The organism is Boseongicola sp. (assembly GCA_014075275.1).
In the GTDB taxonomy this organism is placed as follows: Bacteria; Pseudomonadota; Alphaproteobacteria; order Rhodobacterales; family Rhodobacteraceae.
Genome location: CP046179.1, coordinates 645,676 through 703,346, shown reverse-complemented (window position 1 = coordinate 703,346; position 57,671 = coordinate 645,676). Strand labels below are relative to the sequence as shown.

The following is a 57,671-nucleotide window of genomic DNA, read 5'->3' as shown; positions in this document are numbered from 1 at the left end:
ACGAATCCAAACCCTTTAGTAGGGTCAAACCATTTCACCGTACCGGAGACACGTGTCCCCTCTTCTTCGGCGTCCGACATTTCCAACATCATCCCTCGAGCCTTTGGCCCATTTGCCCGCAAGTGTGTGGCATCACAAGGCATTAATGCAAGGTTAAATATGAATTTAACTCGCCATTTAGGCGAAATGCACTTTCAAGGGGCTAACCGTGTTGCTTGCCAATCACGCTTATCGGGATCATCGGACTGCCCTCGGGTAAAGCGAAAGCGGTCGTGCAGCCGAAATGCCCCGTCTGCCCAGAGTTCAATTTCAACCGGCCGGATCCGAAATCCTCCCCAATGCGGAGGTCTTTCGGGTTTCAGCCCATGTTTGATTCCCAGTTTTGCCACTTCTGCCATCAACGATTCCCGCGATGACAGCGGCCTTGATTGCTGGGATGCCCAAGCCCCAATCCGGCTTTCGAGCTTACGTGTGTTGTAATAGGCGTCGGCCTGTGGCCCCTCTTCGCGGCTGACATGACCCCGCACGCGAACCTGGCGCCGCAGAGTTTTCCAGTGAATTACGAACGCCGCTTGGGCATTCGCGTCTAACTCACCGCCCTTGGCGCTTTCATAGTTCGTGTAAAACACAAAGGCGTCGTCTTCGATCTCTTTCAACAAGACCATGCGCACATTGGGCATCCCGGTCGCATCTGCCGTCGCCAAAGCCATGGCGTTGGCGTCATTGGGCTCAGTCTTCCACGCCTCTTCCTGCCACCGTCTTATGATAGCGATTGGGTTGTCACCGGCGAATATATTGGCCTGTTTTGCCACTGGTCATTTCCCTGCACTTGAAGCGGTGCAATTCATGACATAGACCCGAGGCAATGAAAACGGGCAAGGGATAAGCGCGATGAGCCAGGGACTAATGGCAGGAAAACGCGGCCTGATAATGGGGCTGGCCAACGACAAATCCATCGCGTGGGGTATCGCCAAGGCTGTGGCGGATCAGGGCGCTGAGCTGGCGTTTTCTTATCAAGGCGACCAGCTGAAAAAACGCGTCGGTCCTCTCGCCGAGAAACTGGGGTCAGACATTGTTCTGCCCTGTGATGTCAGCGACGAAGCCTCGGTCGATCAGCTTTTCGCCGATCTTGAGGCCCGTTGGGGCAAGTTGGACTTCGTCGTCCACGCCATTGGATTTTCAGACAAAAACCAGCTTCGGGGTCGCTATGTCGACACCACACGCGACAACTTCATGATGTCGATGGATATCTCGGTATATTCCTTCACCATGATCGCCCAAAAGGCCGCGAAGATGATGCCAGACGGTGGCTCGCTTCTGACGCTGACGTATTACGGTGCCGAGAAAGTCATGCCGCATTATAACGTCATGGGGCTGTGCAAGGCGGCATTGGAAGCCTCGGTGCGCTATATCGCCGAGGATCTGGGCCGCGACGGCATCCGCTGCAACGCGATCAGTGCTGGCACCATCAAGACTTTGGCTGCCAGTGGTATCGGGGATTTTCGCTATATCCTGAAGTGGAACGAATACAATTCGCCCATGCGCAGAAACGTGTCCATCGAGGACGTCGGCGGCGCGGCGATGTATTTGCTTAGCGACCTCAGCCGGGGCGTTACCGGCGAAGTGCACCACGTTGACAGTGGTTACCACGTTGTCGGCATGAAGGCTCTGGATGCACCGGATATGACTTACGACAAGAAAGAATAGACCCACGCAATGACCCTGACGGCGCTTCTGACATTGGCGGGATTGCAGGCCTTGATTGCCATCAGTCCGGGTCCGGCGGCGGTGTTGACCATTAAAACGGCGGCATCTGAAGGCGTTCGTGCTGGGTTGGCAATTTCACTTGGGTTGGCGATTGCGATTGTGATCTGGGCAAGTGCCGCATTGGCGGGCCTTAGCCTGATCTTCGAAGTGGCGCCGTTCTTGCAGACAACGTTACGGTTTATCGGGGCTGCCTTCCTGATCTGGATCGCCATATCCATGTGGCGTCATGCGCCCGACCCTATGCCCGAGGCAAAGACAGGCCCGGAAACCTCGCTTTCTCGACTGGTACGGTTGGGCATTTACACCGACCTGGCGAACCCAAAGGCACTTGCCTACTTCACTGCTGTGTTCACCGGCCTTCTGCCGATTGACCCCACATTGCGCGACGCCGCGCTGATCCTTGTGACAGTGTTCACCGTCGAATTCATCTGGTACGCGACAGTCTCGGCTGTCTTTTCGCGGGATACCCCCCGCCGCGCATACGGAGCCGCCAAATCATGGCTGGACCGGGTGTTTGGCGGAATATTGGCCCTTTTGGGCATTCGCATCGCCCTACCCTAACGGAGACTTCCATGACCGACCGTCTGCCACACGAAAAAGGATTTCACGTAAGCTGGGACCAGATCCATCGCGATAGCCGTGCATTGGCTTGGCGTCTGGACGGGCACGGTCCCGATGATGGGGCTTGGAAGGCGATTGTGGCGATCACGCGCGGCGGAATGGCGCCAGCAATGATCGTGGCGCGCGAATTGGATGTGCGGACCGTCGATACAATCAGCGTCAAAAGCTATGATCATCAGGCACAGTCCGAAGCGATTGTCCTGAAATCGCCAGATAAGGACATGATGGGGGACGGCACTGGCATTCTGATCGTCGACGATCTGGTCGATACCGGCAAAACGCTGGAAGTTGTGCGCGACCTATACCCGAACGCCCATTTCGCAACCGTCTATGCCAAGCCATCGGGCGAGCCGATGGTGGATACGTTCATCACCGGTGTCAGCCAGGATACATGGATTTTCTTCCCCTGGGACATGGCCCTTCAATATGTCGAGCCCTATCGCGGCAAAGACTAAAGCGATGGTCGTCCTCAACGCGGCCATTGCGGCAACCGAAGCGCCGCCCGTTATGGAAGCCCGGCGCTGGATGGAAGGGGTGACATTTCCCTCAAACCGTCCGCTTCTCAACGTCAGCCAAGCGGCCCCGGTCGACCCACCGCCCGAACCGTTGCGGCAAGCCATTGCCGATATTGCCCTGAACGACATCGAAGCTCATCTTTACGGCCCGGTATTGGGACTGCCTGAATTGCGCGCTCAAGTCGCCTCTGATTGGTCGCTGGCCTATGGCGGCTCGATATCTGACAATAACGTCGCCATCACATCGGGATGCAATCAGGCCTTTGCAGCAAGTGTGGCCACGCTGGCAGCAGCCGAAGATGAAGTTCTTCTGCCAACGCCTTGGTATTTCAATCATAAAATGTGGTTAGATATGAACGGTATCCGCGCCGTGCCCTTGCCTTGCGGCGACGGAATGGTCCCGGATATTGAGCAGGCAACGGCGCTTGTGAGTGACCGCACGCGCGCTATCGTTCTAATCACTCCGAACAATCCAACCGGTGCTGAGTATCCGGCCGAGACCATGGCGGCTTTCCTGGACCTTTGCCGCGCTCGCGGGATTGCCCTGATCGTTGATGAGACCTATCGCGACTTCCACGCATTGGACGGTGCCCCGCACCACCTGTTTCAGGACCCAGACTGGTCCGACACGCTGATCCAGCTTTATTCATTCTCTAAGGCCTACCGCCTTACCGGGCATCGCGTTGGCGCAGTGGTCGCGGCACCGGACCGTCTGGCGCAGATGGAGAAGTTTCTCGATACAGTTGCCATTTGCCCGAACCAGCTTGGCCAACGTGCCGCCCTATGGGGGATGCGCAATTTGGGCGACTGGCTTGCCGGAGAACGGGCCGAGATACTGACCCGACGCAAGGCAGTAAACCAACACCTGGGCGCCCTGCCCGGTTGGCAGGTTTTGGGCGCTGGCGCCTATTTCGCCTATCTGCGTCACCCCTTTGATCTGCCGTCCAACGATCTGGCTCGGCTTCTCGTCCACGACGCCAGCGTGCTGGCCCTGCCGGGAACAATGTTCACACCCGTGGGCGATGAGATGGGCCTGAAAAGCCTGCGCATTGCTTTTGCCAATATAGACGCTGGCGGCATTGAAACGCTGGCGCAGCGGTTGAATAACCTCACTGTGTAGCGCCCGGGCTTGCCCAACCTCATAGGCTCGCGTAGGAAGTCGCGACCGCGTGAATAAGGGCTCTGAAAATGGCGAAGAAAAAAGCCGGTAACATCTTTTTATGGATCATCATGGTGCTGTTGATCGCCGGCCTTGCTGGCTTTGGCGCAACCAACTTTGGTGGGTCTGCCCGTGCTGTTGCAACGGTCGGCGAAGTCGAGATCGACGTAAACGACTATGCTCGTGCGGTTCAGGCTCAGACCCAGAATTTTCAGCGCCAAACCGGTCAGGCATTAACCCCCGATCAACTGCAGATGTTGGGCCTTGATCGCGCCGCGCTGGCGCAATCGATCAGCGATGCTGCTATTAACAATTTGACGTTGGAAGCTGGCATCTCGGTCGGAGATGAGACCATCAGCCAGGAAATCACCCAGAACCCGGCGTTCTTTGGTCTGTCAGGCTCGTTTGATCGCGAAACCTACCAGTTCGCCCTGCGCCAGACCGGCCTGACAGTGGCCGAGTTTGAAGAACAGTTGCGTATGAACGGCTCCAGCCAGATCGTCCGCGCGGCAGTAGTCGGAGGAATTCGTCCGCCAGCGCTATTCACAGAAACGCTCTTCAATTACGCCCGCGAGACCCGTGACGTAACCTGGGTCCGGATGACCGGAAGTGATCTGGCCGAACCGCTGCCCGAACCCTCAGACACCGAACTGCGACAGTTTCACACCGACAACGCCGAATTGTTTACCCAAGGCGAAACACGGGTCATCGACTATGCCTGGCTGACACCGGACATGATCCTGGACGCGATCGACGTTGATGAAACTCAACTGCGCAGCGTCTACGACAGCCGCCGCGATCAATACGCGCAACCCGAGCGCCGATTGGTAGAGCGCCTGGTCATAAGCACACAGGCTGAAGCCGACGATGCCAAAGCACGGCTGGACGCAGGCGAAATCACATTTGACGCGCTGGTTGCAGAACGCGGTCTTACACTTGCGGACATCGACATGGGTGAACCTGCGCTGGAAGAGCTTGGGGATGCGGGCGATGCCGTTTTCGCATTGACCGAACCTGGCGTCGTTGGTCCTCTGCCCTCGCCATTCGGACCGGCGCTTTATCGCATGAACGCGATCCTATCGGCACGGGAAACCAGTTTTGAAGACGCCCGCGACGAACTGGCGGAAGAAGCCGCAAGAGATCGCGCACGACGCATCATCATCGAGAGCCTGGCGCAGGTCGACGACTTGTTGGCCGGGGGCGCTACGGTCGACATTTTGGAAGAACGCACGGACATGCAGGCTGGTCGCATCGAATGGCGTTCAGACGTTTCTGACGGCATCGCTGGATACAACGAATTCCGCCTGGCGGCCGCCAACGCCGAAGTCGGAGCCTTTCTGGATGTGCAGCAGTTCGAAGACGGCGGCATCTTTGTCGTGTCTCTGGATGAAATTCGTCCACCTGCTTTGCGCCCGTTTGACGAAGTCAGACATCTGGTCATCCCGGAATGGGAGCGCGCAAACACCGAAGCCGCGCTCAGCAAACAGGCCCAAGATATGGCCAACGGTATCAACAGCAGCGCAGATTTCGCAGCGCTGGGTTTGGACGTGGAAACCGATCTGGGATTGGAACGTTCCGGCTTTGTCGAAGGCACGCCCGCAGATTTCACCGACACGGTTTTCGACATGTCCGGCGGTGATCTGCGTGTCCTCAGCGCCGATGGCGACGCGTGGCTGTTGCGCCTTGACGCGGTGAATGCCGCTGACGCCAACACGCCGGACGCACAAGTGGCCATGGAGCAGTTCGAGTCTCAGACATCTGCCGAAATGGCGCAGAGCCTTCTGCAGGCCTTTACCCAGGCCGTGCTGAACGACACCGACGTATCGATCAATCAGGCCGCTGTGAATGCAGTCAATTCACTTGGTGCCGGTGGCGGCGGACAGTTCTGATGGCATTGTTCCCCGAGTTTGATGCCTTTGAGGCAGGCTATGGGGCTGGTAAAAACCAGATTGTCTATACCCGCATGGCTGCGGATCTGGATACGCCTGTTTCGCTGATGCTGAAACTGACCGGCGCCAAAGCTGACAGCTTCATGCTGGAAAGCGTGACCGGCGGCGAAGTGCGCGGACGCTATTCGATCATCGGCATGAAACCTGATCTAATCTGGGAATGTCGCGGGAAAATGGCGCGCCTGAACCGGCAGGCCCGCTTTAAGCGCGACGATTTTATCTCCGAAGACGCGGACCCATTGACCAGCCTCAGGGCGCTGATCGAGGAATCCAAGATTGATTTGCCGATTGATCTGCCCGCCGCAGCCGCAGGGCTTTTTGGGTATTTCGGCTATGACATGATCCGACTGGTGGAGCATCTGCCAAACGTGAATACGGATGTGCTGGGCGTGCCGGATGCGATCCTGATGCGGCCTTCGGTTATTGCGGTTCTGGACGGCGTTAAGGGCGAAGTCATCGTCGTCGCCCCGGCCTGGGTCAACTCGGGTCTGAACGCGCGTGCGGCCTATGCACAGGCAGCCGAGCGGGTCATGGACGCGGTGCGCGACCTGGATCGGCCGGTGTCCGATGCCAGCCGCGATCTGGGTCAGGAATACGACGCGCCCGAACCGGTATCAAACTTTGCCAAGGCCGATTATCTGGCCGCTGTTGAAAAAGCGCGGGAGTATATTCGGGCCGGCGACATCTTTCAGGTGGTCCCGTCCCAGCGATGGGCCCAGGACTTCCCGTTGCCGCCGTTTTCGCTTTATCGGTCGCTACGGCGCACCAATCCATCACCTTTCATGTTCCACTTTGATTTTGACGGATTTCAGGTGATCGGGGCCAGTCCGGAAATTCTGGTGCGCGCCTTTGATGGCGAGGTCACAATCCGTCCCATCGCCGGCACCCGCAAACGCGGTGCCACGCCCGAAGAAGATCGGGCGATGGAAGCGGATCTGCTGTCGGACGAAAAAGAACTGGCTGAGCATCTGATGCTGTTGGACTTGGGGCGCAATGATGTTGGCCGGGTCGCTAAGATCGGCACCGTGAAGCCGACCGAAGAGTTTATCATCGAACGCTATAGCCATGTGATGCACATCGTTTCCAACGTTGTCGGAGAATTGTCCGACGACCACGATGCGCTGTCGGCCTTGCTGGCTGGATTGCCCGCAGGCACCGTATCCGGTGCGCCGAAAGTGCGGGCCATGGAGATCATCGACGAGCTGGAGCCCGAGAAACGCGGCGTTTATGGCGGCGGTGTCGGCTATTTCAGTGCTGGCGGCGATATGGACATGTGCATCGCTTTGCGCACGGCCGTTCTGAAGGATGAAAAGCTCTATGTACAGGCTGGCGGCGGCGTGGTCTGGGACAGCGACCCGGAAGCCGAATTTGAAGAGACCGTCAACAAATCCCGTGCCTTGCGTATGGCGGCAGAAGATGCCGGACGCTTCATAAAGAACGGCAATTCCTGACTGAGAGATGGTTTTGCGCCGGCTTCGCCGTCGCGGTGAGCCCTGTGGCTGACGCCAAAGGGCTATGAATTTTTTGTCAGGGGCTCTGCCCCCAGCGCTGCCGCGCTTCCCCCGAAGTATTTTTGGACAGAAGAAGATGCGGGCGCGCGCATCAAAAAGCCCGGCGCATTTTTAAAAAGCGCCGGGCTTTGGGTTTTCTCAGCTGTTTTCAATCAGGCGGATTCTGCCGCAGCTTCGTCTTCATGAGGCAGGATCTGATTAAGCACAATCGCGATTATCGCCGTCGGCAGAAGGCCGGAGACGGCCATGGTTTTCACCACGCCTGGCAGATACTGTACTGCGCTAGGCACCAGGTTCAGACCCAGACCAACCGAGATTGACACCGCGATGATGATCATATTGCGGCGGTTCATGGTGACTTCTGTCAGCATATTCAAACCAGCCGCAGCCACCATACCGAACATCACGATCACACCACCACCGAGCACCGGCAGAGGCATAGAAGCGATGACTGCCCCGATCTTCGGCAGAAGGCCGCAGATGATCAAAACGATACCAGCAATGGTCACGACGTGACGCGACATGATGCCCGTCATACCGATGATACCGACGTTCTGGCTGAACGATGTGTTGGGCAGGCCCCCGAAGATAGCAGCGATTGCGGTGCCAAGACCGTCGGCATAAGTTGCGCCTTCTATCTCTTTGTCCGTGGCATCGCGTCCGGCACCGGCCTTTGTTGTCGCGGAGGTATCACCAACAGTTTCAATGGCCGAAACAATGGAGATCAAGGTAACCGCGATAACTGCACCCAGCGAGAACTCGAACCCGTAAGGCATGACCTGAGGAACGATGATCCAACCCGCCTTGGCGACACCGCCGAAGCTGACCATACCGAGCAAAAGCGCCAGCACGTAACCAGCTATAAGGCCGATCAGAATGGCCGCTGCAGACACGATGCCCTTGGCCCAGAACTTCAGACCAAGCGAAACGACGACCACAGTCAGCGCCACGGACCAATGCTTGAGCGATCCGAAACTTTCAGCTTCCATCTGGAACGTCGCGGCACCACCAGCGGCGTATTTGATGGCCACGGGGATCAGGTAAAGGCCGATGGTCAGAATGACGAGACCGGACACCAGAGGCGGAAACAGGAACCGCAGCCGCCCGATGAAGGCACCCAACCCGAAGTGGATGATGCCACCGATCAGACAGGACGTCAGTGCAACACCCAGCCCCTGGGTTGCTGCGATAGCCGTCAACACTGAAACGAAGGCAAATGACGTGCCTTGCATGATTGGCAGACGCGCGCCAACCGGCCCCATGCCAATGGTTTGGAACATCGTGGCTATCCCGGCAAACAACATGGCCATCTGGATCAGATAGACCTGCTCAGCACCGCCAAAGGCCAGCCCTGCGGCTCCGGCCACGATAATGGACGGCGTTACGTTCGAGGCAAACATCGCCAGAACGTGTTGCAGCCCCAAGGGCACAGCCTGCCCCAGCGGGGGCGTTTCGTTTGGATCTCGAATTTCTGTGATCGCACTCATGTGCTTTCTCCCGATTGTGTCACTGTCGTTACGGTCCGCCGATCTGATAGCGGCCCTTGTAGTCCCTTCACGCCCTTAACGGCCGGCGCTGATTAAGTGCCCATTTTTTGGGCTGTTGTTGGCCGATCCCTCAACCGGCAGCGCTATTCCGACACCACAGTCCAGGGTCGGTCAAACCAAAATTCCTCCAGATTGTTACCTTCGCCAATCCGGTCAAGAACCGCGAACTGCCCGGGCGCCTGCAGCGGCGTCAGCACGCCATGCCAGGTTCCCTTGTGAAAATTGATCGCCTGACCCGGCTTCGAAAGGAAAGCAGATGGTCGTTCAGGCTGATTGTCATTGTCCGCACTAACAACAATCAAGAACGGCGTCCAAGCCATTGGAATAAAAGCCTGACTACCCATTGGATGGCGTTCAAGCATGTCCAGCTTAAGCGGCAATTCGCGAGGCTTGGCATTGAAGATGCTCAGACCTGGCTGCCCACCTTCAAAGTCCAGGCGGGCGCGGTCGTGAAACCGCTGGCAATTGCCCTGATTGATAAGCACATCAGCGTCGCCAGATGTGTCCAAGATGTCACCATAGCGCTGAAAGGCCTGTTGGGTCAGGAGCTCTATGACAACCCTGTCGGTCACGGCAAAAGCTCTTCCAGGCGCAGTTGGGCGATGCGTTCGACCTGTAAGCAAGCGGTTTTGAACTCGGTGTCGCGGTCATTATCGATGCGGGTGTGAAAGGCCTGCGTAATCGAGTCTTTGGTGTTGTCACGCACCGCAATGATGAAGGGAAAGCCGAATTTGGCGGTGTAGGTTTCGTTCAATTCTGTGAAGGCGGTGCGTTCTTCATCTGTGAGCGAATCCAGCCCGACCGAAGCCTGTTCTGCCGTGCTGTCAGCCGTCAGGCGTTTGGCTGCTGCCAGTTTGCCTGCCAGATCAGGGTGCGCATTCAAAACGCCCAGGCGTTCGTCTTCGCTGGCAGTGCGAAAGACACGCGACAGTGCGGAATGCACGCCCTTGGCGGTGTCGTGGGTCGGCCCTAATTCCAGATCAAACGCGCGCTCGGCGATCCAGGGTGAATGTTCGAAAATTCCGCCATAGGCGTCGACGAATTTATCACGCGTCATCTTTGACGGCCTCTCGATGTCTGCTGGTGGATGGGTGGCGGCCCAATGCGCAGCAATCTCTTCGCGCGTAGCGAACCAGACGCCCTCGTGGGACGCGATGTAGTCAATAACTCGCTTAAGTGCCGCGGCCCGTCCCGGACGGCCCACCAACCGGCAATGCAGTCCGATGGACATCATTTTCGCCGCGCCCGCCTGCCCTTCTGCGTAAAGCACGTCGAAACTGTCCTTCAGATACGCCTCGAATTGATCGCCCGAGTTAAACCCCTGGGGCGTCGCAAATCGCATATCGTTGGCATCCAGAGTATAAGGCACGATCAACTGATCGCGTCGGCCAATGCGCATCCAATAAGGCAGATCATCAGCGTAGCTATCGGCGATATAGGCAAAGCCACCCTCTTCAGCGGCCAACCGCACCGTGTTCATCGAAGCGCGCCCAAGATACCAACCGCGCGGGCGACTGCCGGTCACCTCGGTATGCAAGCGGATCGCTTCCAGCATGTGGGCGCGCTCATCGCTTTCCGAGAAATCCTTGTATTCGATCCATTTCAACCCGTGGCTGGCAATTTCCCAGCCGGCGGATTGCATGGCGGCCACCTGTTCAGGTGCGCGCGCCAGGGCTGACGCAACCCCATAAACGGTGACTGGCAAATGGTTAAGCATCCGGTGCAAACGCCAGAACCCGGCGCGGGCGCCGTATTCATAGATCGTTTCCATGTTCCAGTGCCGCTGGCCGGGCCAGGACGCCGCCCCTACGATCTCACTCAAGAAAGCCTCGGAACCGGCATCACCATGCAGAATGTTGTTTTCGCCGCCTTCTTCGTAGTTCACCACGATTTGCACAGCAATTTTTGCCCCATTGGGCCAGGCAGCATCGGATGGCTTGGCGCCATATCCGGTCATGTCGCGGGGATATCGGGTCATAGAATCCGTGCCATTTCCTGTTCTTCTGGTTGTAGGACAAAATAATAGAATTTATTTTCAAATAATAATGGAAAGACTATCTGTACGCAGCCCCTTTCCGTCGCACCAAATTCTATTGATTATAGCCAGGTTACCAACCAGGAGGCAGCCAATGCCCGGCTATCTATCCACCCATGTTTTGGACACGGCGCGCGGCGTGCCTGCAAAGGGGATCAAAATTGCGCTGTACCGGGTGTCGGGAAATGCACACCAAAAGATTGCCGAGGATGTGACCAATGACGATGGGCGCACCGACTCGCCGATTTTGGCCCAGGCAAATTTCAAAACCGGTACTTACGAACTGATATTCTTCACCGGTGACTATTTGCGCAAGACTGGCCAGGCGTCCGGCGATCCGCTGTTTCTGGACCAAATCCCGATCCGGTTTGGTATGGACGAAGACACCCACTACCACGTGCCGCTTCTGCTTTCGCCTTTTGGATATTCCACCTATCGCGGCAGCTAGCGAAGCCCGACACGGGCTTCAGAACTGATTTTCGTTGCGAAAATCGGAGTTCGGAAACTCTCTCGAGTTTCCGCCCGCGATCTCTGGGTCAGAGATCGTTACCTTGAGGCAATGCGCACTGACATATCTTGTAGTCCGGCAATCTCGACACGCACTTCGTCGCCAGGGACCAAAGCACTAACACCTGCCGGAGTGCCTGTCATGATCAGGTCGCCAGCCGCCAGAGCCATTGATCTGGAAATAAAGGAAATCACGTCCGCCGTTGGCCAGATCATATCTGCCAGATCACCGTTCTGTCGTTCTTCGCCATCAACCGTCAGCCGCAACACGCCAGCCTTCAAATGCCCCACATCCGCAACCGCGTGGACCGGCCCAACCACGCCCGAGTGATCGAACCCCTTCGAAAAGTCCCAGGGACGCGACCGTTCTTTGGCCACCGCCTGCATATCGCGCCGCGTCAGGTCGATCCCTGCGGCGTAACCCCAGATATGAGCCTCGGCATCGTCGACTGCGATATCGCTGCCGCCCCTGCCTATGGCGACTACCAATTCGCCTTCGTGGTGCAAGTCCTCGGTTTCAGGTGGGTAGACGATAGTGGTGCCGCCTTCCGCCAAACTGTCGCCGGGCTTCATAAAGAAAAATGGCGCCCCGCGATCCGGATCGTTTCCCATCTCGCGCGCGTGCGCCGCATAGTTACGTCCAACACAAAATATGCGCCGCACCGGGAACCGGTCGTCACTGCCGACAACCGGCAAAGACGGCACTTCGGGTGGATCAATCACAAAAGCCATGATCAGGTCTTAGCGGAACATTGGCGGCCGCGCATCCACCCATTCGCCATCGCGCTTGCCGCTGTCAGCAACGGCAAAAACTGCCGCCATCGACCGCAGACCATCTTCGGCCCGCGGATACAGGTTCGCCGCCGGGTCCATCGCGCGGCCGTCTTTCTCAGCTCGGATCGCCTCGGCCAGATCAGTGTAGATGTTGGCAAACGCCAGTGGCATCCCCTCAGAATGACCTACCGTCACGCGGCTGGAACGATCCGCCTCAGGCGACAACCCACCTGCCCCGCGCTCGATCACCTGCAAGCGTTCGTTCAGCGGCATCCAATACAGTTGGTTCGGCTGTTCCTGCGACCAGCGCAACCCGCCCTTTTCGCCAAAGACCTGAATACCCAAACCATGCTGACGTCCAATGGCTACCGAAGACGTCCAAAGCCGCCCAACAGCACCGCCATCCATGCGAAAGTTCACCATAGCGTCGTCTTCCAACTCGCGGCTGGCAATGGCGGAAACGATATCCGCAGACAACTTCTCAACTTCCTGCCCGGTCACGAACGACGCCATATGCATCGCGTGAATGCCGCAATCCGCAAACTGCGCCGAAACCCCAGCCTGTGCCGGGTCATAGCGCCAACGCACGCGCGGATTATCTGCATCCTCGGCATCGGCGTGATGCCCATGGGCAAACTCAGCCACGACCAATCGCACGCGGCCCAGATCGCCCCGCGCCACCATCGCCCGCATGTGCCGCACCAGCGAATAGCCGGAATAACCGTAATTCACCGCACAGATTTTACCCGCAGCCTTGGCGGTGTGCACGATGTCTTCGCCTTCGTCCACCGTCATCGTCATCGGCTTTTCGCACAGCACATTGAACCCAGCAGCAAGGAACGCCTTGGTGATCTCGTAGTGTGTCGAATTCGGCGTTGCGACAGTGACCAGATCTACCCGATCCTCGCGCCCGCGCTCACCTTCCAGCATCTCGCGCCAGTCGCCATAACTGCGATCCGCATCCAGCCCCAATCGCCGGCCATATTCGCGCCCGGCATCGGGGCGGTGATCCAATGCGCCCGCCGTAAACGCAAACTCGCCATCCAGGCCCGAGCCCAAACGATGTGCCGGTCCGATCTGGCTGCCTTCTCCGCCGCCGATCATGCCCCACTTCAACTTTGTCATTTCGTTACCTCAACCTTAAAGGTGCGTGCGCTGGCACCGACGTAATACCGACGTGATACCGACGCGATACAGACAGCCCGAAATCAGCTAAATCCGATGCTTTCCAGATATTCGCGATTGGCCCGCGCATCGCCGATAGGATCGACATCCAGTGTCGGATCGCAGTCCTGCTCAACCGTGCACCAGCCCTCGAAACCGGCGTCCAGAAGCACCTGGCGAACAGCGGGGAAATCCACGTCCCCATCGCCCAGATTGCAGAAAATTCCTTGACCGCAAGCGTCATAAAAGCCGGTGCGGTTTTCGATCACTTCTGCTTTAATTTTAGGATCGATATCCTTGAAATGCATGTAACTTATGCGATCCACATAACGCTTCATGAAACCGACCGGATCAAAGCCAGCATAGGAATGATGGCCAGTATCAAAGCAGATCTTCAGAATGCTCTCATCAACCTCTGACAGCAACCGCTCCAACTCAGGCTCAAAGTCCATGAACCCACCGGCATGGGCATGAATGCCCACAGTCAGCCCGTATTCCCCGGCCCCCATCTTGGCCACGATCGCGATCTTATCGCGAAACGCCGCCCATTCAGCCGCATCCATCTGCTCAGCTTCACCCGCACGGCCCGCAGTCGGTGCCCGGCGCGGTGAAATTGCGTCAATCAAAACAAGCTGTTGCGCACCATGGGCGGCCAGCGCCTTGCAGGTCCGAACGGACCCGTCCATGACGTCATCCCACTGCGCCGGATCCGAGAATGGCCGGAACACAACGCCCCCGATCAGGGTCAGATCATGCTCGGCCAAAGCATCCGACAGTATTGCCGGATCCTCAGGCATATAGCCCACAGGTCCAAGCTCGATGCCCTTATACCCGGCCTCGGCGTTTTCCTTCAGCACCTGTCGCCAGGGCGGATTGCGCGGGTCAATTGCGAATTCAACACCCCAGGAACAGGGTGCATTGCCGATGCGAATGCTCATAGGCATCAACCTCTTATCTTAAAAATCTGCAACAGATTGCCAGTTGCGCGCAGCCTGAGAAGCCCGCGCAGCGGCGACGACACGTTGGACCTGAAGGCCCTCTTCAAACGTTGGCCAGACTGCTTTTCCGCTGTCAATGGCGGTTAAGAAGTCCTTGGCCTCGATTATGATCTGATCCTGATAGCCGGTACCATGCCCGGCACCTTTGCAAAACGCCTCGTAGTCAGGATGGGCAGGCCCAGCCAGGATCTTACGGAAACCCCGATAGGCCGGCTCGACATCGACCTCGTAAAACCAGATTGCGTTCTGGTCTTCCTGATCAAAACGGATTGCGCCCTTAGTGCCAGCAATTTCATAGGCATAGCCCATCTTACGCCCCGTCGCGACGCGGCTGGCGCTGATATGCCCCATCACCCCGTTTTCAAATCGCACCATCATTTGCATCTGATCGTCGTTGGTCACCGGCAGGCCGTCCCGCTCGGGGTGAACAGTTTCGATCATCGCGTTCAATTCGACCATTGGGCCCATCAGAGCGTGCGCTGCGTTAATAATATGTGGAGCAAGATCGCCTAAACATCCGTTCGCGTCGCCCTTATACCGCCACGGTGAAACGCCGCCTTCGGGATCGCCGTGGAAATCTTCGTTATGTTCGGCGCGAAACCAGGTGATCTGGCCGAGTTTACCTTCGGCGATCAACTGGCGGGCAAACTGAGAGGCGGGTGTGCGGATGTAGTTATAGGCGACCATGTTGGCCGCACCCGATTTTTCCGCCGCCGAAGCCATGGCCGCGGCTTGTGTAACGTCCAATCCCATGGGCTTTTCGCACATCACAGGTTTGCCAAGCGCGAACGCCGCTTCTGCAATCTCTAAGTGCGTGGCTTGAGGCGATGCAATAACAACGGCCTCGACCTTTGGATCGTTGACAAGCTCTTGCCAATCCCTGGCAGCACGAGCAAATCCAAACGCTTCGGCATAGCGTGTGCCGCTCTCCGGGGAAGACCCGCAAATCATCTCAAGTCGGGGCTTCAGTTTGGTTTCAAACACAGTTCCGACACTGGCAAAAGCCGCTGAATGCGCCTTGCCCATATAGCCGCCACCGACGATTCCAATGCCAATTTCCGCCATGTCACACCGCACCGAGATTCTGTTTTGCAACCGGTTGCAAAAATTAGTATCCTGAGCCGACGACAGGCGCAACTGGCAAACGTCGGCTACGCAACAAATGCTGTCACGACCCCGAGAAATAGGACAAATCCCAGATGCATATCCCCCCGTTCGACAATCAGAACAAACCCATTGTCGATGTCGATAACGAATTGGTACCGCTGAATTATTTCAACATCGTCAAGCTGAAAGAAGGTGAGACTTTCGACTATCGCCTGACTGACTTCGAAACCTGCATTGCCCCAGCCACAGGCACAGTAACGGTCGAAACCGGTGGCGAAACCTTCGCTGACATCGGCAATCGCGGCGAAGATGTCTGGGATGGCGAACCAGAGGGAGTCTACGTGCCCACCGATATGGGCGCACGCATTACCTGCCGATCCGGGACCGCTGAAGTCTTTATCGCCGGGGCGAAATACGCCGAGCAACTGAAACCCTTTGCAGTCCGCAAGGCCGAGATTGATCTTGTCCAATACGGCTCGGACGACACCAAAACCCACCGCAAGATCAAGCATATCCTCGGTGCAAATCAACATGATCGCGTGGGTCGATTGCTGGTAAGCGAGCTATTTACAGTCGGCGCTGGCGGCTGGTCTGGCTTTCCCAGCCACAAGCATGATACAGATCGTCTGCCAGACGAGTCACGCCACGACGAGACCTATAACTTTCGCTTCAAGCCCGACTACGGCTCGGGCCTTCAGATGCTCCAGCGCGTCGATAATGAACCAGGCGACGCCTATCACATCGTCGATGGCTCAACGATCATGATCGACAAGGGCTATCACCCCTGCTGCGCCCTGCCCGGTTACGAGATGTATTACTTCACCATTCTGGGGGGTCTCAGCCAGCGCAGTCTGAAGCAATATTTTCAGCCAACTCATGCCGAGCAACTGCATACCATTCCCGGCATCATGGATATGGTCGCGAAGTTTAAATGATAGTTTAAGAAGCCCCGCAAACCATTGCGGGGCTTTACGTTTTAGGCTGGCACTGCTTCAGGCGACATGGCCGCTGGTCGCGCCGCACGGAAGAAGAACAACCGATACAGAACCGGCGCCGCGATCAATGTCAGGATCGACGCAAACGCCAGCCCGCCCATGATCGTCACTGCCATCGAGACGAAGAAGGCATCACCCAAAAGCGGTGCCATCCCCAGAATGGTCGTTGCCGCAGCCAAAACCACAGGCCGCAGACGCGACACACAGGCTTTCACAATGGCGTCGTCCAATCCCAAGCCATCCTTGCGCACAAGGTCGATTTCTTCGACCAGCACAATGCCATTCTTGATCAACATCCCCGATAGGCTGAGAAGGCCCAGAAGTGCGGTAAATGTGAATGGTAAGCCGGTGCCAAGCAGCCCCAACACAACACCATTGACTGACATCGGCACCAGCAGCCAAATGATCAGCGGTTGGCGCAACGCATTGAATAGAATGACCGAAATCAGGACCATAATCAGCAAACTGATTGGCAGTTGCCGGCGGAGGCTTTCATTGGCGTTGGATGAGTTTTCGAACTCGCCACCCCAGGCCATAGAATACCCTGGCGGAAGCGCCAGCAATTCAACTGCCGCACGGATCTCTGAATGGACAGAGGCCGCAGTGACTTCCGGCGGCACATCGGCTTGGACAGTGATTGTCGCCACCCTGTCACGTCGGTGATAAAGCGTGTTCTCGGTCAACACCTCCATCCCATCAACCACTTGTTCCAAAGGCACAAAATCGCCTGCGGTCTGGGAATAGACGACTTGATCCAGCAGAGCGACGCCGCCTTCTTCAAGCACCCGCGCAATGATCGGAATCTGACGCTCTCCGTCGCGATAAGTGCCTCCCCGGATGCCGTCTGTCGCAAACAATAACGTTGCCGCTACATCGTCACGGGTAATACCTGCAGCCTGTGCGCGGTCAGTTGAATAGAGTGGGCGCAGGACCAGTTCCTGCTCGCGCCAGTTTGTTCTTAGATGCATCAGGTTTTCGCTTGCACCTGCCATCACTTCGGCGCCCCGCGCCGCCAATTCCCGTAATACGGCGGGGTCGGAACCTGAATAACGAAGTTCGATTGGTGCACCACCACCGGGACCAAAGACCATACGCTCAGTGCGGAACTCACCGCCCGGGAAATTCTCGGCCCCAAAGGCATCCAGCTTTGCTCTTAGCGGCGGAATTTGTTCGATATTTTCAGTGCGAATGATCAAATGACCATAACTGGAGTTCGGGCGTTCGCCCGCATAGGTCAACAAGAAGCGGTCAGCGCCCTGCCCGACGAAGGACGCAACCGAAACCACGTTCTCCTGCTCTGACAGCCATGCTTCCATCAGCGTCAGGTCTTCCGCCGTCTGATTGATGGGTGTGCCTTGTGGCAGTTTGTAGTGCACGAAGAACAAAGGTGTATTCGAATTGGGGAAGAACTGCTGTTTGATCATGCCAAACCCGGCATAACAGGCCACGGTGACTCCAACGAGCAGCACCAAGACCAGCCAGCGCACTCGAAGCGCAAGACGCAAGACCGCCCCATACGCCCGGAACAGGCCGCCACCGTAAGGGTCATGATCGCTCTCAGCGTCGCCCGTCTTGAACAGATAGTGCGCCAACAACGGCGTTACCGTGATAGCCAGTATCCAGCTTAACAGCAGCGAAATACCGATTACCGCAAAGAGAGAGAACATGAATTCGCCAGTCGAATCCGGCGACAATCCAATACCCGCAAACGCCATGATGCCAATCACCGTTGCGCCCAGCAATGGCACTTGGGTGCGCCCGGCAACATCGGTTGCCGCCTGGCGGGATTTCTTGCCCGATTGCATGGATATCTGCATGCCTTCCGCGACCACGATCGCGTTGTCCACCAGCATGCCCATAGCAATAATCAATGCCCCGAGGGAAATACGTTCCATCTCAATCGAGAACAGTGCCATGAAGAAAAGCGTTCCGACCACGGTCAGCAACAAGGTGCCGCCAACTACGATGGAAGCGCGCCACCCCATGAACAAAGCCAATACGATCACAACGATGCCGACGGACATCGCCAGATTGACCAGGAAGTCATTCGATGCGGTTTCAACGACTACGTGCTGCTCATAAATTGGATGCAGTTCGACACCATAGGGGATGTCATTTTCCAGCTCGGCCACACGATCAACCACCCGATATCCGACATCGACGATATTTTCGTTCGGCAAGCCTGCCACGCCGATGGTAAAGGCCTCTTCGCCGTTGAAACGGATGAGAACCGGCGGCGTATCAACCCGCCCGCGTGACACCTGTGCTAGATCGATCAGGTTCAAAACTTCGCCGCCGATGCCGACAGTAAGGCCTGCGATTTCACTGACTGAATCTGACCCTTCTGGATAAGCTATAACGGTTTCAGCGCTGTCAGAGCTGACTGATCCTGCGTCAGTTACGCTGTTAGCGGTTGATATTGCATTCAAAAATGCCAGCGGCGAAACGTTCTGCGATGTTGTGAGCGACGGAATAGCGTCCACAAAGATCGCCTCTTCCGGCAATCCGGTCAGCGCCACATCAGCAACGCCGTCCACAGCAAGAATTTCACGGCGCAGGAATGTCCCAAGCTGGTGTATCTCAGCGTCGGTCAATCCAGGCGCTGTTACGGCATAGTACAAACCGAAGACATCACCAAATTGGTCGTTGACCCTGGGCTGTTGCACACCGTCGGGCAGATTGCCCGCAGCATCGGACACACGAGCGCGCAGCTTGTCCCAAATCTGCGGCAATTCGGTGCCGTCAAATGTGTCGCGAATTTCAACATCAATGATCGACCGTCCGGGTTGGTTGATCGACGAGATACGATTTACTTCGCCAAGATTCTGTATGGCCGATTCCAGCGGTTCAGAAACTTCAATGGCGACCTGCTCGGCAGATGCGCCGGGGTATTGCGTGATGACGACGGCCTGCTTAATCGTAAATGCCGGGTCTTCCAGACGACCAAGGGTCATGAAGCCCCACAGCCCACCAAAGATGCAGGCCAGCATAATAAGCCACGTGAACAGTGGACGATTTATAGATGCGCGTGCAACTGACATATCGAGCCCGCCCTAGTTCGAGAAACCGGCAAAGCGCCGTGTTTCCTGACCGTCGGTCAGTTGGTTCGCACCAGCCACGACAATCTCGTCACCGGGGTTCAAACCGCTCTTGACCAGAAACTCACCATTTGTGCCGGTCGAAAGGTCAACGTTCACACGACTGACGGTGCCTTTGTCGCCTTCGCCCGGGACGAAGACCATGACTGAAGTTGTGCCATTGTCAGCTATTGCAACTGCGCTGGCCGGTATGAGCATCCCGCGATCCGGGACGTTCAAACCGGCGACAACCGTAATCGTGCTTCCTGGAAGAACTCCGGGGCCAGGCTCTTCCAGCATCGCCAGAGTGATTTTGAACGTCTGCCCAACCTGGCTGGCCTCAGCGCGAAACTCCCTGAGTTCCAACGGGATACGTCGATCAGAACCCGAGAACATGCCGTAGACTGCCACCTCATTGTCCTCACTTGCCCGCCGAAACAGAACTTCGGGAACATCAATTTCGACACGCCATTCGCTAACGTCGTGCAGGCGAACTATTGGAGATCCGGCCTGAACAGTCGTGAAGTTGGCGACGTTGCGCGATGCGATTAATCCGTTGAAAGGGGCACTAAGAGTCGCCTGTTCAAGAGCAAATTCAGCATTTCGAACCGCGATTGCTGCCAAGTCAGCGGCAGCCTTCGCATCGTCTTTGTTCGCCTGGCTGACAGTTGAAGATGATAGACGCTCGAGACGATCACTGTCGCGATCTGCCTGTTCTTTTTGAACAGTTGTTTGAGCCAGCGATAGTTCAAAAGGTTCAAGATCAAGTTCGGCAATCAATTGTCCTTCCAGAACTGGCGAGCCTTCCAAAACCGGAAACTCTTTTATCTGACCTGAGACCTGAAACGCCAAGTCAACCGTCTGTCGAGCCACGACATTGCCAAAAAACTGTCGCTCCAGAACACCGTTTGGTTCGGCAATTGTCATCGTTTTCACCGGACGAAGTGTTTCTTGCGCAACTGCAATTTGGGCAATTGTAAACAGGCTTGCAGCCAACAGGATCAGGTTTCGCATTTTTGCTCTCCGACATTCGAGCGATTCTCGAAAGTGAACTGAATAGTTTAGATTCTGACTGCTATAGGTTGTGGCAATCGATCTGGCAAGAATTATTGTTTTACTCGAGTCCAGCCACGGAAACTGGACTTGATCAGGTATTCACCGACCCTCCATCCACAACCAAAGTCTGACCCGTTACGAAATTGCTGTCATCAGACGCCAAGAAAATCAGGGCTCCGATCAGATCTTCTGGCATGCCATCACGCCTTATGGCTCGGCTAGCCACGACTTTCTCGCGTGTTTGGTCAAGGTGCTCGGAGTTTTCCTGAACCGAGTCACTCAGCGTCAATCCCGGTGCCAATGAGTTCACACAGATACCGCTTCTACCAAGTTCACGCGACAAAGCACGTGTCATCGCCGTTAACCCGCCTTTGGAGGTTATGTAGTGCAACATATTGGGCAGACCTTTGTAGACCGTGCCAGATGTCACGTTGATGATCTTGCCCGACCCACGGGCTTCCATCATGGGTGCCATACACTGCACCATATTAAACGCACCTCGCAAATTCACGGCCATGACCCGATCCCAAAGGTCGGTCGGTATATCGCGGTATGATTGCATCGGCAGCGTCGCATAGACCGCGGCATTGTTCACCAGAACGTCAGGGGGACCGAATTCAGACCTGATGGCCGTTGCGAACGCCAACACCTGATCTGGGTCTGACACGTCCGTTTCAACAAAGAGCCCGCCAATTTCTAAAGCCAGCGCCTGCCCGTCTGAAATATCAGCGATGGCAACTCTTGCTCCTTCAGTGGCCAACGCTTTCGCAAAAGCGGCTCCAAGACCTTTCGCACCACCGGTGACAACGCAGACTTTTCCATCCAGACGCCCCATGTTCTATCCGGTCGGCAGACGGCCGAATTCGGCGTATATGTGTTTGGTTTCCATGAAATCGGACAGGCCCTCTAACCCATGCAGTCGCCCCATGCCACTTTCGCGATAGCCGCCGGTTTCTGCCTCGGCGAATAGGCGGTTGTGGCAATTAATCCAGACCGTGCCGGACTTTAATGCCCGCGCCACTCGTCTGGCACGGGAGTGGTCTGAGGTGTGCACACTGGCGGCAAGCCCATACCGCGTGGCGTTCGCACTGACGACGGCTTCTTCTTCCGAAGTAAAGCGTTGCACCATCCCAATTGGCGCAAATAGTTCGTCCTGCACCAGGCGGTGGCTGGTGTCGTTGACATGGTAAAGCGCAGGCGTAACGACATTTGCCAGAGGGTGTCCGGTCTGAATGCTGCCCGCCAAAAGCGTTTCACCTGTCTGAGCAGCACTTGCGGCATTAGCATTGTAACGTTCTGCACTTGCCGGATCAAACAACGGCCCCATGCGAATGTCTTTATCCAGAGGATCGCCAACTGTAACCGCTTTGGCCGCATCAATCAGACGCGGAATAAATCTATCCCACGCGTCGTCCGCCACAAGAATACGCGCAATAGCAGTGCACATCTGGCCGCAATGAGGGATCAATCCATTGGTAATCTCGCGCACGGCCGTGTCCATATCGGCATCGGCGAATACAATTGCCGGAGCCTTACCGCCCAGTTCCAGAGACAGGCGCTTCAAGGTCGAAGCGGCACCGGCCATGATCGCCTTGCCCGTCGCCGAAGACCCGGTGAAACTGATGACGTCCACATCAACATGGGTGCACATCGATTGCGCCACATCCAGATCCCCATGAACCACATTGACGACACCGGCGGGAAGTGAGGGGCATGACGCCAGACACTCGGCATAAATCTGATTAACGCTGCTAGTCTGGTGCGCGCCTTTCATGACCACTGTGCATCCAGCGGCAAGCGCAGGCCCAAGCGAACGCAGCAGTAAGGTCGAAGGTGCATTCCAGGGGATGATGATCGACGCAACACCGACCGCCTCATGGGCAAAGATCGACTGCTTACCCTCATCAACTTCGGTGACTCGGCCAAAGATTGCGCGCGCCAAACCAGCATAATAGCGAGCTTCACTTATTGCGGCATTGGTTTCATGCATACAGTGGGCAAGAACCTTGCCGTTCTCTGCGGCTATATGTCGGGCGATTTCTTCCCTGCGGGCCTGGATCGCGTCGGCCAGTTCAAACAGAGATTGCGCGCGCATCCGCGGGGAATGCGCCCAATTCGAGCGATCAAAGGCAGTACGTGCGGAGTCGATGGCTTTCACAGCCAGAGAACCATCGCCAATGGAATATGAACAGTAGTCCTGGCCCGAATAGACATCGCGGGTGACGCCGGTATCACTGATTTCGATCCATTCACCTGAAATCCAGTGCCGCGCCACGTCAGTCATATTCAGGTCCAATCAATGCTGCCTTCGCCCCCGACCCTGATCGTAGACTTTTTTGACGAAAAGGTCGGTGTAGTTCAGCGTTGCATTACTGTGCTCTCGCATCAACGCTTCGGCGCGTTGTCCTTCTCTTTTCTTCAGGGCATCGAATATAATCACGTGCTGAGAATGACCAACCGTCAGCCTCATGCGCTCTCGTTTGTAGTTTGTCTTGTCAAAGGCCAGTGTGCCCAGCGCCGTAAGAGGCAACATTGCAATGCGCTCGAATGTGTGCGCGATTAAGTCGTTGCCACAATCGTGCATGATCGTCTGGTGATAAATCTTGTTGGCTTCGGTGTAGCCGCCGATGAAGTCGGTATCTGGATCGTCGCTATCCAGAACGGCTTGCGAAATAGCGATGGAGTCCAATAGTTTTTGTTCAGCTTCGTCGGACATTCCGGATTTGGCCATCGTCTGGGCGGCCAGACCCTCCAATGCTGAACGAACATCGATTGCTTTGGCAACATCTGCAGCAGAGATAGACCGGATTGTGAATCCTCGGCCCTGCCGACGCTCTATAAGGCCTTCGGCCTCAAGTGCAGCCAAAGCTGTCCGGGCAGGTGTTCGAGATACTTCAAGGTCGGAGGCAATGCCCACCTCGTTAATCTTGTCACCGGGCGCACGTTCACCACGCAAAATCTGGCCACGCACGACGGCAAGTACATGTTCCGAGCTAGATGGCATGTCCCCTCCTGAACAACACTATCGGATACATAAAATTGCCTGTCGAGCAGATTTGATCATGATTTGGGCTTATTCACTTAACTTTGGATACAAACTCTGCAACAAATTGAGAGCAAGTAAGGCCGTGGAATACGAATCGCGATAGACGTGTAAAACGTGATCAGACCGGGCAAAACAGGGGAGGATCGGCGCGTGAATGTTCACACGTCAGACGAACCAATCACCACCGAGCTGTTCATTGACGGCGAGGCGCGGCCGTCGGCGACGGGTCGAACTTACGAAATTCACAATCCAGCGCGACCATCTGAGTTGGTTGGACACGCTGCAGCAGCAGATGCGAGCGATATTGACGCCGCGGCACGTGCAGCTCATGCAGCTTTTCCTGCCTGGTCAGCGTTAAGTTATGATGACCGGGCGACATACCTACGCAAGATCACTGAAGAATTGGTGGCTGACGAAGCGGACGTCGCTTATCGATCGCGGCTGTTTTGCCGTGAGCACGGCAAAATCCTGAAAGAAACATTGCTGGAGATGTCACGTCTCGGCGACCGTTTTATGCTGACAGCATCCTATGCGGACCGATTGGCGGCTGACGAACATATTTAGGGCCCGCCGTTTGATACCATCATCACACGTCAACCACGTGGCGTTGCTGCCTTGATCGTTCCCTGGAATTGGCCGTTGTCAATATTGGGTGCGAAACTACCCCAAGCCCTGATGGCTGGAAATACGGTCGTTGTGAAACCAAGCCACAATTCTGCGCTTGCGCCTTCGTTGACGCTGAAAAAGATGGCCGCTCTTTTGCCGCCGGGAGTTTTGAACGTTGTTACCGGTTCGGCATCGGAAATTGGCGATCCACTGGTGACCCATCCCTTGGTTCGCTATGTGAATTTTACAGGATCAGTCGATGTCGGAAAGCACGTCATGCAAAAAGCGGCAGGCAATGTGACACCTGTTACGCTGGAATTGGGCGGAAACGACGCTGCCATCGTTTGCGCGGACGCTGAACTGGACCCAGGTGCATTCATGCGGATTTATATGGGCACGTTCATGTCGTCCGGACAAATCTGCATGGCATTGAAGCGGCTATACGTGCACCGCTCGCGCTATGAAGAGGTTGTGGAAGGCTTGACGGCAACCTGTAATCACATGGTCGTTGGGGATGGCTTGCTGGATGAAACCAACATGGGGCCAGTGAATAACGCCAAACAGCACCGCGTCATAACAGGCATGTTGGATCAGGCACGCGCGGCTGGCGCCGACGTCAAGGAATTGGGCCAGGTTCCGGATGACGCCCTTTATGCCGAAGGGTATTTTCAGCGCCCGACGTTAGCTTTGGACCCTGACCCTGAACTGGACATTGTTCGCGAAGAGCAATTCGGCCCGGCCCTGCCAATCATTCCTTTTGACACTGAAGACGAAGCAATTGCAGCAGCCAATGACAGCCGGTTTGGCTTGTGTTCATCTGTTTGGACTCCAGACATGGATCGTGCGGTTGCGCTGTCTAAGAGGCTTGAAGCGGGATATACTTATCTGAATGCGCATGGTCCGGCAGCCCAGGACAGCCGAGGGCCATTTGGGGGCTTTAAACATTCCGGAATTGGACGCAATCTGGGTTACGAGGGCGTTATCCAATTTCAAGGGTATCATTCGATCAGCGGCCCACCGGGCACGCTGGCATAGAATTCGAACTGGGAGGAATACGATGAAACGACTGTTTTCGGCCATTGCGGCTGCGGGTATCGCGTTGGGAAGCGCAGCCAGTGCTGATGAGTTTAGTCTTGCCTATTTCATGGGACCAAAGCACCCGATGAATGCAGCCGTCTTTACACCATTTGCAGAGAAACTGGCAGAGGTCTCTGGCGGCGAACTGACTGTGAAGCAATTTCCGGGTGGAGCACTGAACTCGGTTCCTCCAAAGCAATACGCAATTCTGCTGGATGGCGTGGCTGATATCGTTTTCACCTTGCCGGGTTATACGGGTGACGTATTCCCAATGACGCAGGTGGTTGGATTGCCGGGTGTCTGCGAGAGCGCCTCTGCCTGCACTGAGGCGTTACTTCGCGCGCAAGGTCTTCTTGAAAGCGAATACAACGCAAAGCTGTTGGCAATCTGGGCGAACGCTCCACCAGTTCTACTGACAAAAGACAAGCCGGTTCGGTCGTTGGAAGATCTTAAGGGCATGAAGATCCGTGTTACGAACAAATCAGATCTGCCGATTGTAGAGGCTCTGGGGGCTTCTGCCGTTGCGCAGCCCGTCAATGTGATCAACCAAAATCTGACCAACGGTGTGATCGACGCTATCGCCATCGGACCATCGGCGATCCGGTCATTCAAGCTGCAAGAGCCAGCCAATTACCTCACAACTTGGTTTCCGGGTTCAGGATCGGCCTTTGTGCTGCTGATGAACAACGATGTCTATAACGGGCTGTCCGACCAAGAGAGAGCCTGGATCGACGCGGCATCAGAAGACTCATTGGCGCTCGCTGGTGGAAGTTTTTATGATCGCGCTGCAGGCGGAGGTCTGAAGATCGCAGCTGAAGCTGGTGTCGAGATGATCGACCTTTCTGATGAAGAAAAGGCACGCTGGATGGCCGCTGTCACGCCGACACTTGAGGGATTGTTGGGAAATACTGTTGGCTCGTCAACAGTGTCCGAGATCATGGCGATCATGAAGGGCGGCAGCTAAGCACTGATGTCAATTGAGACGCCCAAGGCGCTGATCTGGGCCGACCGCCTGCTTATGCGGGCGGCCGGTTTTTTGGCGATCTTGGGCGGGCTGGGTATTGTTGGTTTGGTCGTCATAACGATTATTGCTGTTTTTTGGCGTTATGCTCTTAACAATCCGGTATTTGGGATAAGCGATTTGTCTGTTGTGACATTGACGATCGTAACGGGCGGCGCTGTTGCTTATGGCGCGCGCCACAACGCCCACGTCAGCGTCAACGTCATTTCGCTGGTAGCTGGGCGCAAGGTCACTCGATGGACCGATGCGTTGATGCGCGTGCTAACGGTGGCGATTGCCGGATTGGCGACATACGCTCTTTTCGCCAAAGCCTGCGGCATCGAGAAAGCCTGTATAACCAACAACTTCAGTATTGAACATCGACCATTTTATTACTTTCTCGGCCTTTGCTTGGCGGTCTATACGCTGCATGTTTTGGTGCAGTTACTCGTTGGGCTTTGGCACTTTGGCGGCGACGACCCCAACGAGATCACCGACTGATGGACGGCTCGACCATTGCTCTTTTGGGGTTCGGTTCGCTGTTCGTCCTGCTTTTCATTCGTATGCCGGTGGGAGTTTCGATGATGTTAGTTGGGACGCTTGGAATCTATATGATCCGCCCCCAAGCGGCGATCCCAAAGCTGGCTGGCGAAATTTACAACGAAGCATCGAATTATCCCCTGACGATTATCCCGCTGTTCGTTCTCATGGGAAATCTCGCTGGCGTGTCCGGCATGAGCCGGGATTTATATGACGCGGCGCACAGTTGGTTAGGCCATCGAAAAGGCGGATTGGCTTCGGCGACGGTCGTAGGATGCGCCGGGTTCTCAGCACTGAGCGGATCTTCCTTAGCGGCCGCGTTGACCATGGGACGTGTGTCGTTGCCGGAAATGCAGCGGTATAAATATGACAACGGGCTCGCGACCGGCGCCATCGCAGCTGGCGGCACTTTGGGCATTCTCATTCCGCCGTCCGCAGGGTTTGTCATCTATGCCATTCTCACAGAAGAAAGCATTGGGCGATTGTTCATGGCCGGCGTATTCCCCGGGCTTCTGCTGACATCTCTTTTCATTCTAGCAATTTGGATCGTAGTCGCGCGTGACCCTAGTAAAGCGCCAAGCATGGCGGAGAAAGCTCCACTGTCAGAACGCTGGAACGCGCTGGGACGGGCAAGCTGGATTACTGGCATTATTGTTCTGACAATCGGCGGTATCTATTCCGGCGTATTTTCGGCAGTTGAAGCAGCAGGTATCGGCGCATTCATGGCCATGATGGTCACTGCGTTTCGTGGCAAGCTCACATTCGAAAACACGCGCGAGGTATTTGCCAGCACTTTGAAATCTTCGGGCACCGTGTTCATGATTTTGTTCGGTGCATTTGTCTTCAAAACCTTCATCGGATTTACCGGGATCACCTACTCACTTTCATTGTGGGTAGAGAGCTTGGGACTATCCGGATTTCAGGTCGTGGTCGCGTTTCTGGTACTGTGTATTTTTCTTGGCATGTTCATGGATGGCTTTGCTATTTTGGTTTTGACCGTTCCCTTGGTTCAACCGATCATCGAACCACTTGGTATCGACATGATTTGGTTCGGGGTCTTAATGGTAATCGCGCTTGAAATGGGGTTGATCTCGCCACCTGTGGGCGTGAACGTATTCGTCGTGAAAGGTATCGCGCCCGGGGTTCCGCTGAACACTATTTTCCGCGGCATATGGCCATTTTGGGTCGCTATGTTGGCCGCAATGATCCTGGTTTTACTGATACCGCAAATCGCTCTTTTGCTGCCGAACACGATGTTTGGCTAACGGATCTGTCTGTCAAAAGAACGATGTATAAATGAGCCGAACTGCCAAGATACTGAGAAATACTAGGATCAGGCGATCAAAGCCCTTTGGGCTTAGACGCCTGGCAGCCCAGGCACCGAGCGGCATGAAGGCAACCAGGGGTATAAGGGCCAGCACGCTCAGACCAAGTAGCGGCAATGACATGATCCCAGCGATGAACAAACTCGGCAGCTGCACCAAGGACATAGCAAAGAAAAACACCGCAATAGTCGCGATGAACTGTAGCCGTTCCAGTCGTATGGCGTTTAGGAAACTGACTGAAATTGGGGCAGAAATCCCCGCCGCTCCCTGCAGAATGCCCGCCGCAGCGCCTGCGGGTATCATTAATCGCGAGGCCAATGCGTCATTGATTCTGAAATCGGGGCGCAGCAATCGTAGACCAACATACGCAATAACAGCTCCTGCAACCAAAAGCGTCAGGATTCGAGGCGACAGAGTGGCAAGCATAGCAGTTCCGATAGCTGCGCCAAAAGCGCCGCCAAGCGCAAAGCGCAGATACATACCGTTGCCCAACCTATGGGGCCAAAATCGGATCATCTGCCAAAGATTCGTAGTAAGACTGGGTGTAACCATAATGGCCACCGCTAGCCTCACGTCGAAAAATGCCGCCATAACTGGCACGGCCATCACAGGAGCCCCTGCCCCGGTTGCACCTTTAAGGATGCCTCCCATCGCGAGTGCGGATAGGATTATCAAAACTGAAGTCAGATCAAGTGTCGGCATGTCGTTTGGGCATGCCGGAAGAGCGTTCGGCATGTCAAGACTGAGAGGCGATCGATGTATGAAGTCCTGATTAGTGGCGGTGGTCCGGTTGGCCTTGGGCTTGCTATTGAGCTTGGCCAGTGCGGCGTTAAGACTGCCGTAGCTGAACGCAATCTAACTCCTCCACGCATACCCAAAGGACAGAATCTAACGCAGCGCACAATGGAACACATGCGCGCCTGGGGCGTCGAGGATCAGATCCGCGCCGCCAAGACTATTCCGGCTGGTGTTGGGCTAGGTGGATTGACGGCCTACGGGACACTGACCAGCGGATACGATTATGATTGGTTCAAACGCGCCGCAGTACGTCCGTACTATGCCTCAGTATGAAACGGAAGCGGTCTTGCGAGCGCGGGTTGCGGAATTGGAATGTGTCGATATGCACGAGGGTTGGAACACATGTGCCATTTCTTCAAATACTGACACTGCGTCGATGACAGTTGAACGCGGCACAGAGCAAAAAACTCTGATCGGCAAATACCTTGTTGGTTGCGACGGGAGCAACTCGAAAGTACGGCAAATGTCAGGAATAACAGAGACTTGCGAAGATCATGATCGGTTGATGGTGCTCATTGTCTTTGAATCACCTGCGTTCTTCGATCTGATATCGCAGTTCCCGAACAAGCAATTTTACAACGTTATCCACCCTGATCTGGATGGATATTGGATGTTCTTTGGCATGGTGGAATGGGGCAAGTCCTTTTTCTTTCATGCACCTGTACCTGCGGATACCAATCGAGAAAACTTCGACTTCACAGCACTTATTCATCGCGCGGTTGGAAAGGACATTCCCCTCGAGTTGAGCTATGTCGGGTTTTGGGACTTGCGGATTTCTTGCGCAGACACATATCGCAATGGCCGTATTTTCATAGCTGGCGACGCAGCACATTCTCATCCACCATACGGCGGATATGGCATTAACACCGGGTTTGAGGACTCGCGCAATCTTGGCTGGAAACTTGCGGCAACCTTGCAAGGTTGGGGCGGCAAAGAATTGTTAAATTCCTACGAAGAAGAACGGCGTCCGGTCTTTCAATCCACTGCCAGGGATTTCATCGGAAAGTTTATTGAAGACGATCGCGCATTTGTTCGTGCGCATGATCCGCGCAAGGATCAGGACGCATTTGAATTGGCCTGGAAGAAACGAGCAGAAGGTGGCGATAGTATCGGGGTAGACACATTTGCTCCGCACTATGAGGGCTCAAGCCTGATACTCGGTGATGGTCAAACCACTTCGGCAGTTGGGGTTCATGATTTCGAAGCAAGACCAGGCCGCCACTTACCGCCAATCAAGCTCGCAGACGGTCGGTGGACAACTGACCATTTGGGTGAGGACTTCACGCTCTTTTGCGCCGTTGGCTCTGGGCAAGAGTTTTTAGATGCAGCGGAAGAGCTTGGCATTCTACTGTCAGTCGCTGATCTTCTGACCGAAGATGCGATAAAAACCTATAGTGCCAATGCTATTCTGGTCCGCCCCGATGGGTTTGTTTCCTGGACAGACGACTGGACAGCAGATCCGCATACGGTATTGAGAAAAGCGGTGGCCGCTTAGTCGACACGATTGGCATCTTTATACATGACCCGATGCCGACGGTTCTTTATCCAGTCGGCAAGATCTTCGTCACTCATGAAATGATTGCGATTGTATCTGTCCCAATGTGCGATCTCATCCAGAGGTTTTCGGAACCTTTTGTAAGGCTTTGCTGCCGGAGGACCGAACAAGAAAATGTCCAGGACCGAAATCTCTTCTGGAATGCCCAGTATGGGGCGCATCGCGGACTGCGCCTCTTCCTGGCCGATGGCTGTCACCCACCAGACATTGTATCCCAGAGCGGCAGCGGCGAGATGCGCCGACATGGTCGAAGCCGCAACTGACTGAAGTAGGATACGTTCTGCGTTCTCGCGATACATTTTGTCCGCGTCAGAACCGTCATTAAAGACTGGAAAAGCATTTACCCAGCGCATGTCAGAACAGACGACGACAAATCCAGGTGCAGTCGCGAGCCCCCTATAGTCCGGCGTCGGAAATTTCATTTTCGCTTTTGCGCGAAAGCGTTGCTCGGCTACAAAGTATTCGGTGATCTTGTCTTTAACTTCCTGATCCCGAACAATAATATATTGCCAAGGTTGGGCGTTCGCTCCGGAAGGCGCATGGCGAGCGGCGTCGAGGATTAAGTTAAAGTGTTCCTCTGGAACATCGTATTCCTGATCGAATTTGCGCACCGTCACACGATTTTGCACCACTTGCATCAAAGCCTGGTAGCGCGTCAGGTCACCAATTTCCGGTAGATCGACCGCGTTCTCAGCTTCGCTCAATTCAACGGCGGGATTAGTTTCGGTCATGGGACACCTCGGAAAATTCAGAAAATTCAAAAAAAGATTAGCCAGACAGATCGGCGAAGACAAAACATACATTAGTCACTGGTGAAATTTCACGGCTGGCATCTAACGAAAACAGCCGAACTTCAGCAATAACCTTATCATTTAGTTGAATAATCTGAAAAAATCGATATTGTTCGAATATGGATCACAGCATGATTTTGGCACCTGACGCAACGCCTGGCGCAGACACTTCGGCCACGCATAAGACTTATCTGGAACTGCGTCGATTGATTGTATCCGGCGCACTAAGGCCCGGCGAAAAACTAAAGATCAGCGCATTGCGCGAGCGTCTGAACACAGGAGCCTCTCCGATCCGTGAAGCGCTAAGTCTTTTGACCAGTGAACATCTTGTTGAGCGCTTCGACCAACGTGGTTTTCGCGCGGCCCCCACCAGCAACGCCAACTTCGAAGAGATCCTAGAACTTCGGTGTGATCTTGAGGACATGGCGTTACGCAAAAGCATCGCCAATGCCGATGAACCTTGGGAGGAAGCGATAGTTTTGGCCCATCATCGAATGACGCGTGCTAGAGATCAGGAAGCGCCTGAATTCGAAGATCATCACAAGGCATTTCACATGTCGTTGCTTTCGAACAGCGCCGCACCAATACTTATGAAATTCTGTTCCCAGCTCTATGACCTGAACATCCGCTATCGGTATTTGGCTGGGCATGCCTTGAACTACAAAAAACGGAACGTAACCGACGAACACAAGTTGATTATGGACGCAGCGATTTCCCGTGATGCGGACAAAGCAGCAGAGTTGTTGCAAGGCCACTATCAGCGCACTGGAGCGTTCCTGTCGGGTTTGGTCGGTGATATGGCCGCCGAATAGTTTTTTACTTCGGCACCAAGGTCAGATCAAAATCCACTTGCAAATAAGATTTAGTCACGCTGCCAGACAGCTTGAATCCGTCAGGAAATGTACCCGCTGGTTTCTGTTGATAAGTCATTAGTAGATCTTCACGCACCCCGAAGACCGTATCCTGATCAAGATATGGGTCATCATCTGGGAACACCTCCGTCACCAATGGTAGGAAACCTTCGGCTTCAGCAATGAAGTGCAAATGCGAAGGCCGCCACGGATGTCGTCCACAGGCCCGTAGGATATCGCCAACCGGGCCATCACTGGGCACCGTGTATTCCACAGGTTTTACTGTCGTGAAGGCATAGCGACCGTCGTCTCCTGTGGTCTGCAAACCATGGAACGAGAATGTGTCTTGATCTTCGTCCTGACTGTGTCTGAAGTCAGCGCCTATGGGTCCAATTAGGTTAATTTGATAAGAGAGAGTTGTTGGCTCATCGTAACCACTGAGGAGTGGGACATGAGACAGACAACTGGAACTCGCAGGAGCCCCGGCGAGAAGATCGTCAAAGAGATCAAGCGCGCGACGCGCAAACAGTATTCGTCAGAAGAGAAGATCCGGATCGTGCTGGATGGCTTGCGTGGCGAAGACAGCATTGCTGAGTTGTGCCGTCGTGAGGGAATATCTCAAGGTATCTACTACAAATGGTCCAAGGACTTCATGGAAGCTGGCAAACGGCGGCTTGCTGGAGATACGGCGCGTGCGGCTACGACCGACGAAGTCAAGGACCTGCGCCGCGAAGCCCGAGACCTGAAGGAGGTCGTTGCCGAGCAAACACTGGAACTGCGTCTTCTCAAAAAAAGCATGACCGGCGGTGGGGGCGACCAAGAATGAGGTATGCTGCATCTGAGAAGTTGGAGATCATCCGGCTTGTTGAGGGGTCGCATTTGTCTGCTCGTCGAACATTGGCAAAGCTGGGCATCCCCCGCACCACATTTTACCGTTGGTATGATCGGTATCGGCAGCGCGGCGACGCTGGCCTTGTGGATCAAGCGCCTAAGCCCAGACATGTCTGGAACCGCATCCCCGACGAAGTCCGGCGCAAGGTCGTCAAGCTGGCGCTGCAGGAGACGGAGCTGTCGCCGCGCGAACTGGCAGTGACGTTCACGGATCGGGAGCGCTACTTCGTCTCGGAATCTTCAGTCTATCGGGCCCTGAAGGCCCACGATCTGATCACCAGCCCGGCCTTTATCGTGCTCAAGGCGGCAAACGAGTTCAAAGACAAGACCACTGCGATCAACCAGCTTTGGCAAACCGACTTCACCTATCTCAAAGTGCTTGGCTGGGGCTGGTTCTATCTCAGCACAATCCTGGACGACTACAGCCGCTACATCATCTCGTGGAAACTCTGCACGAACATGCGGGCAGAGGACGTGACGGACACCCTGGATTTGGCGCTACAAGCATCAGGGTGCGATCAGGTTCACGTCATCCACAAACCCCGCCTCCTCAGCGACAACGGGTCCAGTTACGTCTCTGGCGATCTGGCTGAATGGCTGCAGGACAAAGGCATGAAGCATTCTCGGGGCGCACCATATCATCCCCAGACACAGGGCAAGATCGAGAGGTGGCATCAAACCTTGAAGAACCGCATCTTGCTGGAAAACTACTTCCTGCCGGGTGATCTCGATGCCCAGATCACAGCCTTCGTCGATCACTACAATCACAAGCGCTACCACGAGAGCCTGAACAACGTCACACCCGCCGACGTCTACTTCGGGCGTGACAAAGCCATTCTAAGACAACGGGAAAGGATCAAACGAAAGACGCTCGAAGCGCGGCGCTTGCATCACCGCCTGCACGCCGCATAATCAAACCAACCAGATCAGCCAAACTCTCTCTTAGTCTAGGCCGCCCTTGGTTCCAAAAACCCTGACGACGGACAGTCCTGACTGGAGTAAAGCCCATTCGGCGCAGTCTGCCAGATGTCCAAAGTCGCGCCAGCAATTGGATTTCCATCAAGATCTTTCACTTGCCCCTGCACGACCACGATTGGTCCCTCGAAACGGTCCTTCAGGTCACCCCCGATTTCCAACGGTGGAGCGCCTGAGATGTGAAAGGGTCCCAGGACACTTGAAGAAGTTCCATCGTGATCGGAATTGATCATGTCCACTAGGGACGACAGCCCAAGAACATCGGAAAGCAACACAAATTCGTGGCGCTCGGCATCCGAAATGTCTCCAGTGGCTTCAAGAAATTCGACCCCTTTTCGCCACTCGGCGTGGGTCAAGTTCACTTCTTTGGCAAAAGCATGAAGGTGGCGGACAAGGCTGCCCATAACTTCGCGCAGGCGCGGGTCAGTATCCTCGGAAAGATACCCCATGAACACATCAGTGATATTGTCTTTTGTGACATTACGCATCGGATTGTCCTAGTTCAGGATGGCGGTGCTGAGTGACGGGTATCTAATCAGGATAACCAGCACGAACAGCATAACCGCAGCAAAGGGAAGCGCGCCTAGGAAGACGTCTTTCAGAGAAATTCGGTCGTCATCAAGCGTTGCCTTGATCACAAAGCAACTTAGGCCAAGTGGTGGTGTTAGAAGACCAATCTCGGCGGCGACAACGCTTACGATACCGAACCAGACAAGGCTAAGCCCCATCGGCTCGATCAGTGGCAAGAACAGCGGCACCACAATCAAAATGATCGAGGCCGTATCCAGAATTGTGCCCAAGAACAGCATCAGGATTACATAAACGACCATCACGCGCAGGAAACTGTAGTCGCTGCTTGCCAGTATGTCGCTTAGCGCGTTTGGCAAACCAGCAATGCCCAGCATCCGACTATACATTGAAGCGGCTGTAATCAGGAACAAGATCGCGGCGGTAACATGCCCGGTTTCGATCATGGTTGCCCATAGATCGCGCAAGTTCATCTTTCCCCTAATGGCGGCGATCACCAACCCGATCAACGCGCCTGCGGCTCCTGCCTCGACGGGTGAGAACCACCCGGAATACAGGCCACCTAGAACCACAAATATCAGACCGCAGATCGGCAGGGTCTTTTGCGCCATTTCGGCCCAACCCATCTCATCGTGTTCAATCTTATTCTGAGTGCCGACAAAGCCGGGCGTAAATCGCACCATCGCCCAAATCGCACCCACATAGGCAGCCGACAGAAGCAAGCCTGGAACGATGCCCGCCAGGAACATGTCGCCAACCGACTGCTCGGCCACGAAGGAGTAAATGATCAACATTGCAGAGGGTGGAATGATCATGCCTAAAACGGACGAACCGGCGACGACACCCACCGCGAACCGCGGGTTATAGTCGTAGCGGATCATCTGGGGCACCGACATCTTTGTGAAGACCGATGCAGACGCCAGGGACGAACCGCACACGGCTGCGAACACAGCATTCGCCCCAACAGTTGCCATGCCGATGCCGCCGGTCACTTTTCGAAACGCGTGGTTCAACACGTCGTAGATATCAACACCCAGCCCTGCCCTCGATACGGTCAATCCCATGAAGACAAACAGCGGGATGGTGGCAAAAGTGTATTCCATCACACTGTCGCCGATAGCGATCTTTAGCAGTGCCATGGACAGATCGACGTTGTCTTTCATCAGCCAGATGGCAACGAAGGAAACGACGCCCAATGCGATAGCGATATAAACGCCCATGTAAATCAACAACACGATGGCGATGATCGAGATCAGACCGATTTCAATGGGTGTCATGTTGCTTCACGCTCCACCGGGCTGGTCAGCCCAAGGGCTTTAAAGAAGAAAAGAAGGGCACAGAGACAACCTGAGAGGAAGATCACCAACTTAATGGGCCACCAAGGAGCGGTGAAAACGCCTGGAACGCCGAAAAAGTCCCTCGTGTGCCACATCTCAACGAACTCCGGCCAGACTGCAACGGCGACTAGGATCATGAATATACAAGAGAATAGGTCGATAATCCGACGCTGGATCTTCCCGACTGTCGGGCGACGCGCATCCATCATCAACAGAAATCCGTCAGACCGGGTCAGCCGCCCCACGCGAATGACATCGGGTAATTGCAGAAAGACAATCAGGACCATCGAGAATTGAACGACCTCGACTGCTCCCAGAAATGGTTTGCCAAACACGCCGCGGGCCACAACATCGTAGTTGACCACGGCGACCATCAACAAAACGACCGTTGTGCCAACGGCGTTGGCAACCATTGACACGCCGTCGGCTAGTTTTTGCAGGGCCGAAAGGCCTGTAGATGACATACTTTCGGCCCCTTTTGACGCTTAGTTGGTTGCCGCTTCGGCAGCCCAGTCGCGCACTGGCTCAAAGCCTGCATTGCGCAATTTACCAAGGTATGCATTCAGCATGTCCGACCCAGGCTCACCCTTGCCGTCAAGACCAGAAGCCCACTCGGCAGCTATGTTTGGCATTGAAGCCGCCCAAGCTGCACGCTCATCTGCTGAGATTTCGACAATTGTTCCGCCACCTTCGACATAAGCCGCACGGCTGGCTTCTGCGCGGTCCATCGCGATACCAGCGACGTGGTCTCGATAAAGAACTGCAACTTCGCCAAGCACGCCCTTCACTTCATCAGGCAAGCCGTCCCAATAGTCTTGGTTTACAGTGACTGTTTTCGAGTTCACGGCCCCAAGATCAGCGCGCAGCATATATGGCGCGACTTCTGCGATCTTGAATGTCTTGGCAGCCTCCGGCCAAAGCATCGCATGATCGACCATACCCGACTACAACATGCCGTAGAAGTCTGTCAGGCCACCCCGCACACCTGCAGCACCGTTGATGCCTTCGATATAGCGCATGTTCATACCGGCACCGGCAACTTTGCTACCTTCTAGATCAGACAGCGAATTGACCGGTGTTTTCGAGAACATCTGATATGTGTCCAACACGACCCCTGTCGCCAAATATACTTGGTTCTGAGCCGCGAATTCGCTTTGCATTGTCGGATATTCTTTGGCGATCTCATCAACGGCCTTGGCAACAGCCCGAGCGTCTGCAGCAATAAATGGAGTTACCGCCGACAAAGCCTGACTTGGCAATTTCGAGTTGTGGAAAATCGTGGTGACAATCCCAATGTCGCCAAGCCCAAGTTTAACGCCTTCTAGCACGCCCTTTGGCTTAACGATGGAACCGCCGTAGCTTTCCTGCCAGTCCATGACGTAATTGCCGTTCGCTGCCAGTCGCTTATCAACCTCTGGAATGAAAAAGTTCGTGAACTCTTTCACCCAAAGCGCACGTGCCGGATATCCGTCGATTACGACAGCTTTGATAGTCTCAGCAGCAAATGATGGCGCTGCCGACATTGTTGCCACGGTTAGGCCCGCGGCAACTTTTGTCATCCAATGTTTCATAGTGTCCTCCCTGATGCTGTTTTAGTCTTCGTTCGTGAGTGAGTGGTATTATTCTGCTTTCTCCCAAGTCACGTTCAACTGTGTTCCCCCAGCTTCGAACAATTTTGACACGGGACAGAATTTCGCTGTTTCCGTTGCAACCCGATACAGATCATCCTGCGTTACCGCGCCGTCAGATATGACTTTCAGATCAATCGATTGGAACGGAACATTAATCTCTTCCTGAAGCGTCACCCCGCGCCGATCAAAGGCGCAGGATGCCGAGATTTTCAGATGTCCAATATCGATGTCCAACGCCTTGGCGCATTTATTGCCAATCACATTGGTGCAACCAATAAGCGCGGCAAGCGCCGTGTCGGTCGGTGTCGGGCCCAGATTGGTCCCGCCCCGTTCGGTCGGCTCATCAATTGCGACATTCAGATCCCGGATAGCAATATTCGCAAGTGAATGGCTTGTACACTCGGCCTCGGCTTTCAGCGTAACCGTGGTTTTCATCCGGATCGCCATGCTTACATCACCTCGCAAACGTCGTCGAACGAGAAGCGAGGCAGTTTCTGGAACAAAGCGCTTTCATCAGCGTAACCAATGTTGCAAAGAAAATTTGATTTCCAGCCATTCTCCGAGAAGAACTCTTCGTCCACAATCGCGTTGGAAAATCCTGACATCGCACCGACATCTAATCCGATCGCGCGGGCTGCAATCATGAAATACGCCCCCTGCAATGTTGAATTCCGATAGGCGGTATCGTGGGCATAGGCGTCTTTGCCATCAAACAGCGGCTTTCGATCATCGTGTGGAAAGAGAAAATCCAACCGGTGCCAGAACTTGGGATCCCAGGCGATGATTGCCGTAACGGGGGCAGCCATCATCTTGTCGATATTCTTTGCTTTCAATGATTTAGCCAAACGCTCTTTGGCCTCGGCGCTGCGAACAAACTTAAACCGTGCAGGACACGAATTCATGCTAGTCGGACCGCTAATCGTAATCTCGAACAGCGTTTGCAGTGCATCGTCCGACACAGGTCGGTCACTCCAGGCATAGTGAGATCGCGCGTCGCGCAGGATCAGATCAATTGATGCATCGTCCAATTGGGTGATGCGTTTTCGCATGTTGCGAACTGCATCTTGCGCGACTGCGCGGGGATCAATTGCGTCACTCATGTCATTCATCACTCTGCCGCCGTGCTCAACATATCGGCCTCGTCCACGATCGGATTGGAACAGATGCCAATTCCTTCAATTTCAACATCCACAATTTCACCTGGGCGAAGCCAGCGTGGTGGTGTTCGCGCGTGACCAACTCCCGGCGGTGTTCCGGTTGCAATCAGGTCACCAGGTTCAAGCGTCGTGTATTCAGATATAGTCGCAATTGTTTGAGCTACTGACCAAATCATATTTTCAGTGTTTGAACTTTGCAGAACCTCATCGCCAACGCGACTTTCAATCTTCAATCCGCTTGCACCGGCTGGCAGCTCGTCTGGCGTCACAACATACGGTCCTATGGCACCTGTATGGTCGAAGTTCTTTCCAGGCGTCCATTGATGAGTTTTACGTTGGTAGTCGCGCACGGAACCATCATTAAAAACAGTGTATCCAAAGACGTGCCGTAATGCGTCTGCTTCAGATATATGCCGTCCACCTTTGCCAACTACGATCATTAGCTCAGCCTCATAGTCCAATTTATCGGAACAAGTCGGGCGAACCATAGGAGAACCCGCTGCCATCAGAGAATTGCGTCCGCGCATAAACAAGGCGGGATAGTCGGGGATATCATATCCACCCTCTTTAATATGCTCCACATAGTTAAGACCCAGGCAGATGATTGTGCCAGGTCGCGCTATAGGGAGCGCAGGCGTAATGTCAGACAAAGCGACACGGGCGCGCCCCTCGATGGCTGACTGGATGTCGGCCAGTAAATCGGGACGACCAACTAACTCCATAAGGTCGTTGCCAACGTCTGCCAGGGATTCGGTCAGGTTGACTGCCTCACTCCCCTCTAAAAGATAGACCGACTGCGCCCCATTTTGGTGCCCCACCATAAACCGCATCGGAATCTCCTTATTGATTGATCCCGAATTTGACGATAAAAAGGTGATGTGTCAAATAAAATCGATATTATTGCAAGCATCACTTGTGGAGGATGGAATGCCGGACTGGGATCAATACAAAACTGAGGCCAAGGCTCGCGGTTCATTGGCGTTTGAACTGTTTGTTGTCGTTTCCACACCCGCAAAAACACCAGAGGATCTGAAGGCAAATCTTCCTGCACACCTCCAGTACCAAGGTTCCTTGGAGGCAGATGGTAAACTGGCATTTGCCGGGCCGATGTCAGATGAAACTGGCACACAGATGCAGGGCGTTGGTTTGATGGTGTACCGCGCGGGCAGCTTTGATGAAGCGCGCAAAATTGCCGAAGCTGACCCAATGCATACGACCGGAACTGTCCGTCGTCAGGGTTTTGGGAACCAAGAGTTGCTTAAACAAGTAAAGAGTTTGGCTCGTCTGGTTGATGTTATTATGCGGCGCGCTGTCTGTGATGCAAGCGCCGCGCTTCGAGCGTCTTTCGTTTGATCCTTTCCCGTTGTCTTAGAATGGCTTTGTCACGCCCGAAGTAGACGTCGGCGGGTGTGACGTTGTTCAGGCTCTCGTGGTAGCGCTTGTGATTGTAGTGATCGACGAAGGCTTCGATCTGGGTTTCGAGGTCTCCCGGAAGGAAGTAGTTCTCCAATAGGATGCGGTTCTTCAGGGTTTGATGCCACCTCTCGATCTTGCCCTGTGTCTGGGGATGATATGGTGCGCCCCGAGAATGCTTCATGCCTTTGTCCTGCAGCCATTCAGCCAGATCGCCAGAGACGTAACTGGACCCGTTGTCGCTGAGGAGGCGGGGTTTGTGGATGACGTGAACCTGATCGCACCCTGATGCTTGTAGCGCCAAATCCAGGGTGTCCGTCACGTCCTCTGCCCGCATGTTCGTGCAGAGTTTCCACGAGATGATGTAGCGGCTGTAGTCGTCCAGGATTGTGCTGAGATAGAACCAGCCCCAGCCAAGCACTTTGAGATAGGTGAAGTCGGTTTGCCAAAGCTGGTTGATCGCAGTGGTCTTGTCTTTGAACTCGTTTGCCGCCTTGAGCACGATAAAGGCCGGGCTGGTGATCAGATCGTGGGCCTTCAGGGCCCGATAGACTGAAGATTCCGAGACGAAGTAGCGCTCCCGATCCGTGAACGTCACTGCCAGTTCGCGCGGCGACAGCTCCGTCTCCTGCAGCGCCAGCTTGACGACCTTGCGCCGGACTTCGTCGGGGATGCGGTTCCAGACATGTCTGGGCTTAGGCGCTTGATCCACAAGGCCAGCGTCGCCGCGCTGCCGATACCGATCATACCAACGGTAAAATGTGGTGCGGGGGATGCCCAGCTTTGCCAATGTTCGACGAGCAGACAAATGCGACCCCTCAACAAGCCGGATGATCTCCAACTTCTCAGATGCAGCATACCTCATTCTTGGTCGCCCCCACCGCCGGTCATGCTTTTTTTGAGAAGACGCAGTTCCAGTGTTTGCTCGGCAACGACCTCCTTCAGGTCTCGGGCTTCGCGGCGCAGGTCCTTGACTTCGTCGGTCGTAGCCGCACGCGCCGTATCTCCAGCAAGCCGCCGTTTGCCAGCTTCCATGAAGTCCTTGGACCATTTGTAGTAGATACCTTGAGATATTCCCTCACGACGGCACAACTCAGCAATGCTGTCTTCGCCACGCAAGCCATCCAGCACGATCCGGATCTTCTCTTCTGACGAATACTGTTTGCGCGTCGCGCGCTTGATCTCTTTGACGATCTTCTCGCCGGGGCTCCTGCGAGTTCCAGTTGTCTGTCTCATGTCCCACTCCTCAGTGGTTACGATGAGCCAACAAAACTCTCTTATCAAATTAACCTAATTGGACCCATAGGCGCTGACTTCAGACAGACCGGAACACGCACATATGTTCTTAGGAAGTGGATGATTAACGAAGGTTCATTGACCTTGTCAGTTGGACTATCTGGACAAAGCGCAACTCTAAGCTAGACGGGTATCATGGCTGAAAGCAGTTATCTTGGCGATATGCTAACGACGCTTTTTGAGCGTCGCAGAAAGCCAACTAAAACGAATCTTAGACGATCCATGCAGGATATGTGCCTTTCGCTTTTGGCTGAGGAAGGTGAAGTCTCGGGAATTCATCTGGCCAAGTCCGCTTTGGATAAATACGCCACTTTAGATGAACATCAGAAACTAGATTTTTTCAGTTCCTGAATGATGAGCTGGAAATGGACGCGTCTGCGGTCGCCGAGTTGGCAGACACATACGAGCGCACAAAAGACGCGAAAGACTATCGCGCGCTGACTGTCGCCGCCGAACCGCGTCGTCAGGAATTACTGCGCCGACTAAACCAAACGACCGGTGCAACCGCAGCACTGGTGGCGATGCGCGTAGATCTTTTGTCTTTTGCGAAACCACATCCGGATCTTAAGCGAACCGATCTGGATTTCGTGCATTTGCTGCGCAGTTGGTTCAATCGCGGATTTCTGGTGCTACGCCAAATATCATGGGAAACACCTGCAAGTATTCTGGAAAAGATCGTCCAGTATGAAGCGGTGCATGCAATCAATGACTGGGATGATTTGCGACGACGGCTGTATCCACCGGATCGCAGATGCTTTGCGTATTTTCATCCGACAATGCCGGAAGAACCTCTGATATTTGTTGAGGTTGCTTTGACAAAAACTATTCCAGACTCGATCCAGAAAGTGCTCGCCGAGGATCGGACAGCGCGAGACGACGCGCTGACAAATGTGGCGGTATTCTACTCGATTTCGAACTGCCAGAAAGGATTGCAAGGAATTTCCTTTGGCAATTTGCTGATCAAGCAAGTTGTCGACGAGTTAAGCGTGACACTTCCGAACTTGACGACATTTGTGACACTCTCCCCTATTCCTGGACTAAATCGATACTTATCCGAACTTGATGAAGCGCCTTTGGCGAAGAGCGTCTTAACCGGCGAAGCAAATGACAAAGATGTCCGCATCGCGGCGGCACACTATCTGCTACATGCGAAGACGGGCGATGGTATTCCAATAGATCCTGTTGCCCGATTTCACCTTGGCAATGGCGCACAGGTTCACGCCATTCATGCCAATGCCGACATTACCGACAATGGTCAAAAACTATCCAGCGGAGCGATGGTGAATTATTTATACGATCTTACAAAGATTGAAAAAAACCACGAAAAATTTGTGCGCAACGGGACGATATCAACCTCGCGTAGTGTTAACTCACTTGCAGCCGCTTCCGGATTGCCAAATGCGGGAACTTTGTCGCCGTGAGCAACCATCTATACGATGCCCTGATGGCATCAAAGCCGAACGAAAACTCACCATTTCTCCTGTTGGACGAGCGAGGAAATCGAGGCACACTGAGCTTTCGTGAGTTTGAAGCCCTCACGGCCCAAGTTGCGCATACGCTGGTTTCTCAAGGGGTAACGCCCGGAGACAGGGTGGTTGTTCAAGCACCCAAACGATCTGAAATTTTAGCACTCTACGTAGCCACCATTCAGGTCGGGGCCGTATTTCTTCCATTGAATACGGCCTATAAGCTGAGTGAACTGACCTACTTCATTCAAGACTCGACACCGAAACTGATCGTTTGCACGCCTTCCGCCGAAGCTGCGCTTTTGCCGATTGCGGCTGATGTAGGAGCCGCGGTTATGACGATTGACGCTGACGGCGGCGGGTCGCTGCTGGAAGACTCTAATGCTCAGCCGACGATATTTACCACGGTGGCACGAGCGGCAGACGATCTGGCAGCATTGCTTTACACGTCCGGAACGACGGGACGGTCCAAGGGCGCAATGCTGTCGCATGATAACTTGTTATCGAACGCACAGGTACTCACGGATTTATGGCAAATCACAGGTGAGGATGTCTTGATTCATGCCCTGCCCGTATTTCACACCCATGGGTTATTTGTTGCGATGAACACCGCACTTTTGGCAGGCGCACAGGTAAATTTCATGTCCAGCTTTGATCTGGATAACATTATTGAAGCCCTGCCCTCGTCTACTTTGCTGATGGGCGTTCCCACATTTTACACGCGGCTTTTGAACGACGATCGGCTTAGTTCGGATTTGGTAGCCAATATGCGGCTCTTTATATCCGGCAGCGCGCCCTTACTTGCCGAAACACATGACTTATTCACCGAGCGAACAGGTCATCGAATTCTAGAGCGATACGGCATGACTGAAACCAACATGAACACGTCAAACCCATACGACGGCGAACGCAGAGCGGGAACAGTCGGGATCCCCCTTCCCGGCACCGAAGTGCGGCTGACGAGCGTCTCAGGAGAAATGGTCACAGACTCCAGCGTCGGCATGATTGAAGTGCGCGGTCCAAATGTGTTTTTGGGATACTGGAACATGCCGGAAAAAACCGCCGAAGAGCTTCGCGCAGACGGCTTTTTCATTACCGGTGATCTTGGTGAGTTCAGCTCAGATGGGTATCTGTCCATTGTTGGTCGGCAAAAAGACCTGATCATCACAGGCGGATTTAATGTTTATCCAAAAGAGATTGAGGACGTTTTGAACGACATTACCGGTATTCAGGAAAGCGCAGCTTTTGGAGTGCCTGACAGTGATTTTGGTGAGGCAATTGTCGCTGCCGTGGTTGCGGAACCCAATGCAGTTCTTGACACACATAGTATTCAAGACGTTGTCAACGAAAGACTTGCACGTTTTAAGCATCCGCGCAGATTTGAAGTTGTGACTGAGTTGCCGCGAAATACGATGGGAAAGGTTCAAAAGAACGTCCTTCGTGAAAAATACAGCTCCGACACGGACGACTGAAACCCATTTTTGGGTAAGTTGCCAAGCGATTTCGCGCGACAATTCGTGGAAACTGCTCATGCGCGCTCGCAGTTCTTCCAGATATGATATGATGTCACCGTGCGGATCGCACTTTGCGTCAACCGGAAGGCCATTACGACAAGCAATTATTCAAACCAAAAAAAGCAATCTATCATTCAACTTATTGAGCCGAATTACATATGGAGGAAAATATGACCCTCGAAGACATTGTTCGAAAACGTATTGGGCACTGCCAGTCTGACATAGAATACGCTCTTCAGGCATTTCGGGCGCAGAATCCCTTTGCGGCCGAACCCAGTGAGCAAAGAAGACAACGACGCCTACAGTCGAAACTAAATGTTTCGCCAGTGCAAGCCGAAGTCCTCAATAGAGAAGTCGTTCGACGGGCGATGGGCAAAAAAGTTATTGATCGACCAGAACTGGCGCCAACTCTCGATGATCGGCGAGAAGCAATCTGGGGCGATACAGTCGATTTTGTAAGCGTTGCTTTTCTTGAGCGCGGCGCGCAGATAGCGAGATCCGTTGGGCGCGTTGCATTTAGAAATGGGCGTGCCCAAGGCACTGGCGTCCTTATTGGGCAGGACCTTTTCCTAACCAACAATCATGTCGTAGAGTCCCAAGCGGATGCAAATCGGTTTGTGTTGGAATTCGATTATGAGCGTGACTTGGCCGGACGACCTAGGTGATCCACACAGTTCGAAATTGATGGAACCGTTTTTCTTTCTGATCCGGTTTCTGGCCTTGATTTTACAATTTTTGCCGTTGGCGAAAAGATCGATGGCCCGGGTACCCTGAATGAATTCGGCACAACGCAGCTTTCTGATGCATCTGACAAACACATGGTCGGAGAGTTTGCTAACATAATTCAGCATCCACAAGGACGATTCAAAGAGGTGGTTCTACGCGAAAACCGATTGGTAAACAGGTTCGAGGATGCGCTGCATTATGTCGCCGATACCGAACCTGGTTCATCGGGATCGCCAGTCTACAATTCTGAATGGAAATTGATCGCTTTGCACCACTGGGGCGGACCCTGGATCGACGGCGTTGATGGTGGCGGCGCGGCGGACTTCGAAATAAACGAAGGCATCAGGGCCAGCTCAATTGTCCGGAAAGTTCGCCAGAAAGCAAGCAGCCTTGCGTCGGAAGTCCGAGCGCGTCTACTGATGGCCCTCGACGAAAGCGAACGGGCCACTCCGTCTCGAGGCTCCAATGCTCGGATCTCTTCCGCGCCGAGTGTCAAAAATGCGGGCGTTCAGATTGGATCGGATGGTCAGGCAACTTGGACTTTGCCATTGGAAATCTCTGTTAAAATCCCAGGACTGAACACAACAGGCCCCATCCCAACACGAGCCAATGTATCGGTGCCAGCAGCCCAGGAATCACAAAGCGACTACGCTGACCGTCAAGGTTACTTGCCAGACTTTTTGCCCGGCTTTCACATACCTCTTCCGCGCTTGGGCCCCGGTCTGGTGCCAGACGCCGCCTCATTACTCGAACCAGTTCCGGGCGCAAATCCGTTTGAACTAAAGTATCATCATTTCAGCGCCGTAATGAACAAGCGCCGAAAGTTGGCATTCTTTACTGCCTGCATGATCGATGGCCAGACGGCCAAAAGCATCAACCGGTCGACCCTGGCGGTTTCCGATTTGCATCCAAATGATCCCGGTCTTCGCGAGGGCATGGAATTCTTTGACGGCGCTGAAGCCGACAGTTGGAGCACTGACCCCCGGATTGCGAGAGAGGACTACTCTGGCGATGAAATCTATAAAGGTCAGAAGGTGCCTGGATTTCCAAACCCTCGTTCAAGCGGGCGTATTGCGAGAATGTTCCAAAAAGGGCACCTCGTTCGGCGTATTGATCCGGCGTGGGGCAGCAATACACGAGCACTGGAAGCAGAGCTTGATACGTTCCACTGGACGAATGCGGCACCACAAGTCGGTTTTTTCAACCAAGGCAAAGCTGATGAAGATCAACCTGGCACCGGCAAAGGTAACCTTTGGCGCGCTGCCGAGAATTACGTTCTTCGCAACGCAGTCGCCGAAAATCAAAAAGTCATATCGTTTACGGGTCCGGTGTTTCGCGACGACGATCGACGGTATCGCCATATTCAAATACCCGGTCGCTTTTTCAAGGTAACTGCTTGGGTCGAAAGTGGGACACTGAAGTCATTGGCCCTACTGGTTGATCAGTCGCAGGTGTTTGACGCATGGCCGGAGTCCTTAGGCGGCCCTGAATTCTTAACCAATGCTACAGAGGCCGAAGCGTTCATGGATGTCGAAGAATTGGACCGGGTCGAGGATTTTTTATCAACGATTGCAGATACTGAGGACTTGACCGAATTGGATTTCGGCGACTTGGTGCGGCAGGCGGATGTGCGGCTAGGCCAAGGCACAGTTGCCCTGACTCATATCGACGACCTTCCAATTCCAGCTACACCTGCTATCCCAATTCCCGGTGCGCTGGAAAATCCAAACGGAACAGCCGATGATCTTACCCGGATCAGTGGTGTGGGGAATTCTTTGCAGGGCCTTTTGAATCGAAACGGGATTTTCCATTTCAGCCAAATCGCCGCTTGGGGTCCGACCGAGATCGCCATCGTCGACGAACTTTTAAAATTTCCTGGAAGGATCAACAGGGACGAATGGGTTAGACAGGCGGCAACCCTTATGTGAAACCTTGGACATCACTAGTGCCCATTCAGGGGGTCGGTAGAACCACATGACTTCGCGTTGTACACCGTCTGGGATTGGCGGTTAATGTCCAAAAGAACATTGATAGTCGGAGCCGGCTTGGCTGGTCTTTCGCTAGCGGAAATAATGATCCGTGAAGGGCGGCAGGTCACAGTTTACGAGGCGCGTTCGCGTGCTGGCGGCCGTATCAAGACCCACGTGGATGGATGTGGCTACTATGATCTGGGCCCGGCTTGGTTTTGGGACGGTCAACCGCGGATCGATGCTTTGATCCGGCGATTTGGACTAACCAAATTTGAACAGTTTTCCGAGGGCATGGTCGCGTTTGAAGATCAAAACGGGCGCGTTCAGCACGGCCGGGGCATCGCATCCATGGCTGGCTCTTGGAGGTTGGAAGGTGGGCTAGACGCACTGGTTCAATCGTTTGTTCAAGAGCTTCCTAAAGGAAGCCTACAATTGAACACCTTAGTCAAAGGTCTCAATTTTGGAAAAGACGGCGTAACACTATCACTCGAGAACCATGAGGATGTCTTCGGAACCGACGTCGTTTTAGCTTTGCCGCCACGTATTGCACAGCAACTGCACTTCACGCCCGAACTTCCGCAAAGTGCAATATCAACATTGAGTGCGATACCGACCTGGATGGCCGGTCAGGCGAAAGTTATCGCCCTTTTTGAACGGCCTTTCTGGAGAGATTTGGGGTTGTCGGGCGATGCCATGAGCCACTATGGGCCACTCGCTGAGATTCACGATGCGTCCCCGATGAAGGGGGGAAAGGGTGCTTTGTTCGGATTTGTCGGAATTCCTCACACTGCGAGGGGCGACATAAGTCAACTTAGAGTAAATGCGACGATGCAGCTTGTTCGGTTATTCGGAAAAGATGCTGCAAACCCAGTTGAGTTTATTGTCAAAGATTGGGCCAGAGATAGCCTCACGACACGCGACGCCGATCTTGCACCACTTTACCACCATCCTCGCTATGGCCTTCCACCAGAATTGATCGGCCTATACGATAGTCGCCTGAAATTTGGTGGCACGGAGTTCGCCGCGACGTTCGGCGGATATCTTGAGGGTGCTCTGGAAGCTGCGGAATCAGTTTGGAAAGAAATCAAACAGAGTGAAAGATCTGGAACCCAATTTTCTGTCTCAAGCGAAAACCAATAATTGCTGGGAACAGGGTGTTTGGAATTCGCAGGGCGCTAGCCAGGTTCGCCGTCAGAAAGAGTGAGAATTGCGCCCTTGACCCGACTGCAATTGCGGATTGAAGTAGGCAACGAGGCAATATTAGTGTCGACCTGACTTGAGGCAGGCGGTCGCGAAACAGGATGTAGGGACGGAGCGCTTAGCGGACCGGTGGAAGTACTTCAACGCAGACTCACGCAAGTTTCGGCCAGCAATGCGCGAATAGTGGCAGCAGTCCGCGACGAAGGCATTGATCATGTCTTCGTTCAGTTTGATCCCGGGCCAACGTCAGAAATCGAGGTCGGTCAGTTTGACGTGCAGGATTCTCGTTCGATTGGAGGCGCTTATCGGTTTATTGGACGGCAGATCAATCCGAGTTCAACCCTTCATTTTCGATCAGGGTTAGAAAGCGCCAGCATCCCCTTCACCGAATGTGAAACCGAACTATTTTCGGGACTAAACACAGCGATTTCTGTTCGTGGCATAGAGCCTGCGGAGCAAGTTCAGGAATGGCTTGAGTTTCTCGCTTCGCAGCATGACCTGCAAGCAGCATTGATTATCGATACAAGCGGGCCTGAACCTGATCACCAGTTCAAAGAAAGCTTGGCCAAAAAGAAGATCAGCGGCATTGAAAGGGTGGTTATTCTTACGTCAAACGAGCCACTTGGGCGGCGCGATCTTGGTGATGCATCGAATCCAATATTCGCACCCGACACACCAGGCAAAGAAGGTCTTACCGTCCCAAGGCCCGCGCCATGGGTGTCACCATTTGATGCAGGTTATATCTATGACATTGCGAGGCAATGGTTTCTTCAAGGTGCCCGGGCCGTCACCAATATTGATGTCTCTGATTTGTTGGCACCGGATCTTCAGAGTATCTTCGATCGCGCGGTAGAGTTTCAGGGAAACTATGTCAGCTTGGTCGGCCAACGCATATTTCCTTGGCGTTTGCGTAAAAATTGCTATCCAACTTTTGGCGATCACATCTGCCAGCGCTTTGATGGAACAACGGGGCATCCGCGGTGGTGCCACGCACCTGCTGAATTCCAGCCCGACATCATTTGGCGACAGGCGTAGATTGCGGGCACTCAACCCAATGAAACCACTCAATATTACCGGTGCATGGCACTCAGACATCCTAATGTTCAAGTATCTGAGATTGTTCCTAAGACCAGCCTCGTAGAAGTTCCAGAATTGGTCGACCTTGCCAAAAAATACTTTCATCAAAGGCCCGTCCGCTCTCCCAAAAAAGAGGCGGTTCGCGAGACTTCCGGCAACAAAACCACCATCGTAACAACAATGAAGAATGAAGGACCCTTCATATTGGAGTGGCTCGCCTATCATCGTGCCATCGGTGTCGATGGATTTCTGATTTATACGAATGACTGCGATGACGGCACAGATAACCTATTGCAATTGTTGGACGAACATCGCGTCGTCACTCACCGAGACAACCCATATCACGGCTCTGGTTTAAAGCCGCAACACGCAGCTTTGCGCGCAGCTGATCACGAGAACCTCGTCAGGAATGGTGATTGGCTAATTTGTATGGATGTTGATGAGTTCATCAACGTACACGCAGGACAGGGTCGGTTGAGCGATCTGTATGATGCCGTTGACTGCGCAAATATGATTTCGCTGAACTGGCGGCTGTTTGGGAATGCTGATCAACACCAGTACCACGATGCATTGATGACCGAGCTGTTTAGCCGTTGTGCCCCCGAGTTCATTCGAAAACCGCATCAGGCATGGGGATTCAAAACGCTTTTCCGGAATACCGGTATTTTCCGAAAACTCGGTGTTCATCGACCAAAAGGCTTGAAGCCCCATCTGTTGGACGAAATTAACTGGGTGAACGGTTCCGGCAAACCCTTACCGCCAGAGATGTATCGCAACGCCTGGCGCTCAACAAAATCGACCTATGGGTATGAGTTGGCAACGTTGAACCACTATGCGGTACGCTCTGCCGAAAGCTTCCTGGTGAAAAGAGAGCGCGGGCGAGTAAACCACGTGGACCGGGATCAAGGACTTTCCTACTGGTTTCGCATGAACAACAACGCAATCGAAGAAGCCTCGATAAAACGCATGCTGCCGTTGCTACGCGCCGAACTTGCAGCTCTACACTCGTTGGACGGAGTGTCCGAAGCACATGCCTATTCCGTTCAACGCCACAGAGCCAAGATCGCTGACTTGAAGGCCCGACCCGACTACTCTGTAAGCGTTGCTTCAGCCTTTGAAGTTCCACGGTAGCAGCTGGTCAATGTCCTTTTGTTTATGGCCGTTGACGATGGCTGAGAGGACGCCGGTCAGGTAGTTGTGCGGCTCAACGCCATTCAATTTGCATGTCTCAATGAGCGACGCGAGCATGGCCCAGTTTTGGGCACCAGCGTCGTGACCGGCAAAGAGCGCGTTCTTTCTTTGCAGGGCGATGGGGCGGATTGTGCGCTCGACGGCGTTGCTATCCATCTCGATGCGGCCATCTTTCAAGAACAGGATCAGCCCGTCCCAGTATTTGGCAATGTATTTGAGCGCCTCTCCGGTCGGGGACTTTGCGGACACCTGTGATCTGGCCTGATCCAGCCAGGTTTTGAATGCCGTTATCTTGGGCGCGCTTTTGGTTTGGCGCAAAGCCAGACGCTCATTCGCAGACGTGCCACGCGCCTGCGCTTCGATCCGATAGAGAGCCGCGATTTGCTTGAGACCCTCCTCGGCGATGGGGGCGACATTGTTGTGGGTGAGCTCGTATAACTTGCGACGGGCGTGTGCCCAGCAATAGGCCAGCCCTATTGGTTGGTTGTCACGCAGATCAAGCACGCGGTTGTATCCGGCATAGCCGTCGACCTGCAGAATGCCAGTAAAGCCCTGCAATATATCTGATGCGTATTTGCCGGAACGTCCTGGCATATAGGTAAAGGCCACGCCGGGCGGTTCCGGCCCATTCCATGCACGGTCATCGCGAGCCAATGCCCAGAAATATCCCTTCTTGGTCTTGCCGCTTCCCGGATTGAGGACCGGCGCGGGCGTCTCATCCATAACAGCTTTGAACTTGTTTTGAGATGGTCCAGCAGCGCGTCATGAACAGGCTTCAATTCATGGGCGGCCTTGCCGACCCAGAATGCCAAGGTGGAACGATCAATATCGACGCCCTGACGCGCATAGATTTGGCTTTGGCGATACAATGGCAAGTGATCAGCATACTTCGAGACGATCACGCTGGCGATGGTTGCTTCGGTTGGCATACCGCCTTCGATCAGGCGCGCCTTTGCGGGTGCCTGGGTAATCCCGGCCTCACAAGACCGGCAAGCATACTTGGGACGGCGGGTTACAAGGACACGGAACTGGGCAGGTACGATGTCCAGCCGTTCACTGACATCTTCGCCGATGATGTGGCGTTCGTTTCCACAGCTACAGGTGACGTCCGGTGCAATGATCTCTTCGATGCGCGGCAAGTGCTTTGGCAGGACACCACGCCCTTTGACTGACTTTGCCGCGCCTGATGTCTTGGGTGGATCAATTGCTTCATCTTCCGCATGGACGACGGCCATGGCCGTTTCGATATCTTCCAACGCGAGGTGATATTGGTCAGGGTGGCCCTTCTCGGACTTCGCGCCATAGAGCGCGCGTTTGAAGTCGGCGAGCAGCTTCTCAAGGCGAATGATGCGATCTTCTTTACGCGTGTTGCGCTCTTCTGAGGCTATCAAAAGGGCCTGCAAAGTAGCAACATCAGTGGGAAGATCAGCAGCAGAAGTCATACCTGTGATCTATCAAAATCAGGGACGATCCACCCGTGCAAAGCGCCACCTGAGTCACTCTGCCGCAGCTGGTGGGCGAGTCTCTAATGCCGTCACACGACGCCAATCCAGGCCCGCAAACAAGGCTTCAAATTGCGCAGCGTCCAGCCGTAAAACACCGTCTTTGATGGCGGGCCATTTGAACGTGTTCTGTTCAAGCCGTTTGTACGCCATCACCAAGCCCGTGCCGTCCCACCAGATCATCTTGAGCCGATCCGCGCGTTTGGCGCGGAATACATAGACCGCACCGTCAAAGGGCTTCTTCTTTAAGTGGCTCTGCACCAGTGCGGCCAACCCATCGTGGCCTTTCCGGAAGTCCACAGGTTTGGTCGCAACAAAGATTTGTACACCGTGCGACGGGTGGATCACAGCGCAGCCGCAATCTCGGCAATCCGCACGGCAGGGGTGTCGGCGGCTAAGCGGATCGTCACGCCGCCTTTAAGCACATCAACACTGGTCAAATTGATAGCTGGGGTTGGAACCACCTCAACGGGCTTAGCCTCTTCAATCTGAACCGGCGCAAAATCCATGCCATCTAAGTTGGGTAAAACAAGCTTGCCTGCCCGCGCCATACGCCGCCAATCTGAAACGCTACTGGGGATTAGGCCATATCGCTTGGCCACCCCATTCACAGTCGCGCCCTCGATCAGCGTTTCTGCGACTATCCGTGCCTTCAGCTCCAAAGGCCAACGGCGCTTGCCATCTGAACCCCGCGGTATTCTTGCGAGAAACTCGTTCACAACTTCCATGTAGAAACGCCCTTCAAATCTATGAAGGGACGGAATCGCATATCAACACGCCATGGGAAATGTGGGGTCTAAGCCGCGCTTACACTACTCTGCATTTTACGACCAACTCACCAGCCCCAGAATGGAAACTTTGTCGCGCATGCATCACCACTTTGGTCGTGAAGTCTTTGGCAGCGGTCCCGACGTTGTTCCTGATGAAGTTGTTCGCCTTGATCACCCGGACGGGTTCGTTTTCACTCCGTAGGGCCAATAGACGACCGTCAATCGCTCAGTCCGCGACTTCCAGAATGTTATTCCGAAGCTCTTCGTATTCGGGCATTTGACGCAGATCTCGAATACGGTTTTTGTACCAATGAACGGAATGAGAATGCAGTGCGGCCAGTTCTTTGTCTTGTAGGAGCGTTTGCATTTCTTCGCGGGTCTGACCGACAGACCGTAATATGGACTGGTCGCTCTGGCCGCCCAGGTTCATCTTTTGCCAATAATCGAAACCCATAACTTGTCTAAAATGATTCACCCTACCTCGATCTTTTTTGACGAGGTAAGCGTCGACCGAACGTGTGGCATAATGGTTTACTTGCGCAACGTCGTAACCAAAATCCACCTCTGGACGCGTCATGACTTTGGGATCTGATATGCGCCGACCGGTCGGCGAAAGCCATTTGATATCAGCCAGTTGGGCCTCGGAGTAAATGGGGCCGTGGGTACCGAAGCGTTCTACGAATTCGCTGGGCTTGAAAAGTGACTTAGCGAAACGCCGAATATGGCCGCCCTGATCCAGATCGCGCTCGGCGTCGTGGGACATCTCGATGACCAGACCCTCATCAAAATCCACAAGTCCGTCGTTGGAAAAGAGCCGCCAAGTTATTGGGATGACGTCCGCATCCGGCACCGCATCCAGAAGATCGTCCACACGCCCGTCGCCAACTTTGATGTTCAGGAATTCATCAACGTCAGAAACAAATATCCAATCGGCGGACAGGACAAGTGGGTGCGAACGAGCGTGTTTTAGGGCGGATTTTTGCGGCCCCCTGCGGAGCACTCGGTTTCGTTCGTGTTTGACGACTCCAAGTTGCTCCAACCGATCCAGGATGGCATCGGTTCCGTCAGAACAATCATTCGTAAAGACAAGAAATTGATTAAATCCAATTGCGCGGTGAAATGCGGTCCATTCAAGGATAAATGGTCCCTCGTTCTTCATCGAAGTGATAATTAACTTTTTGCTTCGATCACCATCGGCCCCGACTTTTATGGCGGGCGCATGTTTCGCCTGAGATGCCAATAACGGCGCATTGACGAATGCCTTATCGAGCGCTTTTTCTACAGATAACTCTGCGCGCAATGGGATTTCCTGGCTGACGGATCGATCAACCTTCCAACTGGTGCTGATCTGACGACAGTGCCACATTACAAAATCAGGATCGACGGGATCAGATCGTCCCCCAATGAAATGAGTTAACCATTGTCGCCCCTTTTGCGGGCCTTGTGGAACAACACACCATTTTCGATTTGCTTTTGGTTTTCCCGTCATGCTGACAAAACGGTGATCGCGGTGACGGAAAAAACCATCGTTGTCTGATTGCGTTGCATAGACCCAAACAGCATCCGCACGCACGTAGCCATCTTGGTTAGCAACCGTTGCATCAAACACTGACTGGCCTGACTTCGAGTGGAATAACTCGTCAATATCAACATTCAAGACGGCACGCGCCTGGCCCAAAAACCTGCGTCGGCAAAGCTCGGCCATGGATCGCTGCAAGAAAAGTGATGCGTAATTTACTTTGCTTTCCGCTCTGGGGCCGAAAGGATATCGCGCGCGTAGAATTGCCGCCTGCTCAAGACCTGCCATATCGCCGATTGCGTCTCTCAATTCGCTCGGCGAGTAGTCTGTTGATCCGTTGTCGGTCAGAATGACCGACGTCGCTCCGTGTTCGTTGATGTAATAGTGAAGCCAGTCTTGAATCCATTCCAACCGATTATTCCGCGAGATCGAATAGATCGCGTTTGTCCCTGCAAATGTTTCAAGGTGGCTTTGCCCGATATTCATCATCCCCCCAAATTGAGCATGGGTGATGGATAGCGATCGCGGGATTTCGGGACCTGCCGCGAAAGCTATGACTGAGCATCTGGAGAGATTCTCAATACGAAGGGGTGCGCGAGTTTCGCCATCAATTAAAAACTCGGCAGTTTCCAACAATGCCTGAAAGTTCAAAAGTGGCGGTGCTAGCAGTAAGACCTCGCGAGAGGTCGGATCGAAAAAGCAATCATAGACGAGGGTATTGAAATCATATTGGTGGTCATAGTTTTCATCGTGATCACCGTCCTTGCCGAGCCGGTCGCGCCTCAGTTCAGGGTCCTCGCTGGGAAGGACCAGACCAGATAGTTCTATGTCGAAAACTCGTGGGCCCATTCACTTATTTTTCCTGCCTGCTAGGCATCAAGACTTTCGAACCTCTGCCGGTAGAATTTCAAAATACTGTTCGGGAAACTTCGCATTCAACTCGCCGCGCTCAACCAATATATCAAGACAGTGAATAACCAGATCATAGCTTTGGAACACGGCGTCAGCCAATAATGCCAAGTGCCCAATCGAACTGCTTTTTATCCTGTCAGGTTTCCTTAAATCTCGAACGAAGACTACATCTCCATCGATTGCCTGGGAACGAAGTGCCCGTGTGCGCAATCTGTCTTGGCAAGAATTCGCAATCATTTTGCCCTTGGTGAACAAAGCCTTGTGGTAGATTAATCCAAGCCGACCCAAAGCAGAAACTTGCCCGTCCAATAGTTGTTCATCACGATATAGCGGATAGTAACGAAGCTCGGTCACGACGGCCATGACGTCTTTAAGCAAGGTCGGGCCACTCTCGCAAATCATTACCTCGGCGCCCTGCACGTCAATTTTCAAAAGGTCTGGGTGTCGCAGTTCTGGTATATCATCCAATCTGTGAGTTTTTACTTCGAACTTGTCCAACAAGCGCGCTGCGCGTTTCGAACGGCCGAGAAACTCGATGCTTTCCATATCCAGTTCAAAAACCGACGAAAGCCCACTTTGACCGTAGATGTTGAAGTTCGCTGTGTTGCCGTCACCAACCGCGTATGGATGATATGTCTCTAACTCGCCTTTGCTGGCCTGTAGTTTTGCAAAGGCATCGGGTTGTGGTTCAAAACCTTGAACACTGCAAAGACCTGTCTTCAAAAGCGGTGTATAGACTGGTTCATCGAGCGGGTTCGCTCCAATATCCAGCACTTCAGTGCGCCGTCCCAACGCTAGTTCGGCGGCCATGTAGCGCCATCGTCGTTGGTGGGAGTCGGCAGCGGTCATGTAGGCCCCGCATTTGGGGTGCGGCTTGTGACTCTCGCCCAGACCTGTTGGCCATTTATTTGCATGCTGCTCATTGCCTGTTTCGTTGCAGGTCTTTTAATAGTTAACACCCGCAGTCATTCCGGAACAACACAGACTTACATCGGCCGAGGTGCGCTGCGTGCGATTGTTGCAAACCTGGTCAAGCAAATGCCTGTAGGCCGGTTTGGGCGCGACCAAGGATAAGTGCGTGGATGTCGTGGGTGCCTTCATAAGTATTAACCGCTTCAAGATTCATGACGTGGCGGATCACGCCATATTCGTCGCTCACTCCATTGCCCCCGTGCATGTCCCTAGCTTCACGGGCAATGGCCAAAGCCTTACCGCAGTTGTTTCTTTTCATAAGGCTAATGGTTTCTGCCGAAGCCGAATGCGCATCAAACATCCGCCCCAGTCTTAGGGCCCCCAAAAGTCCCAATGAGATATCGGTTTGCATATCGGCAAATTTCTTTTGGATAAGCTGGTTCGCCGCCAGTGGCTTGCCAAATTGCTTGCGTTCCAAAGTGTATGATCTTGCTGCATGCCAACAGGCTTCAGCGGCACCCATCGCCCCCCAAGCAATACCGAACCGTGCACGATTCAGACAACCGAATGGCCCTCCAAGCCCAGAGGCGTGCGGCAAAAGGTTTTCTTCAGGAACAAACACTTCGTCCATCTGGATCATGCCAGTGATCGAGGCACGAAAACTGAACTTGCCTTCGATCTTAGGTGCATCCAATCCTTCCATTCCTTTTTCAAGAATAAATCCCCGGATCTTTCCATCGTGCGCGTCGGATTTTGCCCAGACGATAAAAACATCGGCAATTGGAGAATTGGTTATCCAGTTTTTGGAACCGCTAAGGGTAAATCCGCCATCGACTTGTTTCGCCCTGGTAAGCATTCCGCCAGGGTCCGAACCGTGATCAGGCTCCGTCAATCCAAAGCACCCAACCCATTCACCAGTTGCTAACTTTGGCAAAAACTTCGCTCGTTGCGCGTCCGTGCCATAGGCAAAAATTGGATGCATGACCAAGCTGGACTGAACCGACATCGCAGATCTATATCCCGAATCCACTCTCTCGACAGCGCGCGCCACCAATCCATAAGAAACATATCCCGCACCCACGCCCCCAAACTGTTCAGGGATTGTGGGGCCAAGCAGCCCCATTTCACCCATCTCGGTCATGATTTCACGATCGAATTTTTCCTCGCGATTGGCCGCTATGACCCGAGTTGCAAGCCGGTCCTGACAGTATGCTTCGGCGGTGTCGCGGATCATACGCTCTTCTTCAGTCAGTTCCTGATCCATCAGAAACGGGTCTTCCCAAACCATCGCTGGCATTTTGGCGCGTGCCATT

Annotated in this window: 49 protein-coding genes and 5 pseudogenes (1 of these 54 running past the window's edge); 22 read left to right on the top strand and 32 right to left on the bottom strand. The window is 54.1% G+C overall.

The window, feature by feature from the left end; genetic code table 11:
- Both GKR98_03580 and pdxH read right to left on the bottom strand, forming a co-directional pair.
- Window positions 1-92, bottom strand: partial view of a cold shock domain-containing protein gene (locus GKR98_03580; GenBank protein ID QMU57367.1) — the 5' portion only. The gene continues 454 nt to the left of window position 1, outside the view; only the first 92 of its 546 coding nucleotides appear in the window; it begins with the start codon at window positions 90-92; its stop codon lies off the left edge, out of view.
- A gap of 102 nt (window positions 93-194) precedes the next feature.
- Complete coding sequence (pdxH, locus tag GKR98_03575) at window positions 195-812, bottom strand: pyridoxamine 5'-phosphate oxidase (protein QMU57366.1); 618 nt, start codon at window positions 810-812, stop codon at window positions 195-197.
- A gap of 79 nt (window positions 813-891) precedes the next feature.
- Between pdxH and fabI the strand changes: the two genes are divergently transcribed.
- The 6 genes from fabI to GKR98_03545 all read left to right on the top strand — a co-directional run bounded on the left by fabI (window position 892) and on the right by GKR98_03545 (window position 7,462).
- Complete coding sequence (gene fabI, locus GKR98_03570) at window positions 892-1,707, top strand: enoyl-ACP reductase FabI (GenBank protein QMU57365.1); 816 nt, start codon at window positions 892-894, stop codon at window positions 1,705-1,707.
- A 9-nt stretch (window positions 1,708-1,716) separates the two neighbouring features.
- Complete coding sequence (locus GKR98_03565; GenBank protein ID QMU57364.1) at window positions 1,717-2,328, top strand: LysE family translocator; 612 nt, start codon at window positions 1,717-1,719, stop codon at window positions 2,326-2,328.
- 11 nt (window positions 2,329-2,339) lie between these two features.
- Entirely contained in the window at window positions 2,340-2,843 is a 504-nt protein-coding gene (locus GKR98_03560; protein ID QMU57363.1) for a xanthine phosphoribosyltransferase, read from the top strand.
- A 4-nt stretch (window positions 2,844-2,847) separates the two neighbouring features.
- The gene (locus GKR98_03555) at window positions 2,848-4,023 is read left to right on the top strand and encodes an aminotransferase (GenBank protein ID QMU57362.1); all 1,176 of its coding nucleotides are present in this window, start codon (window positions 2,848-2,850) and stop codon (window positions 4,021-4,023) included.
- A 68-nt stretch (window positions 4,024-4,091) separates the two neighbouring features.
- Window positions 4,092-5,951, top strand: a complete 1,860-nt coding sequence (locus GKR98_03550; protein ID QMU57361.1) for a peptidylprolyl isomerase — start codon at window positions 4,092-4,094, stop codon at window positions 5,949-5,951.
- Complete coding sequence (locus GKR98_03545; protein QMU57360.1) at window positions 5,951-7,462, top strand: anthranilate synthase component I; 1,512 nt, start codon at window positions 5,951-5,953, stop codon at window positions 7,460-7,462. Before GKR98_03550 ends, GKR98_03545 begins: the two co-directional genes overlap by 1 nt.
- A 212-nt stretch (window positions 7,463-7,674) precedes the next feature.
- On the opposite strand, the gene GKR98_03540 is transcribed toward GKR98_03545, so the two are convergent.
- From GKR98_03540 to puuE, 3 genes are all read right to left on the bottom strand, one after another.
- Window positions 7,675-9,009 carry a purine permease gene (locus tag GKR98_03540; GenBank protein QMU57359.1) on the bottom strand — a complete coding sequence of 445 codons (1,335 nt, stop codon included), beginning with the start codon at window positions 9,007-9,009 and terminating at the stop codon, window positions 7,675-7,677.
- A 143-nt stretch (window positions 9,010-9,152) separates the two neighbouring features.
- On the bottom strand, window positions 9,153-9,641 hold the full coding sequence (locus GKR98_03535) for an ureidoglycolate lyase (protein QMU57358.1): 489 nt from the start codon (window positions 9,639-9,641) through the stop codon (window positions 9,153-9,155).
- Entirely contained in the window at window positions 9,638-11,047 is a 1,410-nt protein-coding gene (puuE, locus tag GKR98_03530; GenBank protein ID QMU57357.1) for an allantoinase PuuE, read from the bottom strand. Before puuE ends, GKR98_03535 begins: the two co-directional genes overlap by 4 nt.
- 151 nt (window positions 11,048-11,198) lie before the next feature.
- Here puuE and uraH point away from each other — a divergent pair, with 151 nt between their 5' ends.
- Window positions 11,199-11,552 carry a hydroxyisourate hydrolase gene (gene uraH / locus GKR98_03525; protein QMU57356.1) on the top strand — a complete coding sequence of 118 codons (354 nt, stop codon included), beginning with the start codon at window positions 11,199-11,201 and terminating at the stop codon, window positions 11,550-11,552.
- Window positions 11,553-11,650: 98 nt separating this feature from the next.
- On the opposite strand, the gene GKR98_03520 is transcribed toward uraH, so the two are convergent.
- From GKR98_03520 to GKR98_03505, 4 genes are all read right to left on the bottom strand, one after another.
- Window positions 11,651-12,343: an FAA hydrolase family protein gene (locus GKR98_03520; GenBank protein QMU57355.1), complete on the bottom strand. Its 693-nt coding sequence runs from the start codon at window positions 12,341-12,343 to the stop codon at window positions 11,651-11,653.
- A gap of 9 nt (window positions 12,344-12,352) precedes the next feature.
- Window positions 12,353-13,510 (bottom strand): gfo/Idh/MocA family oxidoreductase, encoded by a 1,158-nt coding sequence (locus tag GKR98_03515; protein QMU57354.1) that lies wholly within the window; start codon window positions 13,508-13,510, stop codon window positions 12,353-12,355.
- 83 nt (window positions 13,511-13,593) lie between these two features.
- The gene (locus GKR98_03510; protein ID QMU57353.1) at window positions 13,594-14,487 is read right to left on the bottom strand and encodes a TIM barrel protein; all 894 of its coding nucleotides are present in this window, start codon (window positions 14,485-14,487) and stop codon (window positions 13,594-13,596) included.
- Between the two features lie 18 nt (window positions 14,488-14,505).
- Window positions 14,506-15,612, bottom strand: a complete 1,107-nt coding sequence (locus GKR98_03505; GenBank protein QMU57352.1) for a gfo/Idh/MocA family oxidoreductase — start codon at window positions 15,610-15,612, stop codon at window positions 14,506-14,508.
- Between the two features lie 134 nt (window positions 15,613-15,746).
- Between GKR98_03505 and GKR98_03500 the strand changes: the two genes are divergently transcribed.
- Window positions 15,747-16,589 (top strand): 5-deoxyglucuronate isomerase, encoded by an 843-nt coding sequence (locus GKR98_03500; GenBank protein QMU57351.1) that lies wholly within the window; start codon window positions 15,747-15,749, stop codon window positions 16,587-16,589.
- Between the two features lie 41 nt (window positions 16,590-16,630).
- Here the strand turns inward: GKR98_03500 and GKR98_03495 are convergent, their stop codons facing one another.
- The 5 genes from GKR98_03495 to GKR98_03475 form a co-directional block, all read right to left on the bottom strand.
- Window positions 16,631-19,690: an AcrB/AcrD/AcrF family protein gene (locus tag GKR98_03495; GenBank protein QMU57350.1), complete on the bottom strand. Its 3,060-nt coding sequence runs from the start codon at window positions 19,688-19,690 to the stop codon at window positions 16,631-16,633.
- Between the two features lie 12 nt (window positions 19,691-19,702).
- A complete protein-coding gene (locus GKR98_03490) occupies window positions 19,703-20,740 on the bottom strand; it encodes an efflux RND transporter periplasmic adaptor subunit (GenBank protein QMU57349.1) in 1,038 nt (345 codons plus the stop codon).
- Between the two features lie 133 nt (window positions 20,741-20,873).
- The gene (locus GKR98_03485) at window positions 20,874-21,617 is read right to left on the bottom strand and encodes an SDR family oxidoreductase (GenBank protein QMU57348.1); all 744 of its coding nucleotides are present in this window, start codon (window positions 21,615-21,617) and stop codon (window positions 20,874-20,876) included.
- Between the two features lie 3 nt (window positions 21,618-21,620).
- The gene (locus GKR98_03480; protein QMU57347.1) at window positions 21,621-23,066 is read right to left on the bottom strand and encodes an aldehyde dehydrogenase family protein; all 1,446 of its coding nucleotides are present in this window, start codon (window positions 23,064-23,066) and stop codon (window positions 21,621-21,623) included.
- Window positions 23,067-23,078: 12 nt separating this feature from the next.
- Window positions 23,079-23,786, bottom strand: a complete 708-nt coding sequence (locus GKR98_03475) for an FCD domain-containing protein (protein QMU57346.1) — start codon at window positions 23,784-23,786, stop codon at window positions 23,079-23,081.
- 156 nt (window positions 23,787-23,942) lie between these two features.
- Here GKR98_03475 and GKR98_03470 point away from each other — a divergent pair.
- From GKR98_03470 to GKR98_03455, 4 genes and pseudogenes are all read left to right on the top strand, one after another.
- Window positions 23,943-25,469 (top strand): annotated as a pseudogene (locus GKR98_03470) (aldehyde dehydrogenase family protein).
- A gap of 22 nt (window positions 25,470-25,491) precedes the next feature.
- Window positions 25,492-26,475, top strand: a complete 984-nt coding sequence (locus GKR98_03465) for a hypothetical protein (GenBank protein ID QMU57345.1) — start codon at window positions 25,492-25,494, stop codon at window positions 26,473-26,475.
- A 6-nt stretch (window positions 26,476-26,481) separates the two neighbouring features.
- Window positions 26,482-27,012, top strand: a complete 531-nt coding sequence (locus GKR98_03460) for a TRAP transporter small permease subunit (protein ID QMU57344.1) — start codon at window positions 26,482-26,484, stop codon at window positions 27,010-27,012.
- A complete protein-coding gene (locus tag GKR98_03455; GenBank protein QMU57343.1) occupies window positions 27,012-28,316 on the top strand; it encodes a TRAP transporter large permease subunit in 1,305 nt (434 codons plus the stop codon). The genes GKR98_03460 and GKR98_03455 overlap by 1 nt, the downstream gene beginning before the upstream one ends.
- Before the next feature lie 12 nt (window positions 28,317-28,328).
- Here GKR98_03455 and GKR98_03450 read toward each other — a convergent pair whose 3' ends face one another.
- Window positions 28,329-29,078, bottom strand: coding sequence for a TSUP family transporter (locus GKR98_03450; GenBank protein ID QMU57342.1), 750 nt, complete (start codon window positions 29,076-29,078; stop codon window positions 28,329-28,331).
- A gap of 54 nt (window positions 29,079-29,132) precedes the next feature.
- Between GKR98_03450 and GKR98_03445 the strand changes: the two are divergent.
- Window positions 29,133-30,669: pseudogene (locus GKR98_03445) on the top strand (monooxygenase).
- On the opposite strand, the gene GKR98_03440 reads toward GKR98_03445, so the two are convergent.
- Window positions 30,666-31,532 carry a hypothetical protein gene (locus GKR98_03440; GenBank protein ID QMU57341.1) on the bottom strand — a complete coding sequence of 289 codons (867 nt, stop codon included), beginning with the start codon at window positions 31,530-31,532 and terminating at the stop codon, window positions 30,666-30,668. The pseudogene GKR98_03445 and the gene GKR98_03440 overlap by 4 nt on opposite strands.
- A 119-nt stretch (window positions 31,533-31,651) precedes the next feature.
- Here GKR98_03440 and GKR98_03435 point away from each other — a divergent pair, with 119 nt between their 5' ends.
- Window positions 31,652-32,332: an FCD domain-containing protein gene (locus GKR98_03435; GenBank protein ID QMU59950.1), complete on the top strand. Its 681-nt coding sequence runs from the start codon at window positions 31,652-31,654 to the stop codon at window positions 32,330-32,332.
- A gap of 4 nt (window positions 32,333-32,336) precedes the next feature.
- On the opposite strand, the gene GKR98_03430 is transcribed toward GKR98_03435, so the two are convergent.
- The gene (locus GKR98_03430) at window positions 32,337-32,903 is read right to left on the bottom strand and encodes a hypothetical protein (protein QMU57340.1); all 567 of its coding nucleotides are present in this window, start codon (window positions 32,901-32,903) and stop codon (window positions 32,337-32,339) included.
- Between GKR98_03430 and GKR98_03425 the strand changes: the two genes are divergently transcribed.
- Window positions 32,823-34,174 (top strand): IS3 family transposase gene (locus GKR98_03425; GenBank protein QMU57339.1). Its coding sequence is split into 2 segments (ribosomal slippage): window positions 32,823-33,158 and window positions 33,161-34,174, totalling 1,350 coding nucleotides; the frame shifts between segments, so codons are not numbered across the junction. The two genes, GKR98_03430 and GKR98_03425, sit on opposite strands and share 81 nt — an antisense overlap.
- A gap of 35 nt (window positions 34,175-34,209) precedes the next feature.
- Here the strand turns inward: GKR98_03425 and GKR98_03420 are convergent.
- From GKR98_03420 to GKR98_03390, 7 genes and pseudogenes are all read right to left on the bottom strand, one after another.
- The gene (locus GKR98_03420; protein ID QMU57338.1) at window positions 34,210-34,725 is read right to left on the bottom strand and encodes a hypothetical protein; all 516 of its coding nucleotides are present in this window, start codon (window positions 34,723-34,725) and stop codon (window positions 34,210-34,212) included.
- 9 nt (window positions 34,726-34,734) lie between these two features.
- On the bottom strand, window positions 34,735-36,042 hold the full coding sequence (locus tag GKR98_03415) for a TRAP transporter large permease subunit (GenBank protein ID QMU57337.1): 1,308 nt from the start codon (window positions 36,040-36,042) through the stop codon (window positions 34,735-34,737).
- Entirely contained in the window at window positions 36,039-36,566 is a 528-nt protein-coding gene (locus tag GKR98_03410; GenBank protein QMU57336.1) for a TRAP transporter small permease subunit, read from the bottom strand. The genes GKR98_03415 and GKR98_03410 overlap by 4 nt, the downstream gene beginning before the upstream one ends.
- Before the next feature lie 21 nt (window positions 36,567-36,587).
- Window positions 36,588-37,673, bottom strand: a pseudogene (locus GKR98_03405) (C4-dicarboxylate ABC transporter).
- Between the two features lie 48 nt (window positions 37,674-37,721).
- Complete coding sequence (locus GKR98_03400; protein ID QMU57335.1) at window positions 37,722-38,180, bottom strand: OsmC family peroxiredoxin; 459 nt, start codon at window positions 38,178-38,180, stop codon at window positions 37,722-37,724.
- Between the two features lie 2 nt (window positions 38,181-38,182).
- Window positions 38,183-38,833: a malonic semialdehyde reductase gene (locus GKR98_03395; GenBank protein ID QMU57334.1), complete on the bottom strand. Its 651-nt coding sequence runs from the start codon at window positions 38,831-38,833 to the stop codon at window positions 38,183-38,185.
- Between the two features lie 8 nt (window positions 38,834-38,841).
- A complete protein-coding gene (locus GKR98_03390; protein ID QMU57333.1) occupies window positions 38,842-39,720 on the bottom strand; it encodes an FAA hydrolase family protein in 879 nt (292 codons plus the stop codon).
- 97 nt (window positions 39,721-39,817) lie between these two features.
- On the opposite strand from GKR98_03390, the gene GKR98_03385 reads away from it, so the two are divergent.
- Window positions 39,818-40,243 (top strand): hypothetical protein, encoded by a 426-nt coding sequence (locus tag GKR98_03385; GenBank protein ID QMU57332.1) that lies wholly within the window; start codon window positions 39,818-39,820, stop codon window positions 40,241-40,243.
- Here GKR98_03385 and GKR98_03380 read toward each other — a convergent pair.
- Window positions 40,188-41,539, bottom strand: a protein-coding gene (locus tag GKR98_03380; protein ID QMU57331.1) for an IS3 family transposase whose coding sequence is annotated in 2 segments (ribosomal slippage) — window positions 40,188-41,203 and window positions 41,203-41,539 — 1,353 coding nt in all. Because the reading frame shifts where the segments join, the coding sequence is not laid out codon by codon here. The genes GKR98_03385 and GKR98_03380 overlap by 56 nt on opposite strands.
- 195 nt (window positions 41,540-41,734) lie before the next feature.
- Between GKR98_03380 and GKR98_03375 the strand changes: the two are divergent.
- Window positions 41,735-43,020, top strand: a pseudogene (locus GKR98_03375) (decarboxylase).
- Complete coding sequence (locus GKR98_03370; protein QMU57330.1) at window positions 43,017-44,537, top strand: AMP-binding protein; 1,521 nt, start codon at window positions 43,017-43,019, stop codon at window positions 44,535-44,537. Before GKR98_03375 ends, GKR98_03370 begins: the two are co-directional and overlap by 4 nt.
- A gap of 353 nt (window positions 44,538-44,890) precedes the next feature.
- Here the strand turns inward: GKR98_03370 and GKR98_03365 are convergent, their stop codons facing one another.
- Window positions 44,891-45,115, bottom strand: coding sequence for a hypothetical protein (locus tag GKR98_03365; GenBank protein ID QMU57329.1), 225 nt, complete (start codon window positions 45,113-45,115; stop codon window positions 44,891-44,893).
- A gap of 282 nt (window positions 45,116-45,397) precedes the next feature.
- Here GKR98_03365 and GKR98_03360 point away from each other — a divergent pair, with 282 nt between their 5' ends.
- The 4 genes from GKR98_03360 (at window position 45,398) to GKR98_03345 (ending at window position 50,683) form a co-directional block, all read left to right on the top strand.
- Window positions 45,398-47,233 (top strand): hypothetical protein, encoded by a 1,836-nt coding sequence (locus GKR98_03360; protein ID QMU57328.1) that lies wholly within the window; start codon window positions 45,398-45,400, stop codon window positions 47,231-47,233.
- 84 nt (window positions 47,234-47,317) lie between these two features.
- Window positions 47,318-48,415, top strand: a complete 1,098-nt coding sequence (locus tag GKR98_03355; protein QMU57327.1) for an NAD(P)-binding protein — start codon at window positions 47,318-47,320, stop codon at window positions 48,413-48,415.
- Between the two features lie 243 nt (window positions 48,416-48,658).
- Window positions 48,659-49,510, top strand: coding sequence for a hypothetical protein (locus tag GKR98_03350; GenBank protein QMU57326.1), 852 nt, complete (start codon window positions 48,659-48,661; stop codon window positions 49,508-49,510).
- Window positions 49,511-49,555: 45 nt separating this feature from the next.
- Window positions 49,556-50,683, top strand: a complete 1,128-nt coding sequence (locus GKR98_03345) for a glycosyltransferase family 2 protein (protein QMU57325.1) — start codon at window positions 49,556-49,558, stop codon at window positions 50,681-50,683.
- Here the strand turns inward: GKR98_03345 and GKR98_03340 are convergent.
- The 6 genes and pseudogenes from GKR98_03340 to GKR98_03315 form a co-directional block, all read right to left on the bottom strand.
- Window positions 50,660-52,185: pseudogene (locus GKR98_03340) on the bottom strand (IS66 family transposase). The gene GKR98_03345 and the pseudogene GKR98_03340 overlap by 24 nt on opposite strands.
- Before the next feature lie 54 nt (window positions 52,186-52,239).
- Window positions 52,240-52,593: an IS66 family insertion sequence element accessory protein TnpB gene (tnpB, locus tag GKR98_03335; GenBank protein QMU57324.1), complete on the bottom strand. Its 354-nt coding sequence runs from the start codon at window positions 52,591-52,593 to the stop codon at window positions 52,240-52,242.
- Window positions 52,590-52,973, bottom strand: coding sequence for a transposase (locus GKR98_03330; protein ID QMU57323.1), 384 nt, complete (start codon window positions 52,971-52,973; stop codon window positions 52,590-52,592). Before GKR98_03330 ends, tnpB begins: the two co-directional genes overlap by 4 nt.
- 268 nt (window positions 52,974-53,241) lie before the next feature.
- Window positions 53,242-55,383, bottom strand: a complete 2,142-nt coding sequence (locus GKR98_03325) for a hypothetical protein (protein QMU57322.1) — start codon at window positions 55,381-55,383, stop codon at window positions 53,242-53,244.
- Window positions 55,384-55,410: 27 nt separating this feature from the next.
- Entirely contained in the window at window positions 55,411-56,295 is an 885-nt protein-coding gene (locus GKR98_03320; protein ID QMU57321.1) for an FkbM family methyltransferase, read from the bottom strand.
- 181 nt (window positions 56,296-56,476) lie between these two features.
- Window positions 56,477-57,670 carry an acyl-CoA dehydrogenase gene (locus GKR98_03315; GenBank protein ID QMU59949.1) on the bottom strand — a complete coding sequence of 398 codons (1,194 nt, stop codon included), beginning with the start codon at window positions 57,668-57,670 and terminating at the stop codon, window positions 56,477-56,479.
- Window position 57,671: the final 1 nt, after the last annotated feature.

Coding starts and splice junctions, on each gene's coding strand:
- GKR98_03545 (QMU57360.1), top strand. CDS start 5,951: ATGGCATTGTTCCCCGAGTTTGATGCCTTTGAGGCAGGCTATGGGGCT.
- GKR98_03325 (QMU57322.1), bottom strand. CDS start 55,383: ATGGGCCCACGAGTTTTCGACATAGAACTATCTGGTCTGGTCCTTCCC.
- GKR98_03480 (QMU57347.1), bottom strand. CDS start 23,066: ATGACTGACGTGGCGCGGCACTGGATTTCAGGTGAATGGATCGAAATC.
- GKR98_03320 (QMU57321.1), bottom strand. CDS start 56,295: ATGACCGCTGCCGACTCCCACCAACGACGATGGCGCTACATGGCCGCC.
- GKR98_03490 (QMU57349.1), bottom strand. CDS start 20,740: ATGCGAAACCTGATCCTGTTGGCTGCAAGCCTGTTTACAATTGCCCAA.
- GKR98_03435 (QMU59950.1), top strand. CDS start 31,652: ATGATTTTGGCACCTGACGCAACGCCTGGCGCAGACACTTCGGCCACG.
- GKR98_03510 (QMU57353.1), bottom strand. CDS start 14,487: ATGAGCATTCGCATCGGCAATGCACCCTGTTCCTGGGGTGTTGAATTC.
- GKR98_03355 (QMU57327.1), top strand. CDS start 47,318: ATGTCCAAAAGAACATTGATAGTCGGAGCCGGCTTGGCTGGTCTTTCG.
- GKR98_03390 (QMU57333.1), bottom strand. CDS start 39,720: ATGCGGTTTATGGTGGGGCACCAAAATGGGGCGCAGTCGGTCTATCTT.
- GKR98_03520 (QMU57355.1), bottom strand. CDS start 12,343: ATGGCTTTTGTGATTGATCCACCCGAAGTGCCGTCTTTGCCGGTTGTC.
- GKR98_03420 (QMU57338.1), bottom strand. CDS start 34,725: ATGCGTAATGTCACAAAAGACAATATCACTGATGTGTTCATGGGGTAT.
- GKR98_03450 (QMU57342.1), bottom strand. CDS start 29,078: ATGCCGACACTTGATCTGACTTCAGTTTTGATAATCCTATCCGCACTC.
- GKR98_03495 (QMU57350.1), bottom strand. CDS start 19,690: ATGTCAGTTGCACGCGCATCTATAAATCGTCCACTGTTCACGTGGCTT.
- GKR98_03395 (QMU57334.1), bottom strand. CDS start 38,833: ATGAGTGACGCAATTGATCCCCGCGCAGTCGCGCAAGATGCAGTTCGC.
- GKR98_03505 (QMU57352.1), bottom strand. CDS start 15,612: ATGGCGGAAATTGGCATTGGAATCGTCGGTGGCGGCTATATGGGCAAG.
- GKR98_03555 (QMU57362.1), top strand. CDS start 2,848: ATGGTCGTCCTCAACGCGGCCATTGCGGCAACCGAAGCGCCGCCCGTT.
- uraH (QMU57356.1), top strand. CDS start 11,199: ATGCCCGGCTATCTATCCACCCATGTTTTGGACACGGCGCGCGGCGTG.
- GKR98_03345 (QMU57325.1), top strand. CDS start 49,556: ATGGCACTCAGACATCCTAATGTTCAAGTATCTGAGATTGTTCCTAAG.
- GKR98_03385 (QMU57332.1), top strand. CDS start 39,818: ATGCCGGACTGGGATCAATACAAAACTGAGGCCAAGGCTCGCGGTTCA.
- GKR98_03465 (QMU57345.1), top strand. CDS start 25,492: ATGAAACGACTGTTTTCGGCCATTGCGGCTGCGGGTATCGCGTTGGGA.
- GKR98_03400 (QMU57335.1), bottom strand. CDS start 38,180: ATGGCGATCCGGATGAAAACCACGGTTACGCTGAAAGCCGAGGCCGAG.
- GKR98_03440 (QMU57341.1), bottom strand. CDS start 31,532: ATGTATGTTTTGTCTTCGCCGATCTGTCTGGCTAATCTTTTTTTGAAT.
- GKR98_03515 (QMU57354.1), bottom strand. CDS start 13,510: ATGACAAAGTTGAAGTGGGGCATGATCGGCGGCGGAGAAGGCAGCCAG.
- GKR98_03460 (QMU57344.1), top strand. CDS start 26,482: ATGTCAATTGAGACGCCCAAGGCGCTGATCTGGGCCGACCGCCTGCTT.
- GKR98_03485 (QMU57348.1), bottom strand. CDS start 21,617: ATGGGGCGTCTGGATGGAAAAGTCTGCGTTGTCACCGGTGGTGCGAAA.
- GKR98_03315 (QMU59949.1), bottom strand. CDS start 57,670: ATGGCACGCGCCAAAATGCCAGCGATGGTTTGGGAAGACCCGTTTCTG.
- GKR98_03500 (QMU57351.1), top strand. CDS start 15,747: ATGCATATCCCCCCGTTCGACAATCAGAACAAACCCATTGTCGATGTC.
- GKR98_03475 (QMU57346.1), bottom strand. CDS start 23,786: ATGCCATCTAGCTCGGAACATGTACTTGCCGTCGTGCGTGGCCAGATT.
- GKR98_03410 (QMU57336.1), bottom strand. CDS start 36,566: ATGTCATCTACAGGCCTTTCGGCCCTGCAAAAACTAGCCGACGGCGTG.
- fabI (QMU57365.1), top strand. CDS start 892: ATGAGCCAGGGACTAATGGCAGGAAAACGCGGCCTGATAATGGGGCTG.
- puuE (QMU57357.1), bottom strand. CDS start 11,047: ATGACCCGATATCCCCGCGACATGACCGGATATGGCGCCAAGCCATCC.
- GKR98_03360 (QMU57328.1), top strand. CDS start 45,398: ATGGTCGGAGAGTTTGCTAACATAATTCAGCATCCACAAGGACGATTC.
- GKR98_03455 (QMU57343.1), top strand. CDS start 27,012: ATGGACGGCTCGACCATTGCTCTTTTGGGGTTCGGTTCGCTGTTCGTC.
- GKR98_03415 (QMU57337.1), bottom strand. CDS start 36,042: ATGACACCCATTGAAATCGGTCTGATCTCGATCATCGCCATCGTGTTG.
- GKR98_03550 (QMU57361.1), top strand. CDS start 4,092: ATGGCGAAGAAAAAAGCCGGTAACATCTTTTTATGGATCATCATGGTG.
- GKR98_03560 (QMU57363.1), top strand. CDS start 2,340: ATGACCGACCGTCTGCCACACGAAAAAGGATTTCACGTAAGCTGGGAC.
- GKR98_03540 (QMU57359.1), bottom strand. CDS start 9,009: ATGAGTGCGATCACAGAAATTCGAGATCCAAACGAAACGCCCCCGCTG.
- GKR98_03330 (QMU57323.1), bottom strand. CDS start 52,973: ATGGAAGTTGTGAACGAGTTTCTCGCAAGAATACCGCGGGGTTCAGAT.
- GKR98_03565 (QMU57364.1), top strand. CDS start 1,717: ATGACCCTGACGGCGCTTCTGACATTGGCGGGATTGCAGGCCTTGATT.